The organism is Paenibacillus sp. FSL H3-0310 (assembly GCF_038002785.1).
GTDB classification, from domain to species: Bacteria; Bacillota; Bacilli; order Paenibacillales; family Paenibacillaceae; genus Paenibacillus_AQ; species Paenibacillus_AQ odorifer.
In genome coordinates this window covers 230,686-288,356 of the sequence record NZ_JBBODC010000003.1, presented here as the reverse complement: position 1 = coordinate 288,356, position 57,671 = coordinate 230,686, and the positions used below count along the sequence as shown (strand labels likewise).

Here is a 57,671-nt window from a genome sequence, read left to right as displayed (position 1 = left end):
TACCTTTCCACATATTCATTATACGTATTAAACGAAAGGGAATAATATGCACCCGCAGTGGGTGATCCCTTAGCATAGGCTTGATATTCCTTGTCATTAATATACACATATCTGATTTCTCCAGGTTTAAGCTCTTCACTTAATGCTTTCTGCTGCAGATCTTTGAGATTTTTGAATTTTTTTTGTTCCTGATCTGTTTTCGCTTTGGCAGCTTCATCGATGCCCTGAGCTATATATTTGACTTCCGCCTTAATGGCGGTTTCTTCCACAGACTGAGCAACAGACTTCTCGGCGTAAGCTTCTCCTTTGAAGCCATAACCTAAACCGAACATTAGGGTCATACTGGTCATGGCAATGAGTGTTTTTCTATTATTCATTAAAATACCTCACCTTCCTGTATATGTAGTACTCTTACATAACACTTACGTTACCGGATTTGTGACATCAAATTTCTATACTTATTTCATCATGTCGGCAGCAATTCGGATAACCTCCTCTTTGGTTAAAGAAGAAGACTCCGGTGCAGCAGTCATATCGTATACTACATTTTGTTCTGGATCCGTCCAGACAAGTCTGTATCTATACCCCAACTTTATTTCAATGTTTGTAGTTTCCGTATAGATCAGTTGGGTTCCGTTAACAAGAATATTCTCTACGTTTGTAGTGTTAGTCCTTAATAAGCTTTCCACCGTTCCGGTCTTTGCCTTGATGTGTTTGGCATTAATTCTTACCATACTCTCTCCTTTTTTGTATCTCATCGACGAATATTCATAATTAATTCTGGCTGTAGGTTCTTTTTTCCACATAACCCGGTAACCGCCTTCCAGCTTTATACCATCAGTCAGGGCAAGCAGTTCATTCTCGTTGACCTCAAAATCAGGTTGTATCCATGCTTGATCAAAAACATACCCTTCTGGCAAATACTCCGGGCGTGGCAAATATGGCGCCTTATACTCCTCTGCTTTGGCTAAATAACTAGAATAATCATTAAATAGCATCGCAGGAATAACTCTGCCAAGCTGAGGACGTTCATCTCCAGCACCTTCCTTTTTTAACACGTAAGAAGCGCCCTCTCCCGGTAGTAATAATTTCTCTACAACTCTATATGCCTCTAAATTTTTTTCACTCAGCAGCTCTTCTTCTTTGGTCGCCACTCTCTGAGGAATTTTTACCTTTGAGGGAACTAACGGATTCTTAGATACTTCAATCGTCCCCCCTTCCTTCGTTGCAAGAAGCGGCTCGTATGGCAGCACTTCATATTGAAATTTGGCAGCTTGCCAGGGACTCTCCTTAAACAAGGAATAGCTGCCTCCTACCAAGACAACCAGGATCAGCACCGCTGCCCATCTCCTTACAGGCCTGCTCCACATGCGCTTACGGCATCGTTTGGCATAGATTGCTGGCTCCACTCTATGCATAATATCTGGGATGTCCCCCTCCTGCTGGTGAGGTACAGGCTTAACAGCAAGGCGACCATTACCTAGCCCGATGGCTTGCATTACAGAATCATGAACATCAACCAGCGGAAGTTTGGCAGAATTATCCCCCTCCTTCAGAAACAACTCTTCGGAAGTCAATTCGTCCTTGCGCATAGTTGTTTCTCCTTTCTTTCAATGACTTCTCTGAGCTTGCACCTTGTCCGCTCGTACCGTTTCCTAACTGTGACCGTACTTTTACCCAGAATTTCACCAATTTCTGCAAATGATTTATCTTCAAAAATGCGCAAAATCAACAGATTGCGTTCCTCCACGCTAAGCTTTTCCAGGGCAGAGGCCACAGATTCACTGAACAACTGATTTTCTACCATTTGTTCAGCGCTTTTAGTGGTTACATCCTGTCTGAGTAATTTTCGCAGCTGATTTTGAAATTTCTTCCGGCGCAATTGATTCAGGCAATGATTATAGGAAACCCTGTAGAGCCACGAGTTAAAACTCACCTGAGACTCAAAATGGCCGATGTTCTGGTAAGCCTTAATAAATATGTCCTGAACCGCATCCTCAGCTTCTTCCTTATTGTTCAACAAGCGAAAGCAGTAGAGGTAGATCCGTTGTTGGTAGAGTCTGATAATATCTGAAAAAAGGTAGACTTCTCCCGCTTGTACCCGCTTTATCTTCTCTTCAATAGAGTCCACGACTGTCTCCTTTCTACTATCAGTACAGTTATAACACTTGAGCGGTCTGTTTCGTGACATTTTTTTCCGTTTCAGTTTCAACTTAACGGAACATACACACAAAAAAATCGCTGCTCCTCTCCGCAGGGAGGTGAGCAGCGATGCTTAAAACAGAAGAACGCAAGGGATGGTTGCACACGTATTTCCACTCTTCAGACTAAATATGGCCTTGAGTCAATTCAGACTTTTTTTCTCTGCTGCCGGGACTACTACTTCCAGATACGATACAGAATGACTGCCGCTTCTGCACGGGTAAGGTTATCGTTCGGTGCAATTCTATTGTTCTTTCCGTTTACGACTCCGGATTGGATCAACAATGATGCACTGTCTTTTGCGTAGCTGGAAATGCTTGCTTCATCAAGATAAGCAGCAGCTACAACGCCGCTCGCCTTAACTTGCTTACCGGTTGCCGCCAGCGCTCGTGCTGTCAGCACCATCATATCTTGTCTGGAGATATTGCTATTGGGTCTAAACGTATCATCTTTAAAACCTGTAGCAATTCCCAATTCCTTCGCGATGACCAGTTCATCATAATAGTAGTCTGTCTTTTGGACATCGTTGAACATTATTGCACTTTTGCCCGTTCCCTTCAGTTCAAGCGCTCTTACGAGGAGAGTAATGAAATCCGCTCGTTTGATTGAATCTGCAGGTGAAAAGCTGTTCGTGGACGTTCCTTTGATGATATCGCGAGCCGCCATAATGTCTATAGCTTGTTTGGCCCAAGAAAGATTCTGCAGATCTCCGAAGTTTTTCTTTACGAAGGTTACTGCATAAGTGCTGAAGTGGGTTGTTTGAAAGACAACCGTTTGGGTTGCAGCATCATATCGGCTGCTCGGAACCGGCAGTACGTTGCCTTTGCCATCGATGTACCAAACGACTATAAGCTCTGGATGGCTTAGCTCCTCCGCTGTCGGCACGTAAGGAATGGCTACCGTTACAGGTGCTTTAGGGTTATTCCAAGGAATAACTTTGTCACCTGCTACTACGCTTAGACCGATAATTGGACGGTTGCCAATCATATTGCGGGTAGCTGCTTCCAAGCTGTCCGTGGTGACTTTACTTATTCGTATAGATACTTGCTCAGCATTGTCTGTTACGTTAGACAGCATATTGCTTGGAATTTGAATTGTGGCATTTTCCGTCTTAAGCCATAGTTCAAAGTTTTCTTTCCCCGTTAGGCTTTGGGTCGGTAATTGTATATCATACCCTTTCGCGTCCGTTTGCTTTGGCACTTCAATGATAATTTGTTTCTTGCCGTTTGCCGCTACAGTAGCCTGTTCAAGCGCTTTTTTCATGTTGTCGCTGGAGATGGTACCTATAGCACGCCCGTTGTCGGACTTTACCTCCAGTTTAATCGTAACAACACCATCTTTGTTTGTAATGGCTCCAGGCTGTGGAGTTGATACAACATTACCCGAGTTACTGCTACCCGTTGGTGCATTTGTTGGTGCTGGCGTCGCTGTTGGAACAGGTGTCGGGGTTGCCGATGGTTCCGTTGGGTTTGTTGGATCGGTTGGATCGGTTGGATCGGTTGGATCGGTTGGGTCAGTTGGATCGGTTGGGCTCGTTGGTGTCGGTGTCGGTGCTGTTGTCGGCGTTGGAGTGGGTTCCGGACCCGTAGATTTACCCTTTAGAGTAAGCACACCATAAACGGATGTGTCCATATACCCAGTTCCACTCGTATCATTCCAAGCCGCGACACTTTGACGTGAGCCCTCTTTAGCATCGTTGATCTGTACATCAAAACCAAGCTTTTTATCGTTGTCCGGAGTGATCCCTTGAAGTGGAATCTTCACTTCAACCGTATAGTTGGTTCCGGAAATCTGGGTTGCCGATTCAAAACCGGCTGCGATACTTAAAGGATTAAATGAAGTCTCGTTGTCAAAATTGATTCTGTACTGGCCGTCATCATCTTGATAGAACGTCGTTTTCCCATTATTTTGGTCCACGAAGATTTCGACCGAATCCTGTTCATGTGCATTCACACTGCTCTTATCAAGCTGTGTATCACTCACCTGGATCATGACATATAAATTTTGATCATCCCAGAGTGCTTTTGCCACTCCACTCGCTCCTTGCCAAGCGGTTTGATACCGATTGACCGGAATCTCAGCGGTCTGGCTCCAGATCTCGTCAACTGTTCCGTCTATAACAGGTGCAGCAAATTTAGCAGTAGATTGATTAGCTTCTACTGATTCAGGCTCATGCTCTTCAATGAAGGTATCAGGATCGATAACGCCATAGTAAGCCGGCTTGGCTTGCAGATTTTTATCGAATAACAACGGATTGGATGAAGCTCTCCAGCTTGTGTTATCATCCATTCCCCAGAAGGTAACACGTTTGATAGAATCAGCATGATCCCTGAAGATATTTAGCAACTGCGCATACAGATAACCCTGCGCATTAGCAAGCTTTTCAGAGAGCTGATAGTTGGTTCCGGCCTGAATGTCCAGCTCAGTTATGCTTACTTCGACACCCAAGGAAATGAACTTTTCCAAGGAAAGCTTCACATTCTCTGGGTTCGTATTAATGCTGTAGTGCCCCTGCATACCAACACCATCGATAAGCAATTTGCCAGGGTGAGTCAGCGCGTACCTATCATTGATTTCTTTGACCATACTATAGATGGCTTGCGCTTTATTCTGATTATCTTCGTTATAATCGTTGTAATAGAGCTTAATATCCCAATCTGGATGCGCGTCCAGTACTTCTCTTGCCGCCAGGAAGGCTTGCTCTACGTAATCTGCTCCAATGGCACTTTTCCATGGGGCGGATCGCAGCGCTGTTTTCCAATCTGTTGGGTTGGATGGATTATCGCTCATCGCCTCGTTTACAACATCCCAGGAGATCACCTTGTCACCAAAATGCTCCATAACGGTTTGGATATGGGTCTGCAAATTCACAAGAGCTTCATCCCGTCCCAAGGGTATCGTGTTGTTAGCTGCGTCTGTTGTTGTATTCAGCCATGCAGGCGATTGTTGATGCCATACCAATACATGTCCATGCATCTGCATGCCCTCAGCCAGTACTTTATCTACAATTGTATCTGCCGCGGTAAACGTGAAATTACCCTTCGTAGGCTGCAACGCGTCCGGCTTCATGGCATTACCTGCCGTAGCAACATTGTGATGCATTTTCAAAAGCTCAAGTCTGACACCTTCCAGATCCTCAGCGGTTATCGCATTTCCGATCAGAAAATCATTCTGATAAGCATCCTTAATCGGTATAAGATCTTTTTCGATATCTACCGGGCCAGAGCCTACCTTTTCAAAATTAATATCATCGATATAAAAAGAGGCCGTGCTATTACTGGAGCTTTCCACATAAATGGTCAGATACTCACTGCTTACATTGTTATAACGGTAGGTTCCCTCGAACTGAATCCAGCCATCGCTTGCACTGATGGTTTTAGGTGCGAGCTGCACATAATTGGCGCTGCTGCCATTGCCAACCTGCGTGGACAGCTGGAGCTGCGAGCTTGCAGGCTGGATCAGCTTGACCCATAACGAAATTTTATATTCGTAGCCTTTGTCCACATACTTCTCCACACGTAATGTCGGCCCATGCCATGTACTGGTTCTTCCCTCAACCTTCAAAGCGTATGAACCATCATCCGTATGGTTCGCTTCATTAGTAACCGTAAGCGTTTCTGTACCTGCCCTGCCTTCAAAACCACCTGCCGTTTGATCCTCAAAAGTAACAGTGGTAAAAGGTAAAGCTGGGTCTCTAGGTGTTTCTGGTGTTGGAGTTGGCTCTACGGTAGCCACCTTTTCTGTGACCAATACATCTCCAATGTAGAACGGAACCGTTTTCCCGTCATCGTTGGATTGAACACGCAGTGTTGTATCTTTGTCCGTATCCACGGTAAATTCTTTCGTCAAGGTGACCGCTTGACCTGCTTCATAATTCACATTTGCCAAAAGAGCGTAGCTGCCTATCGCTTGAAGATAAGCTTGGGCACCGCTGGGTACAATCACATCAGCGTCTACATACACGGATGCAGTTACCGTGTAGGTTTTGCCGTTCTCTAGGCCCATGTCGCTGAATTTAAAATCAGCCGCGTCCCAGTTATTCGCTCTATTGCTTACATATAAAGCTGCCCCGTCAGCATTGCCCGCAAAAACCTTTCCGGTGACAGGGGTTAGGTTAGCGCTGCCTGATTGTGAGGCTAAACCTTTGCCACTCGCAAAAGTTTCGTGATAGATTTCTTTATCCGTTTCCGTCACTGCTTTTTTTGCTGTAATGAGGAGCTCCCCAATGTAGAACGGAACCGTTTTCCCGTCATCGTTGGATTGAACACGCAGTGTTGTATCTTTGTCCGTATCCACGGTAAATTCTTTCGTCAAGGTGACCGCTTGACCTGCTTCATAATTCACATTTGCCAAAAGAGCATAGCTGCCTATCGCTTGAAGATAAGCTTGGGCTCCGCTAGGTATAGTCGCATTAGCATCCACATAAACGGTTGCAGTCACCGTGTAGGTTTTGCCGTTCTCTAGGCCCATATCGCTGAATTTAAAATCAGCCGCGTCCCAGTTATTCGCTCTGTTGCTTACATATAAAGCTGCGCCGTCAGCATTGCCGGTAAAAACTTTATCATTCACAGGTGTAAGGCTAGCACTGCCTGCTTGAGCTGCAATCCCCTTGCCACTCGCAAAAGTTTCATGATATACCGTTACCCTATCTGATGATACTGTCGTATCCTGCGCCGCAGCTTCAGTAACCGGAGCGATCCAGCTTGTCGGAATAAGCAAGGCAGCTGCGAGTAAGATCGAGATTACTTGTTTAAGCATTCTACTCATTTAATGCATTCCTCCTCTAGTGATTTTCATAAAAATCAGTTAATGACCTACCTTATTAGCACCAGCCCTATATTCCCACGCTAATTTCCTTACCTGCTAAATCCTTAATTTCAACAGTGGTACAATCATCCCGAAGAGCAGTAGAACATCATCACAAATGAATCTTTTTACTTACAGATCCCCTCCTTATATGTAAACGCTTTCATGTGTACTCACACTATTTTACAGCCTCGCTGCTACGCACTACTACGCTAATATTAAAGGTGTTACCCCCCATAATTATAGGAAAACATAGGTATGATTAAAGATTCTACAAATTTAACCCAAAAAGAAAACCCCACTTACGGACCGTTGAACGTAACGGAAGGTAACGGGGAATTGGTTTGTTAGTTGTTCTGCCGCATAATTAAATGGTCTGTTTGGATAACGCTCCAAAATATTCTACAACTACCTCCCGAAATTCCAAAGCGGCCTGCGAAATGTACCGGCTCCTGTGCCACAATAAAGCTATCTCCCTTTCCAATTCGTGATTCTCTACTTGGAGGTATTGGATATCTTCCCGTGAATTCCGTGCCGTGCTTGGTATGAAAGCTAAACCAATTTCAGCTTCCACAAGAGTGCTAAGCCTTGCGGGTTCATCTCCCTCATACACATATTTAGGCACAAATCCAACTGATTTGCATACAGAGTCTATTAAATCGCGAGTACCATAGCCACTCTTTACCCCGACAAACCACTCATCCCTTAGCTCTATCAAAGTTACGCTGCTTCGATTGGCCAGCCGATGTCCCTTTGGAACAGCCACAAGAATTGGATCGATAAAGACGATTTGGCATTCGATGTCATCCCCTTTTATTGGAGGTGAGGATAAGCAATAATCAACCTCTCCTCTATTAAGAAGTGTAACCATTTCCTGCGTGGTCAGCATTTGCACATGGTATTGAATATCAGGCCGCTTTTTCCGAAACTCTCGCAGGATATTGGGTAATGTGCTTGCGGTCGTCACCGCTAATTCGAGTGTGCCATGTTCAGGACTGGATAAATCGCTAAGCTCCTGTTTTCCCTGCTCCAATTCAAACAATGCCCTTTCAGCTCGGCGAAGGAACCGGCTTCCGGACTCATTCAGTCGCAGCTTTCTTCCTACCCGATCGAATAAAGGTACCCCCAGATCCTCCTCCAAACGCTGAATCGTTTTGCTCAGTGAAGATTGAGTAACGTGTAGATTTCGTGCAGCTTCAGTCATATGTTCCAACCGAGCTACCGCGAGAAAATATTGCAGTTGCAAAAGTTCCAATTCACACCTCCGTTCATTCCCTCAAGTCAATGAGATCATAACATAAAATGCGTTGGAATGAATAATCGATTTCAAGTACGATGACATTAATAAGCTTTAGGGGGATTTAAAATGAGTGTTCGCAACAGGTGGTTAATGATTTCAGTAGGTCTGGGGATTTTATTGAACCCTTTAAATTCTTCGATGGTGTCTGTGGCTATTCCAAGGCTGCAAAATGTATTCCAGCTTGACTATACAGGTGTTTCCTGGATTATTTTTTCTTTTTACATTGCAAGTAGCATCGCTCAACCTGTCATGGGAAAGGCCAGCGATTTATTCGGCCGGAGGAAAATATTTCTTACCGGGCTTGTCGTATCCTTCATTGCAGGTTTATTAGCTCCTTTCTCCCCAAACTTTGGCTGTCTCATCGTGTTCCGTATTGTGCAAGCCATTGGAACTAGCATGATGGTTGCCGTTGGAATGGCCATTGTGCGGATTCATATTACGGAGAAACAAGCGACCGCACTATCTGTTTTATCCATCTTCCTATCCGGCGCGGCAGCAATTGGTCCCTTTATTGGCGGGGTTATTATTCACTGGTGGGACTGGCCAGCTATCTTTTTCGTCAATATTCCATTCGTGGTCGCTAGCTTTCTATTATCTTGGAGGCATATCCCCAAGGACGAACCGTCAACAACCGTTACCCGGGGAATGTCCCTGCGCAAATGGTTTGATTTGATTGATGCGTCAGGAATCCTGCTCTTCACTGTGGGGCTGATTGCCGTGCTCCTTGGATTGCTTTCAGCAAAATCATCCGGACATATCTCATTAATACATGTCATTACCTTGCTAACAGGACTCGTTCTGCTAGGAGTATTCGTCCGGCATGAGCTAACAGCGGCATCACCCTTTATTCCTTTACGTACATTTGCCAAATACCCGGCAATGACTTGGGTTAATGTTGAATTCATGCTCGTTAATGTACTTTTTTACTCACTCTTTTTCGGGATCCCATCCTACTTGCAAATGGTACGTCATGTCAGTGAATTCCAAACAGGAATTCTCATGCTAACGCTGGGATTATGCTCACTGATTACTGCTCCAATAGCAGGACGCTGGATCGATAGATCAGGACCCCGGCCAGCATTGCTAGTGTCCGGGGTCCTGATGACATTGGGATCAGTGTGGCTTGTGACCTTAAATCAGACTTCACCAGTTATCAGTGTATGTGTGGCTTTAGCTGCATTCGGTATTAGCAACGGATTGAACAATGTCGGCCTGCAAGCAGCCTTGTTCCAAAGTTCTCCAAAAGAAATAATCGGTGTAGCCTCCGGATTATTTAATACATCGAGATACCTGGGAACCATTCTCTCTTCATTGTTAATAGGTATCATAATGGGAGGTAAGTTTAGCTTCGAGGGATTTCAAGTCCTTGGGGTTATCCTCACGGTAATTGCATTGTCTTTGGTATTCATGAGTCGGAAGCACCGTGAGTCAGGGCAATTGCAGGAATCGGCTAATTCGGGCGCTAACAAATAGGAAAGTGCAGACAAATAAGACCTGTCATCAGACGGGTCTTGTTTTGTTATTTTAATGCGTAGCCTCAGCTCTTTATGAGTTTTATTTAACTCTTCAAGGTGGGGATAAACTCGATTCATAAATAGGATAATAAATAAAGCGCCCATAGTAAACTTGTGCTCGGTGAGCCAAAAACATAATGAAGAAACCAGATTTACATATATTTTCCCGTCCAATTTCAAGCTCAAAAGACACATTTATAATGTAAAAACAGTTTCGGCAGCTCGATATTTTGAAACTTGTCCCGGCTTGAACCGTAATTTTTAAGAACAAAGACACAGCACAGCAGAGAGGAGCTATCATTAGTGGAATATTACCGCAACAATGTAGCCGACAGTTTACAGGATGTTCAGAGTTCAGCTAACGGGCTTACTTCGGCAGAAGTCGACAAACGTCTGAAAGATTATGGTTTTAACGAATTAAAAGGAAAGAAAAAAGATCCTGTTTGGAAGCTTTTTCTTGAAAACTTCAAAGACCCTATGGTAGTCGTACTGCTTATAGCCGCCATTGTCCAGATTGTTATGGGCCAAGTTATGGAGTCGCTTATTATTTTCCTCGTGTTGATTCTCAATGCAGTTATAAGTGTCATCCAGACCCGTAAAGCGGAGAGTTCACTTGATGCCTTGCAGCAGATGTCAGCACCCGAGGCCAAAGTGCTGCGTGATGGAGAATTAAAAACCGTCCCGGCAAGGGAACTTGTACGCGGTGATATCGTATGGCTGGAAGCCGGCGATTTTGTACCCGCCGATGGCCGGATTATAGAATCGGAAAGCTTAAAAATAAATGAGGGTATGCTAACCGGAGAATCCGAAGCTGTGGAAAAGCATACGAATATCATCGCGAAAGAATCTCCGCTTGGAGACCGGCGTAATATGGCGTTCAGCGGCTCACTAGTTGTATATGGCCGCGGAAGCCTGGTAGTAACGGGAACTGCACTCACTACCGAAATCGGAAAAATTGCTGAACTCATTGAAAGCGCCGAAGCTAAGCAAACGCCGCTGCAGCGCAAGCTCGAAACATTCAGCAAGCAGCTGGGGGTAGCAATTATACTCCTGTCCATTGTAATCTTTGCCATCCAGGCCGGACGTGTTTGGTTGTCGAATGATACTGTGGATACAACAGAAGCTATCCTGAATGCGTTAATGTTTGCAGTCGCTGTAGCGGTTGCTGCGATTCCCGAAGCTCTTTCCTCAATAGTAACTATTGTCCTATCCGTAGGTACTAACAAGATGGCTAAGCAACATGCGATTATTCGTAAGCTACCCGCTGTCGAAGCCCTTGGGTCAACCAGTGTCATCTGTACAGATAAAACCGGTACCCTCACCCAGAATAAAATGACTGTTGTAGATTACTTTTTGCCAGAAGGGGACCGTGATCAATTCAATCAAGCGCCTGAAGAATGGTCTGAAGAAGCCCGGCGGCTCCTGCATATAGCCGTGCTCTGCAACGACTCTAACATTAATGAGGATGGTAAAGAGCTGGGTGATCCTACAGAGGTAGCACTTATTGCCTTCAGCAACAGCAAGAATAAAGATTATAAGGAAATACGCGATAATTTCCCGCGCGAAGCCGAGCTACCTTTTGACTCGGATCGCAAGCTAATGACGACCTTGCATACTTTTAACGGGCAAAAAGCAATGATTACTAAAGGTGGACCCGATGTGCTCTTTGGTCTATGCTCGCATGTACTGTTAAGTGGAAAAGAAGTACCGATAACACCAGAAGTTCTTAAACGCTTCTTCGAAGCCAATGAGGAGTTCTCCAGCAGAGCACTACGTGTACTTGCCTATGCCTACAAAACCGTACCAAATACGGTTACTGAAGTAGGATTAGAGGATGAACAAAATCTGGTGCTCGTAGGTTTGACAGCTATGATTGATCCACCTCGGGAAGCTGTCTACGGCGCGATCGCAGAGTCTCAGAAGGCTGGCATCCGAACCATCATGATTACCGGTGATCATAAGACAACCGCACAAGCGATCGGCCGCGATATCGGTCTGATGACTGAGAATGAAATTGCCGTAACCGGCCAAGAACTCGATGCCATGTCTGACGAGGAACTTGATCAAAAACTCGAACAGATTGGTGTGTACGCCCGTGTCTCCCCGGAGAACAAGATCAGAATTGTCCGCGCGTGGCAGCGGAAAGGCAAAATAACAGCCATGACCGGTGATGGTGTAAATGACGCGCCTGCTTTGAAGCAAGCAGATATCGGAGTTGCCATGGGCAGTGGAACCGATGTTGCCAAAGATGCGGCTGCCATGATTTTGACCGATGATAATTTTGTATCTATTGTCAATGCTGTATCTGTGGGCAGAACGGTATTTGACAATATCAAAAAAGCGATCGCCTATTTGTTTTCAGGTAACCTGGGTGCAATTATCGCCATCCTCTTTGCCCTTATTTTCAACTGGATTAATCCCTTCACAGCGATTCAGCTTCTATTCATCAATCTGGCGAATGATTCTCTGCCCGCCATTGCTCTTGGGATGGAAAAACCTGAACCTAATGTGATGAACAGAAAACCAAGAGAGCTCAAGGAAGGAATATTCGCAGGAGGAATGATGCAGGCCATTGTCACTCGTGGTCTACTCATAGGTATAGCTGTAATCATATCCCTGTATATCGGACTTCAGGATTCGCCTGATATGGGCGTAGCTATGGCATTCACAACCCTGATCTTGTCTCGTACGTTGCAGACCTTTGCCGCCCGTTCGAACAGTCAAACTGCTATTGAAGCTGGGCTTTTCAGCAACAAATACGTCATCGGAGCCGTTCTGGTCTGCTTTGCCTTTTACGGCATTGCAGTTCTGCCAGGGGTTAGAGAAATCTTCTCGATTCCGGCTACATTTGGAATGTCAGAGTGGCTGATTGCAGCAGGCTTAGCACTCGGCTCCCTCATCCTAATGGAATTAACGAAGGTTGTTCGAAGAGCTTTTACACCCAAATCTGTTGAACAGAACCCTGTAAATTCCTGAGTAAGCTATAATCGACCGAAAAGACAAAACAGCGATTCTCCAATGATGGAGTATCGCTGTTTTTCTGACATCTAGAGTTAAACCTAGAAAAGCTTCTGTTGATTTCAATCAAAATAAAATAATTCTTCGAATTTTTTATCCAACGCAATACATAAAATCAAAGCCAATTTTGCAGTAGGGTTAAACTGTCCGGTTTCAATCGAGCTTATAGTATTTCTTGAGACACCCACCATTTCTGCCAATTGTGCTTGCGATAATTTTTGTTCTGTTCTAGCTTCGCGCAGTTTATTTTTTAAAACCAAAGGTTCACTCATACTAATCACTCATCCCATAAAAGTAAATAAACAAAAAATAAACACTTATAATTAATCCTAAAATGAATTTGAGTAAATCCATCTTTTTCTTAGTTACAGAATACATTCCAAGACCTTCACAGCTCAAATATCCAAAAAACATAGCTATCATAGCTTTTAATGCAAAATTTGTTTCCTGACTATGATTATATAAATTGAAGACACTCAGAATGCAAAATACAATCAACATTCCAATGAATCCGCTTTTTCTGCCTTTAGCAAAAACAAATTCTTTTCCTTCGTCTCCTTTTTCATTTCGGCTTTTTTCTAATATTTCTTCCTTTTTCATAAAAATTTCTCCTTTCAGATTGAAAAGATGATGACAAGAAAACTTGTCATCATTATTATAATACGCCAAGTTTTCTTGTCAAATAAAAAAATAGCCCGCTCCAATCCAAAGATTGGTAGTGAGCTATTTTCTATACCTTCATATATTCGTTATATAATTGCTCGAAAGTATTGTATCGTTCGACTTTCCTGCCTACCTTGTTGTATTCCTCCAGATATTCATCCATGACCTTCAGAAACTCATTCTTAAAGACTTGAAGATGGTCAGAATCAAAATACTGCATGATATCAAACTTTTTGGTTCCCTTCCATTCTGTCATTTCATCAAGAAAACCTTGTATGCCCATTGCTGCTAGATACGCATACGATCTATCACCCGATTCTACACTTGCTATAATCTTATTGCGGTAGTTGCACCATAACTCCTCATAAGTTCCGCCAAGATTATCATAGCTTGGGACAGGCTGCACTACAAAATCCTTATACATTTTATTATATAAATCATTGATGTTTTTAAGTGCCTTATATGCTGCACTTCTGATTTCATCGATAGTCTTCGCCTCTATCACAGCCATATATGTCTTTTCAAAATCATCAGGAACATAACGGTACGTAGCTATTTCCTCCAAATATCTTTTCATTCCCCGTTTGAAATAAGTATTGTTCAAATGAGTTAGCGCATTTAACAAATTGTATAAAACTTCGCTTGAAGCATACCTTACTGCTCCTATATCTTCAGAAAGTAATGTATTCGCATATTCCTGTTTTGCTATGTCTATACACTTTTTCGCTCTACTGATACATTCTCTCCCTATAGGCATTGCCAGAGCATCGAGTGCTCTCTGTTTATATAAATTTAGCTTTTCCAAATATTCGGGTTTTGCACAGTATAACACCTGTAAATCCACCAGACATGAAATCATTGGACTCTCGAGATTGGCTTGATCTTCTATCCTTGTTTCCCATGGCGTACAATATAGATCGTATCCAATATCATCCAAAATAAAACACGAAGATATTCCCCAGCCTTGCTCTGTGTTATTAATTATGATTAGATCAAGATCGCTTTTTTCATGAAAATCCCCAGTACTAAAAGAACCTGTAAGCCCAATAATTGCAATATCATCAGAAAAATCTCTCTTAGCCCGTTCAATGACCATGCTAATAAGCTTTTCATTTTTGATTAAGATCTTTTCTTTATGAACAGCATCCATATCCATGTCCCCTCTCCAACCTTATTAATTCTATTGTATAAGCATGTTGTTAGAGTAGGTATTCCAACTTTAATTATATTAAATCTATACCAAGCCTTTCCTCTCCTTCAAAGAAAACAAAAAAACGCGCTGGCAAGAGCATAATTAGCTTCTCTCCAACACGTTTTATAGTCGTTAGTGAATATTTTTCTTTTTGAAACTGCCACCTTTAACTTCTGCAACATCGTAGACTACTACAAAAGCATTCGGGTCAATTTCACGAATAATATCTTTTATTTTACTTTCTTCAAGACGGTTAATGACACAAGTGATTTCTTTGAATTGTTCATTGGAGTAGCCGCCATAAGCATCTGTATAAGTTGCTCCACGACCCAATCGGTCACGAATAGTCTCGACCATGATTTCCGGTTGAATGGTGATGATTTTAAACGTTTTAGAGCCACTCAAACCTTCTTCAATAATATGAATGACCTTAGAAGCAATAAAATAAGCAAGCGCTGATAGAATAGCCCCTTGTAGGCCAAATACTGTTGAAACAACAATAAAGACAAACATGTTTAGAAATAAGATTAAATCACTGGTCCCAAAAGGTAATTTTCGTGAAAGTAAGACAGCTAACATATCTATCCCATCTAATGCTCCACCATTACGTAAGGCTAAACCCATACCAAAACCGATAATAATCCCGCCAACAACGGTAATTAATAAGGTATCACCTTCTATAATCGTCGGTACATGATGCATAAGACTAGTGCCAACAGCCAGTGAAGCAATACCGATAACGGAATAAAGAGCAAAGCTTTTACCAATTTGCTTATATCCTAGCCACACAAAAGGGATATTAATTATGCCAATTAGCAGCCCTAGCGGTAAGCCAAACAGTTCAGAGCCAACGATGCTTAGACCTGTGACACCTCCATCTGAGACGTTGTTGGGTATCAATACGGATTCTAGACCATAGGCAGCTATTAGCGCCCCAATAATAATCATGAATACTTTTGAGAATATCTTGAGTTTATTTGATTTCTGTTTTCGCGTTTCAATCATTGAATTTCTCCGTTTCACATTGCTTAATTTAGTCCATAAAAATTTCCTCTAAAGGTCTTCCGTCACCTGGATTAAAATCAATCCCTAAAATCTTTGCCATCGTGGGGGCTATATCTACCATTTCGATGTCCCCTATATGATGCCCATTTCTAATCTTTTCCCCGGAGACAACCAAGTTGCATCTATAGCCGTCTTTATCAGGAGAATAGCCATGCGTGGCAAATTTAACGCCTTGTTTGTCCAAATCAGCAATCGTTGGTTCATCCATACTTTCGTCGAAACAATAACCTCTCTTAGCCTCAAGCATATACTTTGTGGTTTGGCCCACATGAAAATAATCCAGTTCATCTCTAGCATACAATTTCTCTATACCTGAAGATTCATCTCTCATATTATCTCCAATAACAGCTAATGCTATTTGCTCAGCTTCTTCATCGCCCTGCCGGATATGCAAGTAAGCCGCTCCACCCCCACACTGAAAGTAAGCTCTCCACTTCATTTCGCCGTTCTCTTCATAGATCAGGCCCTTTTCCTGCAAAAGGTTGTTTAAATGCACCTTGTACCTAACATTAAACTGGCCATGGTCCCCCAAAATTAAAAAAATCGTATCATCCTTTATCCCCGCTTCATCCACTGCCTGCATAATATCGCCTAACCTTTTATCCATACGTGTGATTACCTGCATCACTTCGTCACTGTCAGTTCCATAAGCATGTTTGGCATCATCCAGATCGATCAGATGCATCATTAGAAGATTAGGTTTTTTGCGCTTAATCGTGTCTATAGCACATTTGGTCGTGAAGTCATCCAGATAGGGCTGCTCAATCCCTTTGCGGATCCGGCCATATTTCAGCTCCATATCCACGCAGTATAAGGGGCTTCCGCTTTTTAATATCTTCAGTGCCTGATTTTCGTTTTTGATGGCTCTGATTTCAGGTATATTGTATTGGATGGAGGATTTACCCGATACTGGCCATAGGATTCCGGCGGTGCTCATCTTATGCTCGCGCGCAACATCGTAAATCGTTGGCACCTTGATCGCATTTCTAAACCAGAACCAATTCTGCTCCTCTTCCTTAATAAAGGGCTGAAACGGATTGTTGTGATGGATGCCATGCTTATCCGGATATACACCGGTTGCTATGGTGGTGTGCACTACATATGTGAGCGTGGGATACACACTTTTCAATTTATGGCTGTGGGCTCCGTTTTTAATTAATTCCGCTAAGTTTGGAAGCCGGCTGGCCAATGCCCAGTGGTCTTCTGAAAAGGCATCGTAAGAGATGACGATCAAATGCTTGGCCATAGCCGTTTGTGCTTTAATTGACTTCATAGAATAAGCCCCTTAGGTTCGTCATGTTCAGGCTGCTCTTTAGGTAAAGTTATAAATACGAATAATCCAATAATAAAAAGTGGGATAATCGCTAAAATACTAAATTTAGCATTACCTGTTAAGGTTGTTGTTAAAGACATTACAGCAGGACCAACAATGGCCGCGAACTTGCCAAAAATATTGTAAAAACCAAAGAATTCATTGGAATTCTCCTTTGGAATGATCTTCGCATAATAAGACCTGCTGAGCGCCTGAATGCCTCCCTGAGCGGAACCAATTAGCGCACCTAGAATAAATATATGCCACACTGAAGTGATAAAAAAAGCTGCGATGCAGGAAATGATATATGTAACAATCCCCACGATGATTAAAGTCCTGGCGGAGTATTTTTTGGCGAGATTACCATACAGGATTGCACAAGGAAAAGCGATGATCTGGATAACTAATAATATCCCCAGTAAGGTAAAGGTGTCAAAAGCATCCGCACCCAGAACCGATGTGGCATAGGGCACCACCATTTTAATAATCGTATCTACCCCATCAATATAAAGAAAGTACGCAATTAAGAAAACAAATACACCTTTATGCTGTCTAACATTCCTAAAGGTGTCTCCAAGTCTTTTAAAACTGTTGATTACAGGTCTTGGTTCAGGCTCAATATAATATCTCTGCTTCACATCTCTGATCATGGGTATGGTCAACAGCCCCCACCAAAGAGCAGTAATGATAAACCCAATCTGATAACCGATCGACTTATCCATCCCCATAAACAGAATCAATAGCAGGCTGATGCCAAATGGAATGACGCTGGCGATATATCCATAAGCAAAACCTTTTGTGGATACCTTATCCATCCTTTCATCAGTGGTTATATCCACAAGAAAAGAGTCATAAAAAATATTGGCTCCGGCAAAACCTATGACGGACAGGATGTAAAACACAATCAATAACTGCCACTGCCCGCTCGCAGGTGCAACGAATGCCAAGGAAGCCGTAGCCAGCACACCGATCAAAGAGAAAAATAAGAAAAAGCGCTTTTTCTTATCCTTGTAATCTGCGATCGTGCCTAAAATCGGACTAAGGATAGCCACAAGAATACTAGCAATGGAGTTAAAGTACCCTAAATCCATGCTGCTGTTAACATTTGAAAACATGCCAAATACAATAGGCAATAATGCAGTTGTAACCGCCATCGAATAGGCTGAATTCCCGCAGTCATATAAAATCCATGATTTTTCCTCTTTGCTAAGTTTCATCTAACAGCCACCTTTTCACCTATTTGTAACTGTTATATCATTTCAGCATAAGAGCCATGTTAAATGAATGTTAATTCCATCACAACTTCTTCATAAAAAAACGACCTTTTAAAATCGAAAGGTCGCTTACTCGCTTTTATATATGAATTTAATATTTGACGATATATTCGCAATATTCATCCCCATTAACATTACATTTTATTTCCCGGACGGAAACCCGCTTTCCACGAATTTTAGTAAGTGCTCCTTCGATAATGGCTCCCTCCAGGTCACAAACCATTTTCCCTTCCATAATAGGTAACCCTTCGCAGAAACAATCGTGTACTGCAATCGTCATCCCCTTGTCATCTTCATGGGTTATTATAGGAATCCCTATCTTCAATTGTTCGAATAACTCGAATAGTTCATTAACCGAGGTAACACCAAATTCTTCCCCAATTTTTCTTCCTATAGTCAACGTTGTACCCTTACCATTCATGGGTAACGCTTGATATAAACCAATAAGTCTTATCGTTCTGAAAAGCTCTAAAGGTACGACATTACCTAAATTTTTTCTCTTTATTTTTTTCATATCTGTAAAAGTAAATTGATCCATGCCAGTAGCCTCCAATTGCTTATGTAATTTATATTTCAAATTTAATTGATATATTGAGTATAAACGTATCCAATAATTGCTTTGTGATCTTACGCACATCCTGATTTTTTGTAGAACCATAACAAAAAAAGCAACTTCCCTGTTGGCAAGTCGCTCCTTCATTCATTAGATGCAGCAGCATCTCAAATATGATAATCATAAACCCAAGGCAAAATAACCATCACGCTAGTTCCAACCTGAACCTCTGAATCTACCTTAATATGCCCCCCATACATTTCAATTAATTGTTTACAAATCGATAATCCAATCCCTGTCCCTTTTTGCTTGGTAGTAAAGAAAGGGTCAAATATCCGTTTTAATTTATCCTGTGGAATTCCTTCTCCGTTGTCTTTAAAGAGTAGAATAATTTCGTTTGTCTCAGCAGCTGTGGTAACAGAAATATCTATTCTGCCTCTAAAAGCTGTGAAGGAATCGATACTATTTTTCAAAATATTAAGAATTACCTGCTCTAGCTGAGAGGCGCTTCCAAACGTTAGTACTTTTTCTAAAGAGCACTCTACTGAAAGTATAATATCATCACTAAGTATGAGTTGATTCACAATGTTATTAACTCTATGTATAACCTCCATAACGTTAAATACTACGCCGTTATTTTTCGTACTGTCACCTTTTCGAGCCAGTATTAGAAAGTCCGTTACTAATCCATTCAGAGCATCAATCTCTTTGATGGTGATATCCAGATATGCACGCAATTCATCCGCTTTGATCTCCGGCTCATTTAGCCTGATATTTACAAGCTGAGCAAAACCTTTAATCGAAGCTAGCGGATTTCTTATTTCATGCGCCATTCCTGCTGCCATTTGTCCCATAACAGCAATTTTTTGTTCATGTAAATTGTCAATCTGTTGATTTTTATTAGACAAATAACCTTGTGCAAAGCCAGTAAAACGGGTCCAGTTGCATTCCATTAAACGATTATAAAAAAACAATCGGATCGCGGAATCATCTACAAACTCTTCAATGATCTTAAACATAATATTCTGAGCGGTTAAATTTAAATCCTTGCTCATATCAAGTAAAATATCAAAATGATCACCGAATATTTCTGCAGTATAAACCCCTTGCTCAGCCCCCTCTTTTTCTAGCAGGTTTAAGTATTGATCGTAACCAAAAGAATCAAAAAACAAGGCTTCTACCATACTCATTAATATCGTACTGAATGATGAATCTAACAATTCCTTATGCGTCTCTACAAACCAGGAGAATTCGATGTTTTTCATAGTCATGGAATGATAATGCCTGTTTAAAATGATTGGAACTGCTAAGATTAATGACGAACGCAATTCATTTTCTTTGTATGACATTGTCATCCTCCTTCTTTGTAGTTTGTATTCAAGATATGTGTATATTTTCCTGCTTCAAAAACACAGTAATTCACTTTGTTTTAATCATCATATTATATTCTGGACTTGACTGTTAGAGTGGCATCGAAGATAATTACAACCTCACCAAAAAACCAAAAAAACTATAATTAGGAAGATCATTGATTTTGAAAAGGGGCGGTCGTCATTAGCTGGTTAAGTGATCTCTACAAATTACAGAAGCAGGAGCTAAAGAAGGACATCGAGCCCTCTTTAGTCAATGCTATCTTTCGCATGTATGATAAATTTCCCAGGATTGGACTTAAAGAGCGGATCGGCCAGCAGGATATGTCTCTAGATATCGCTGATGCCTATATTAATGGTCGTAACGCGATGATTGAAGCTGGAGTCGGCATCGGCAAGTCCTTTGCCTACCTCATTCCCAGCCTGCTTATTAACCAAATCTCAAGGCAACCGGTTATTATTGCGACATCCTCCATACAACTTTCAGAACAAATACATAAAGATCTGAGATTCATCGGAAGTCGGCTCGGATTTACAAGGGTACGTTCGGTAGTTGGAAAAGGCATGGGGCAGTATGCTTGCCGGTATAGGGCAGCAGATCTGTTCCAAGCGGATGATTCAAACGCCCCTCTGTCTGCGCTTGCTCAACAGATTGTCAATTATGAAATTGATGAGCGGGCAGATATTAAGGGCGGGGTTAGTGATGCAGTATGGTCTAACGTTTGTGTGAATGATTGCAAATTTGAACGTTGCCATTATAAAAGTACATGTACGTTTTATGAGATGAGAGCTAAAATTAATGCCAACGCGAGCGATATGGATTTTATTATCGTAAACCAGGATCTGCTCATCCGTGATTTAATTAAGAAAAAGGAAGGAACGAAGGGGTTAATCACTGAACGGCCGGCTCTGATCGTAATTGATGAAGCTCATAATCTGGAAGCGAAGGTTAGAGATGCAAGAACGCTCGAATTTACAAACCGGGGAACCTGCCGTATTCTGGATGACGCCTTACAGATTCTCTTCAAACAATCTGCCGATACGGAGCTTATGCCGCAATTTAAATTTATAAAAAGATGCGTTGGCCATATTTTTAAACAAGTTGAGGCAGACTTACTGCAAACAGCCAAGCAGGACAATGACCGTATAAAAATATCGCAGATCACAGGAATCCCCTTAAGACGAGCGGCACAGGTTTTAAAAGATTTTAATCTCAGCCTTTCCGTCTTAACTTCACGGCATGAGCGGGAGATTGACAATATTTTCGAAGCCATGAACGGACTTATCGACCTCTTTGATGTACTCGCCGGAGTAGAGGATAACTATCTGATCTGGGCAAGCAATACCCAGCGGGAGAGTACCCTTAGTATCTGCCCTAAAGGGATAAGCCAGTTTCTGAAATATACCTTATTTAACGGGAAAACCTCTGTTATTTTAACGTCAGCAACGATGTGTCAAAACGGAGAAACGCTGGAAGAACAATACGCTTATCTGACTGAGTCCCTCGGTTACAGGGGAGATTATATGGAGCGCCAAGCTTCACCGTTTGATTATGATAACCACACCATGCTGTATATTGCCAAGGACATCCCCTACTATAACCATCAGCGGCGGGAAGATTATCTTGAAGCGGCATACAAAGAAATGATGAGACTCTGTAATTTAACAGACGGGCGGACATTGGTTCTTTTTTCAGCTAAAGAGGATATGAAGTATATTCATAAGAAATTAAACTCTGAGAAGCTGGCATGGGCATTACATGTTCAAAGGGAAGGCTCGTCCCAGGACGGGGTGATCGCTGACTTTCGGGGCAGTAAAGGCGTTCTACTTAGTACCGGTGTATTCTGGGAAGGTGTGAATATCGAAGGTTCCGATTTGTCGCAGTTAATCATTTTTCGTCTGCCTTTCCCTGTTCCTGCCGATCCTGTCTATGAATATAAGACTTCGATGGCAAAGAATCCCTTGAAAGAGGTTTTTGTACCGGACATGCTGCTTCGGTTAAGACAAGGAACCGGGCGCCTGATCCGCAGTGAAACTGATCTGGGTGTGCTCAGCATACTTGATTCCCGCCTGTCCATTGCCGCCAAAAAGGATTACCGGGATCAGGTACTGGAAGCCTTACCTTTTAAAAAGGTTACTGAGGATTTCAAGGTTCTGGAGAAGTTTGTGAAAGAAAAAGGGATACAGCTTAGTGATACGTAGAGAGATGAAAAAAAGCAACCCATCCGCAGACAAGTCGCTTCTAAACCCTATAACGTTATCTGGCAATTAAACTACTTTATGTTTGTATACCCGCATCGCTATTAAATAAGCAACTACTAGAATGGCTATGCACCATATGATGGCTCCCCAAATATCATTGCCGACAGGCTGCCCCATCAGGAGGGAGCGAACCGCCTCTACTATAGATGTAACGGGTTGGTTTTCAGCAAAGGCGCGAACGACTGGCGGCATCGATTCGGTAGGCACAAAGGCCGAGCTGATGAAAGGAAGGAAAATAATCGGGTAGGAAAAAGCAGTCGCGCCGTCCACCGATTTTGCGGATAGTCCAGCAATTGCTGCGACCCAAGTTAGAGCCAGCGTAAACAATATCAGGATGCCGGCAACCGCCAGCCATGAGAGCACTCCTGCCGATGAACGAAACCCCATAATCAATGCAACAAGAATGATGACGCTAACTGAAATCGCATTGGATATCAGGGAGGTCAGCACATGTCCCCACAGCATGGTAGAACGTGCAATCGGCATAGAATGGAATCTCTGAAAAATCCCTTTTTGCACATCATTAAACAGGCGGTAAGCCGTATAAGTTACACCACTTGCAATAGCGATCAGTATGATCCCGGGTAATAAATAATTCACATAGTTATCCGTACCCGCCTGGATGGCCCCACCGAACACGTAAACAAACAACAGCATAAATGCAATTGGCATGATAGTTACCGTGATGATGGTATCCATACTGCGGAGAATATGGCGCATAGAGCGTCCGAGCATTACACTCATGTCACTGAAAAAGTGCTTCTTAATCATTTCCATTTACTTTCCCTCCTTTTTGCCGATGATTGCGAGGAATATTTCCTCCAGCGTCGGCTGCTTTTCAATGTACTCAACTTTTGCGGGCGGAAAACGCTTTTTTAGTTCTTCGAGTGTACCGCTCGCAATAATTTTACCTTCATGTAGAATGGCGATTTGATCAGCAAGCTGCTCTGCCTCTTCCAAATACTGCGTCGTCAAAAAGACAGTCGTACCGCCGTCGGCAAGCTCCTTAACCATCTTCCATACATCAATCCTTGCCTCAGGATCAAGTCCAGTGGTTGGTTCGTCGAGGAAAATAATCTGCGGTTTTCCAACAAGACTCATCGCGAGATCTAATCTCCGGCGCATCCCGCCTGAATAAGTGGATACCTTGCGATCCGCGGCATCGGTCAAAGTGAAGCGTTCCAGCAGATCGTCCGCAACTTGACGCGGATGCTTCTCATGGCGGAGCCTCGCAATCATGATCAGATTTTCCCGGCCGGTCAGAATCTCATCCACGGCAGCAAATTGACCCGTCAGGCTGATGGACTGGCGTACATAATCAGGCTTTGTGGCGACATCAAATCCGTTCACTGCAGCAGTCCCGCCATCTTGATTCAGCAAAGTGGTGAGGATTTTGACAATGGTGGTCTTGCCTGCACCATTGGAGCCCAGCAGAGCAAAAACGCTGCCCTGCTCCACTTCAAAATCCACCCCCTTTAAAACTTGAAGCTGTCTGTAGGACTTTTCCAACCCAACCACTTTAATGGACTTGTTCATTGCATTCCCTCCTCAAGGTTTTGTTAGCATATCTTTATGGAATTCTCCCCGCAAAACTCACTTCGGAAGCTCAGGCTTATAGAACTGTAACCTTTGTCAAATCAGCTTCCATGCCTTTGAGCGAAGCAAAGGTCAACTTATCCATCATTGCACCATCAAAGTTGATCGTTTTGATTGCACGATAAAACTTCTTGGATAACGAAAACCCGGAGAGGAATGACACATTTTTTAACGTCGCACCTCTAAACGAAATATCGTTCAGCGCCGACTTTTCAAACTTAACCCCGATAAAGGTCTGGCCGTCAAAACATAATCCCCGCAGATCAGAGGTTTTAAATTCCACACCGTCAAAGATACAGTTCTCAAAGATTGTTTTCGTGAGATCAGTCGTACACAGCTTGACGTCGGTCAGTCTTGCACTGATAAATTTCGCCCCTGTAAGTCCTGATGAGCTAAAGTTGGTGCGAACAAGAATAGATTTGTGAAAGCTCGCATTTGCGAGTTCAATGCCGGACAGATTGCAGTCGGTCAGATTAGCGCTGTCGAACTTGGCCTCGCCTACGTCACTGCCCGCGAAAGAACTGCCGGTCAAGTCAGCGCCTGTAAAATCGGAACCCCGCAACGCGCTCACTTTAAAATCCCCTTTATGGGCGGTAACGCCTGCAAAATCACTCTTCGATAAGTTGCTCGCCCTAAAGCTCGTCACCACCTGCCGCTCAAGTGAACGGGAGAGATTGGCAACCTCCTGCACCGTCTGTTCAATGTCGCCGATGCTGTCTATCGTCATCTTAAACGCCGTTTCATCATCCTTGCCTTCAGCCTTGAGTTCACTGAACCGCTCCTGCAAATCGGAAAGGAGGTCACTCTTTAATTCAGCAACGCTTTTTATCCCGTCATAGGGTGCGAATACGCCATTTAAATACATGTTTAATTTCTCATTCATATTATCAAGTCTCCTTATAATAAGTTTTCAAGCACACGTTTTGCGTACTCCCAATTAGTCTTGTTATTGGCGTAAACAGCTTTCCCCTTCTCGGTAATCCGAAAATACTTCCGTCGTCCCCCCTGAGACTCATCCCCCCAATACCATTCAATGTCACCGTCTGCCTCAAGCCGCCGGACGCTGGAGTACATCGTAGCTTCTTTTAATTCATACTCGCCTCCGGAACGCTCAGCAATCAATTTGACGATTTCATATCCATAACGATCTGCTTCGGACAAGAGCCGTAATACCATCGTATCGGTATGCCCTCGCAGCAGATCGGATGTGATTTTGTTCTCACTCATTTCATCACCTCATAATCGCATTGTATATCATACTACTGTGACAGTCAAGGTACTTTGATCATCATGTTTATACAAAATAAAAAAATGCCGTCCTTAGTTGTCTAAGGCAGCATTTTTCTCTTTTATGTCTGCTGGTAATTCACAGCTACCTGCCGGCAACCCTCACACAAAAATGCATAATAAATCCCCTCGCTGTCCTCGGCCTGTTCCATGTCCATTTGGGCAATAAACTTCATCGTCGTCGAACAGCAAGGGCACACAGGATATTCCGCATCCTGAATCCAAGCCGGATGTCCTCCAATCTGCGACGCAGGCGCCTCAAGCATCCAATACGAATTTTCATAGGTTCCCATCTGCCGTTCCGATAGCTGCATGGCATGCCATGCTGTTTCTTCCCTGTCTTCATTTGCAGGCAAAAAATCAGGAACGGTATTATATTCACTCCACGAATATTGGCCATCCAGCTCCGCTTTCATAAACACGGTGCCATAACAATTACAATGCATGCAAGCTGCAATCCTTAACCGCTGGCCGGAAAGCTTCATAAATTGAACCAGTGGATTCTGCAAATCGTAATCAAACAGCACTGTCAATTTACCGCCACACCAAGGGCAGGAATGCTCACCCTCCTGCAGCGCCGCTACCGCCGTATGATCCCGATCCAGCCCATTTTTTCCGTCCCTGTTTACTTCAAAATGATAACTCTCGGGGTAAAAGAGCAGCCTTTTCCCACCGTCGGGATCTAATTCCCATCCTGCTTCGTGAGCATAGGTTTCCGGAGCCACATTTAACTCCGATGTCCATCGAGGCGGATGCTGCCGCCATGTCTCGAACTGCCGTACAACCTCTTCATCGCCAATCCAGGCCAATGCAAGCAGCAAATGATTACGGTTTTCCGAGTCATGCTCTAACTGATGAATGATCATATCGCGGATCTCCTGACCCGCTTCTTTATAGAGAATACCGGGATAATACTTCCCTTTGTGAAAAAAAACCTCCAGCCCCTGTTCAATGCAAGCACTTGAAAAACATATAAGCGACAGTAAAATAGCCTCAGCCTGGTCAAAATCATCTTCTTCCATCAATTCAATGGCGTAGGATTCCAATCGCTCCCTTTCGCTTTCAGTCAGTTGACGATACAACTCTTGCGCGGTTTTGTGATAGGAGATTTCGTGTTCAAGCGGGCTCCATCTCCGCGGTTTGTGCATGATTTTAAGAATTTCAACCGGATCATTCACACCTGCGTACAAATCAATGTCTTTTCGATTTTGTTCAATATAAGCCTTTTGCTCCAGCGCAAGCTTCCTTTGATGACAGGGCATGCAGATTCCCCCCGTCTTTAAAGCAGTTGCAGGAAGTATGCTTCCCTTGCAGCCTGAGGTTTGGCAGGGTATACGCTCGCTCATCGTACTCTCCTATTCTGTATAAGTTATTCTCAAAGACTATTATTAATAAGCTAAACTGCATTATAGAATTAGCTATATTATAGAATTAGCTGCATTAAATATATCACCGGATTTAGCAGCTTTAAATTCATTTCAGATTTCAATTGGATATATCCCCCACCATCACCTTAAACGGAAACAAAAAAAGGTCAACCAAATATTTCTGGTTAACCTGATAAACGAAAACTCCCCCGGATAAAGAAGAACCGGTGCCCTTGTATTAGGCTTAATCCGTAATCTTCACATTTCCAAACACAGCCTTATTCCTCGAGTCATCCCCGGGATTGCTAAGTGCTATGCCAATATACACCTTGCGGTTCATCGGAATCTGAACAGTTCCGACCGTTTGCCAGTTATTCCCGTTCGTCGAAATAGCCCCTTTGAAGGTATTTCCACTTCGGGTCAGCTTTAGCCATCTTGGAGCCGAGGCAGCCGCAGTCTGATCAACCATATTGCCCGCAGTCTCTGCACGATACTGGAAGGTGGCCCCATTCTCGGGGGTAAGCATCATATCTGCGTGCTTCGAATTATGACCCAGCGACTCCCGAATCATAATGCCGGCCTTGGCCCAGCCGTCCAATCGGCTAGTGGACTGCACTTTAACAATAATCTCCGCATCGCCCCGCACGGATTGGTATATATAATTCAGTTGATCTCCATTTCCCCAGATATCCGTAGAGCTGCTGCTGAGTGTAAATTGCTCATTGGAAGAATTGTAGGTAACATTCCCCGGCATGGAACCAATATTTCGCGCCTTCCACCCTGCTGGTAATTGAGCCGGATAATCTTGTTCTACCGGAGGCGTCCAGCCTGGCGTAGGCCAGGTTTCACGTTCTTTGATATTGGCTAGCTCATCTTCTGGCCAGGCCCCGTAAGCAAAGAACGACAGACGCTTCACACCTGGATAATTCTCGCGGATTCCCTTGTAAATCTCCTGATATTGATCATCTGTCCAGTCATTATCCAGCGTCGCAACAATTTCCACGTCACTGCCGCTAATCCGGTCGCTCGTATCCTTCAGGATTCCGTAGGAAGTGCTGTATACCCAATCACTGTTGAACTCCCAGTCATCAAAGTACGCCATTGGTGCAACAAAGTCGATATCATCCTTGAATTTGGCTACATTCTGCCCAACTTCAATGAATTCTGGCGGCAAAATATACACGCCGAGCTGCACATCCGGCTTCGAGGACTGTGTGATATCCTGACGGATATCGCCCACATACTGTCCGATTTGTTCGGTTCTCCATTCATTCCACTGCTCACGCTGAAGCGAATCTGTCTCGAAGTCAATGCTGAGCGGTGAATACCCGAACTGCGCCTGATACTTCAGGGCCGTGTAATCACTGACGTCCATGTTGTAATTGTCGAAGCGGATCCAATCCAGCACAACGCCATCCACATCATAATTCTGGATTACTTCCTGAATAATGGAACGCTCATACTCCTGCACTTCATGGTGAATCGGATTGACGAAGTATTCGTTGCCGTTAGAACCTGTAAACGGTGTCTGAACCCCGTCAACCAGCGCCTGCATCTGCCATTCATCGTGCTCCAGGAAAGCCTGCTGATCATGGAACTGCGGAATCCAGGCATGAACCTTGATTCCTGCAGCATGGGCTGCCGTAATGACAGCCTGCAGGGCATCGAAATTCTGGTAGCCTTGGGCAATTGGTGCGATATCACTCTGATAAAATACACTTCCAGACGGAACCTCATCATCTTCATCCTGCTTCACGTTCATGCTAATAACATCGACGCCATAGCTTGTAGACAGCGCGATGAAATTCTGGACATCCGCCATGTTCTTAAACTGGTTTACGGTCCGTACAATAACTTCCGTTTCGAAAGGGGGGTTACTCTCCTCTTCGGCCATAACAGGAACGGAACCACCGGCTATCGAAGAAACCAACACGATGCTTAACAGTGCTATGAACCTCGATCTCAACGCAAATGCCATAATCTCGCCTCCACAATTATAAGATTTTATAAATAGTCTTATTTCGTCGCGTTGATTTTCTTAACATTTTCCTGCCATTTTTCGGTTCTGAATTCAAGCAGCTTAGCCAGCCCCGCTTTTTCGGTGTTCTTTTTAGCTGTCTTTAGCGCTGACAGCACCGCTTCATCCGACTTCGCCTGAACCATCTGGGCGTAAGCAAGGGTATAAATATCCCCGATATTCTGTGCGATGATGCCGATCTCCGTATCCGGAATCGGATCGGTATTTACAAACTCCGTGATATCCAACGCGGTTTTCCAGGTCACCGTGGACTGCGCCACGGTCTCCCAGGATTTCTGGTTCGCGGAAAGCAGCGCCTCGAGGCTCATTTTCGCCGTATCAATAAAGGTCGTATTTCCCGCCCAGTTAAAGTCCTCGAATTTCCGCATCGTTTCCGTACGCTCGTTAGCAGGAGTCGTCTTGTATTTCTCGTTCGGGATTGGAGCTCCGTCCGCATCCTCTTCATCCCAGTACAAGCCTTTAGGACCGAAGAAAAGCACCTTCTGCCCCTCCGGACCCGTAATCCAGTCAAAATAAGCGAAGATGGCCTCTGGATCCTTGGCCTTTTTCGTAATGACATTAACGTTCCAACCCAGCGTCTCAAAGCCGCTTACAAACACTCGTGTTTTGTCTAGTCCGGATTTATGAATCGGCCATATAATCTCATAACCGCTGTCCGGATTATTCGCTGTCAGTGCCCTGTGTCCCTCGGCTCCATACGTAGTGATATTGGATTCGACCATGACTGCTACCCGGTTGGTATTGACCTTTTCTTTGACCGCATCCTGGGTTTGCTGCAGTGCATCCTGCGTAATCAGCCGTTCACGATACAGCTTATTAATATACAGCACCATCTCTTCGTAAGCAGGATCATCCAAGATAGATGACAGCTTGTCGCCATCCGGATATCCCATGAGTGAAATAAACTTACTGGTGGAGTTCTCCTTAAAACCACCATACATAATTTCCAGACCTGCCCCCTTCTCCCCAACCTCCAGAGGTACTACATCCGGATACTTTTCTTGCACCTTAAGCAAATATTGATACAAATCATCAAAGGTCTCCAGCGCCGGTCTGCCGAGTTCGTTATAAATATCTTTATTCACCATCCATCCGCCGTTGCCGAATTGCCCGGATGTATACCAGTTCGGGATTTGATAGATTTTCCCGTCTTCTGAACGGAGCAAATTCAGGGTGGATTCCTTCACATATTTCTTGAAGTTCGGATACTTCTCATAGTAATCATCCAGCGCAACGAGTTGTCCTGCCTGCACCAGCCGCTCCACTGAGGATCCCCGGTCAGTAAAAATGACATCCGGTAAATCACCGCCGACGATCATCGTGTTGAGCTTTTCTCCGGCCGCTCCTCCGGATTGTATGGGTTCAACAGTAACCTTACGGTTCTCCTGAATCCATTTTGTCGCCTCATTATCCCCCCAGGGTGATGTCGTAAGCCAGTCATAGTTTCCATAGAAGCTGAAGGTGACGGGCTTGATCCCGCTGCCGTCATCTGTGGCGGCCTCAGTATTCAGATTTTTCTCGCTTGTGTTTGGTGAAGTGTTAGAATTTCCTCCTCCGCTACAGGCAGCGAGAAGAAGCACCAGTGAAGTCAGCAAAAGAGATACCCATTTCATACGATTGCGCATCTTTTCCCTTCTTTCTACATAATATGGAGACTGCTATTCTTTCATCGAACCAATCATTACGCCCTTAACAAAGTACTTTTGGAGAAAAGGATACGTCAGGATAATTGGAATGGTAGCGATCATCATCGTAGCCATAGTCAGTGACTTCGTGGTAATCGTCCGATTCCGGTTCATATGATCCAGCGCGATAGCATTCGATGAGCCAATTTGGGTCATGATGTTGGAGTTCATAATCTGGCGCAGCAGGGTCTGTATAGGGAGCAAGTGATCCTTTGTAATATAGATCGCTCCCGTAAACCAGTCATTCCAATAACCTACTGCGGTGAATAAGGCAATCGTGGCCAGCACCGGGCCGGAGACGGGAATGACGATTCGGAAAAAAATGCCGTAGTTGCTGCTGCCGTCGATTTTGGCAGATTCCTCCAACCCCTCCGGCAGAGCATGGAAGAAGGTGCGGATGACAATCATGTTCCAGACACTGATGATGCCGGGGATAATCAGCACCCAAAAGGTGTCCAGCATACCCAAAGAGCGAACTAGTAAATAACTAGGGATGAGCCCTCCACTGAAGAACATCGTAATCATGAAGAACACCATATATTGTTTTCGAAAAAGCAATGTCTTCTTGGACATTCCGTAGGCTAACAGTGCCGTGAAAAAGACAGACAATGCCGTGCCGCTTAACGTTCTAAGAATGGTGATCAGAAAAGAATTCAGCAGGCGTTGATCCTGAAACACAATATAATAATTTTCCAGGGTAAAAGCTCTCGGTAACAAGGTTACACCGCCGAGCGCCGTATCGCTCCCTAGATTAAAGGAAATGACCAACGCATTCCAAAACGGGTATAGCATGAGTAACGCCAGCAGCGTCAAAAGGGTATAAATACTCCGCTGCATGATTTTGTCGCCTAGGCTTAGTCTCATTGTTCACTCCTCCTAAAAGGTTTATGGAGCATCGGAAGCATTCGCTATGAGTAGTAGTACTACCAGAGACTAACATCTGCCCGGCGAGCGATTTTGTTGGCCGTCACTAGCAGAATGACACTGATCACCGCCTTGAATAGCCCTACAGCTGTCGCATAAGAGAATCTGGCATTTAAAATCCCAACACGGTACACATAGGTGTCGATAACATCGGAGTAGGGTCGCAGAATTGGATTGGTTGCCAGCAGCAAAATGTCCTCGAAGCCCGCACTGAGCAGACTGCCGATGGCAAGAATCATAAAGATAATGATAATGGGGGTAATGCTGGGGAGTGTAATCAAGTGAATTTGCTTAAACCGGCTTGCTCCATCTATAGAAGCGGCCTCATATAGGGTTGGATCAATACCTGCAATCGCGGCCAGGTAGACAATGCTCCCGAATCCGACCTCTTTCCATACATTTACGCTTACTAGAATCGACCAAAAGTATTTGGGTAACGCCAGGAAGTTAACTGGCTCCCCTACCAAATTGAATCGCTCCAGCAAATAGTTCACCGTTCCGTTATCAACGGATAACAGCGAAAATACAAAACCGGATACAATAACCCAGGACAGGAAATAAGGTAAATAGCTGACGGTCTGGATAATCCGTTTAAAGCCCATATTCCCGATTTCATTCAGCATCAGTGCAAGAAGAATCGGGGCAGGAAAAGAGATAATCAATTTAAGCAAGCTAATCACAAGGGTATTTCGCATCACATTCCAGAACTCCGGCGCCTCGAAGAACATTCTGAAATGCATAAATCCAACCCAGGGGCTCTTCATAATGCCGCCAAAAATATCGTATTGCTGGAATGCCATAACCACGCCATACATCGGAATGTAGCTAAAAATGAATACAAAGATAATTCCCGGCCAAACCATGGACTGCAAATCCAATTGACTGATAAATTTCTTCCATCTACGCGGTTTCTCGGCCGTGTTCATCCGCTTTTCCTCCTCTGGACGATTCTAGTGAAACAACGGCAACAACGATTTGTTCTTCTCCAGCATTTCATCCAGCAGTTGTTCAGCTACGGTGACCGAAGGCACGAGCGGATGATGAACCATAGCCTGTAGGGCTATATCCCGGTCTCCGTGCACAGCCGCCTCGATGGTTAGGCACTCGTATTGCTTGACCGCGGCCAGCAAGCCTTTGATGGGCTGAGGAATTATACGCAGCGGAATCGGCAGCGGGCCTTGCTTGGTTACCATACAGTTCACCTCAATAGAGGCATCGTCCGGCAAGAAGTCAATCATTCCGTTATTCCTTACATTCAACGTCTGGATATCGCGGGAATCATTATAAATGGAGCGCATCAGCAGCACTGCCGCCTCCGAGTAGTAGGCTCCGCCGCGCTGTTCCAACTGCTTGGGCTTTTCCTTCAGCTCTACGTTCCGGTACAGTTCAAACAGCTCTTCCTCCACCTTCTTCACTACCTCAGCGCGCGATCCAGTCGTTGCTGCTGCTTCCTTCTGTTCCGCAAGCATCGCGTCCGTCATATAGTAATAGCTCAGGTAATAAGAGGGAATCGCTTTCAAAGCATTCAGAAACCGGTAGTCCCAGGAATCAAACGGCACATTGCTCGCCTTGTAGCTCTGCGGGTAATCAATGAGCTCCTGCAGCTTGCTTTTACCGTCAATCACGATATCGGATACCCAGTGCAGATGGTTGATGCCGACAAACTCCGCGTAGATTTTCTCCATAGGAAGTCCGAAGAACTCGGAGAGCCACTTTTGAAAACCGATCGGCGAGTTGCACAGGCCTACGCTTTTTACCGATGAGTATTTGTGAACAGCTTCAGTCACCATACCGGCCGGATTCGTAAAATTCAGCAACCAGGCATCCGGAGCCAGCTCCTCAATGTCTTTGCAAATATCCAGAATGACCGGGATAGTCCGTAGGCCTTTCATCATCCCTCCGGGACCTGTAGTCTCCTGGCCGATGACATTGTATTGAAGCGGAATTAATTCATCCCATTTGCGCGCTTCCAGCATGCCTACCCGGATTTGCGTACATACAAAGTCCGCTCCGGCAATGGCTTCCCTGCGCTCAAGCGTCTGGACCACGGTAATCGGCAGTCCGGACTCAGCAATCATGCGTTTGCTCAGTTCTGCAATCGTATGCAGCTTCTCCCTTCCCTCCTCAATATCCACCAGCCATACTTCGCGAATGGGAAGCTCTTGGTGATGCAGGATGATGCCTTCAATAAGCTCAGGCGTATACGATGATCCCGCTCCGATGACAACCAGCTTCAATGTTTCCTCCATGATAGACCCTTCCTTCATCTTTTTCATTTTGGTCTTATAAAAACTAGCCTATTGTGTTCAGTACTTTCCCCTGTGATAGATTATCTAGAACCTTCTGATCTACACGCATACCGCTGCTTTCCATAGCCAGAACGACCGATCCTACAACCGGCTCCCGGGTCAAAATCCTTAAAGTGCCATTCGGAGCCGACAACTTCACTCTTCTCTCAATGGCCCGCCGGATGATGCCTGAGCGGTCTCCCTTTGTCAGCAGGCTGCCTGCAAGTACGATGTCGAAGAAGTCCTCCTCCATGCCCAAGCGATGGATGGCCGATGCCGCGGCCAAACCCAGCTCATCCCCTTGCTTGACCAGCAGCTCGGTGGCAACCTGGTCCCCTTCCTCTGCCGCTTGAAACAATAGTTCAGCAATATGGGGAGGCAGGTCTCTGAAATGATCCAGGTAATCCTCTCTTAGCTCCGAAACATTGGAATAGCCCAACAATTCCGTTAAGCGTTCGGTTAGGACCGTCTCCTTCTCTCTTCCCTCATCCGCCCGAAGGACGCTACGGAATACCTCAATACTTAAATCATAGCCACCGCCATAATCCCCGAATCGGTAGCCGAATCCACCACATTGGTATGTAGCACCCAACGGATTTTTACCACTACAGTTCACGCCTGATCCGCAAATCAGCACGATCCCATAGTTCTTCTCTGTACCTGACCGCAAGGCAATCCAGGTGTCGCAGGAAATCTCAGTTTGGGGAAGATCAAAGCTGCTGATGATCGGTCGCAAAATCCGGAAATCAGCCTCTCTGTCCGCTCCCGCTAAGCCGAACCAGGAGTAATCCAGCTGATCCTTGGTCAGCCCTGACGCCATAATTGCTTCCGATATGGCCTGCTGCAAACTGTTCACCGCCTGCTCACGGTTTATTTGATGATTTCCGATCCCACCCTTGCCAACTCCGATGACCTTCCCTTGTTCATCTGCAATCATTGCGTGGGTTTTACTGCCTCCTGCATCAACTCCCAAAAAATACTTCACGGATGATTTCACTCCTAAAATTCAAGGTAATCTAACAGATGCGGTGGATTCACGAATGAGTAGCTGCGGAGCAAGCTTCGTTACAGCGGGCGGCATCACCTCCCCGTTGATCATTTTTAGTAGTAAATCAACGCCTATATTGCCCATTTGTGCCTCAGGTTGTCTGACCGTCGTTAACCGCGGGTAAAATTCACCTACGAACTGCTGATCATCAAATCCAACAATTGAGATATCGTGGGGTACTCGAATTCCCTCTTCCCGGAGAGCCTGAACCATTCCAAGAGCAATAAAATCGTCCCCGGAAAAAAAAGCTGTCGGCAGCTTATCTTCGCGGATCCATCTCTTGGCCACCTCATAGCCGCCGCTTACTGTAAAACTGCAGTATTCCGTTCCGAATGGCGTTAACCCGGCATCCTCGAGCGCTTGGACATAACCGCGCTTACGCTCCGCTACACTTAGAAATACCGAAGGGCCGCCAATATAGGCGATTTGAGTGTGCCCAAGATCGAGCAAGTGCTTTGTAGCCTCATACCCGCCTTGATAGTTATCGACCACGACGCTAGGCACATCCTCATGCTGAAACTGGTTATCCAGCAATACAAACGGAATATTTTTTCTTTTCAGTTCCTCTACATATGCCTTTTCTTCAAGTGGGGACAACAGGATAATTCCATCAACGCGATCCTTCTGAAACAGGAAATTATCGCCCTCATCCTCATTCTCGGCGATCGATAGGGCTAAAAAATACCCTTGCGCCGCCAGCTTCCGGTTCACCACGCGAATAACCCGGTCATAGAAAGAGTCGTTAAAGTTGGTAATCGACATCCCGATGACTCCCGTTTTGCCTCTCACAAGACTCCGCGCTGCTGAATTGGGTTGATAATTTAATTCCTCCATAGCTTTCAGTACTTTCTGTCTATTAGCTTCCCGTACAGATGGTAAATTGTTAAGCACCCTGGATACGGTCACTACAGAGAGTCCCGACTTTTTGGCTACATCATGTATATTCATCTTAGCTTCCATACCTCCGTCACCCGAAAGTTTAAACGATTAAACTTTTTAGGTAAATAAAAAAACCTTACCTTTCGTGATATTTCTATGTTCTGATTGAAAATTGCACACTGAATGTCAGCTTTGCCTTTATCAAGAACACCAAAATTCTTTACAAAAGTTTTAAGGTTTTAACTAATTTACATTCTACTTACATTTCCAATATCCGTCAATACATAAAATGCAGCCAAAACAAAAAGCAACTCATCCGCAGACAAGTTGCTTTTTAGACACGCTATTCCCCCTTCCATTGCTTCTATCATCCTCAGGTTAATTGGTAATTACCCATTGTTGTCGATCAAGAGTAGGATCAAGCTCGCTAAGGGACAGTGTCGACCCATCCGCTGATACTTCCAGCGCTTTCTTATGATGAGCAGAAATAATACTTACGGTACCATCATCATTTTTGTGAAAAATCCAACGCTGATTGTTATATCCGAGATAAGGGTATAACTGAATTTTATTTTGCCCTGTGTCTAGATCAAGCGCCTGACCGGCTGTTGTACGAATAGAATAGGAACCTGCATCGTCCCCCGTCGGCACGAATACCCACTTCTGATCCGTAAAATCATTCGCATCCTTCAGTGTAACAGCTTCACCATTTGCGAGATTTGCTGTATAAAGGGATTTCTCTAGTTCTGCATTTACTAGACTGGAAGTGGTTAAATCGGCAGGTGTTTCTCCGCTCACGTTAACGTTTTGATATGAAACATTTCCGCCAAATACATGTAGTCCAAAGCGGCCTTCTGCAAATACGCCGTCCTGGAGGTCGATCACTTTCTGCCCATCCACATAAACCACGATATGCGGGCCCTTCGCTTCGATTTTCACTTTGTAGGTTTGACCCGGCTGAATGAACGTCGGAACTTTTGCTAGAATCTGACGCTCTTCAAAACGGCCGTCGATTTTATAAAACAGACGGATGGACTTCATATTCGGATCCAGATTTAAGTAGTATCCGCTGCGTCCATCTTCGCTGGCACGGAACAACATAGAGCCTGCTCCTCCGGATTTCCCTAACATCATCTCTGCTTCATAAGTAAAATCTCCTGCCTGCTTCTCTGCGATATAATTCGCGTCACTCCAGTAATTTCCACGAATCCCATTTTCACCAATGACCCAGGAGGCTGCAGATAGATCTTTAGTCCACCCACTTAAGTTCGTATGAAATTTACCCCCAGATACCTTAACTAATAAGCTAGCCGATGTCTTCCCATTTGGAGTAGAGACGGTAATGATAGACTCGCCTTCTTTTTTAGCTACAAGGGTTGCCTGGGAGTTATCCACCACGTTTAGTTCAACAACATCCTTGTTACTGGAATTCCATTTAAGCGGCTGTGCCCCATTACCGGTACCATTCTCTACCATCGCCAAAAGTATGTCGCTTTGCCCCTTGCTCAGTTCGCGATCACTTGTATCCATCATTATCTTGGTAGCTGAGCCCGTCTCCTGATTCCATACAGAGCCTAACTGATTCACCTTCAGAGATACGACTTTTACGTTGCCTCCTTTGGTGTAAAAACTCAAAGCTCTGCTGGCTGGATCCGGAAAAATGACGTCAGAGAAAACAACTTTACCGTTGTTGCCAAAAACCTCAATAGAAGACTCATCTACAAGGATACGCATCTTAACTCGCTTGTTCTCCGTTTGCATTGCCGCTTCATGTCTTGTATTAAATAGACTCGAAAAATCCGTCAAACCAGATGCAGACCGATCCACGAAAATCCGACCCTCACCAGGTTTATATCCAACAACCGTTTTTTGACTTCCCCCTACACGAACGTTAAAGCCAAATTCACTAACCTGACTACCTGCTGGAATTTCTACTTCAGCTTCAATCTCGTATGCACCAGAGGTAACCCCTTTCAATAGATTCTGAGAAGAAGGACTCACCTCTTTGTTAGCAGTAGAATACAGCTGACTACGCAGCGATTCCAACTCCTTGATCGGACTTTGAGCGAGCTGAATCCCATTTTTTGTCGTTACTAATGAGACTTCTCTTGGGATTGACAGTACGCCTTTCCAATGGCTTGTTGGAAAAGCAAACGGATAGTCCCAGTTTGTCATCCACGCCATCATTACGCTGCGATGATCTGGCATGTTCGAAAAAGACATTGAAGCGTAGAATTCTTTTCCAAAATCTGTTCGCAAAACTTTCCCTGCCGGATTATCATTAACGAATTTACCTTCCGCTGTTAAATGACCCACAAAATATTCAGCATCTGATCCGCCTGTTTTTGAATTCGCTCCTGTACTAATCATCAGAACCCATTTCTTCTGTGATGTTCCGTCTACCGAAAGCTGAAGCAAATCCGGACATTCCCATACACCGCCGCGAACATAGTCCCCGTATCCCCAACTATCTGTTAGGGTCCAATCAAGTAGATTTGTTGAAGTAAAGAAACGAATATGATCTCCACCGGATACAACCATTACCCACCTGTTATTGTCATTATCACGAATCACTTTCGGATCACGGAAATCCCAGCCTCCCGGCTCCCCTCCATTATCGCCTGGATTTCCGATAACCATTGGACGCGTCTTGGAATATTCCCAAGTACGACCTTGGTCCTTGCTGTATGCAAGACCGATACGCTGATTCCCATTCGGGCCATCGGGATTATAGGAAGTGTAGTAGGCAATTAGACCTTTACCTCCTGAATCCCCGAACAAACCTGATGCATTCGTCAAATCTGCCACAGCTGATCCAGACCAGACATGCCCATGATCATTCCACGGCAGCGCAATCGGAAGCCGCTTCCAGTTCAGCATATCTTTACTGACAGAATGTGCCCAAGTGCCTCCGTCCTGATGGAATAGATGATATTCACCTTCGAAGTAGACAAGCCCGTTCGGATCACTGGCAGAACCACGAATTGGCGTATAGTGGTATTGAGGACGATATTTTTCACTATAATAATTGCTGGCATCCGTCACATAGGTATCCTGGAAGTAAGCTGTTCCCTGTTTAACAACGATTCCTGCATATCCATCGGTATAGGTTTCATCTGTTAGATCGATTGCGGCCGGGGTGTATCCGTCTAGAAAGACCTGAATTCTGTTTCCCTTCGCCTTTATCTCTACATGATGTTTTGCTCCGGCCTGACTTGGATAGATATGCTGTGAACTTGCAATTGTTGTTCCGTTAGCTTTCGTCAGACTTACACGAACCTGATTTCCTTCCTTCGTAAGGGCTGCTTCATATCCCTTTGTTCCATCAGCCGATGAACGAAAGGCGAGCGCTGCAACAGAATCAGGACGAAGAGATAGATTTCCTTCATATACAAAATCAGCAGCTTGTTTATTATAAATTTGCTGTGACTTCATCTGGTTTACTGCCATTCCTTTTTTGCCGTTGATATTAGGCTGCCATTGTCCTTTATTTGTAACCACAGCACCCAAATTCCCTTTCAGGTCGCTTACGATAATATTTTGGAACAAAACAGAACCATTCCATACATTGAGTCCCAGCTTACCAGTACGATACGCATCATCCTGAACCTCAATCACAGGTTTATATTCATTGTCCCAATATACTTTCAGTGATGAACCCTCTGCTTTCACCTTGAGATGATAGATCTCTCCTGCCTTAACAGTAACCTTCCGCTCCTCTTTTAATTTCCCTTCACCATCACTTGCGTCTCGTAAGCGGATCATACCTGCATTCGGAACAATTTGGAGCATGTAGGAACTCCAGCCATCTTCATTAGAACGGAACAATAAGGTCGCGTCCGCTTGCATATCCTTGATCATGACATCAGCTTCATAGATAAAATCCTCTGACACCGTTTCGGAAATTGCCATTACATTTTCTTGTGGATCGGAAGTCAGTAAAATCCCTTCCACAGTATCCGCCAACTTACCTTTTCCTTTTATTTGCCAACCTGTCAAGTTTGTGTTTGTTTTGGTTACGCTTTCAAAAATAGAAAGCCCCTCCTTAGCTTGTTTACTTACCTCCTGATCAGCGGGCGCAGCCCAACCCGTACCGGGATTCGCTACATATATGCCTGCGGAAGTCATAACAAATCCTGTTGCCATGAGAAAGGATAAAATTACTTTTCCCTTATTAACCATCCTCTTCACCCTCTTTTTCTATCATCAATCATTTCTTTTATTGTAAAATAAGAAGGAGGCCAATTCATTGCACTGACCTCCTCTCTATATTCTTTTACAATTGAGCAGAACTCTAACTTTCCAGTGCTGTGAGTCCAAGAGCGAGAGCACCACATAATCCCGCCTGTTGGCCTAGTCCTGGTGGAACGATATACTCATCTATGTGTTCCAAAATAGTACTTGAGCTGACATAACCGTTCAGGTTCTGTAGCACGGCCTGCCGAATAAGTGGAAACAATTGGGACTGCTGCATAACACCACCACCCAGAATGATTTTCTGAGGAGAGTTAAGCAATATAGCACCCGTAATCGACTGCGCAATATAAAATGCTTCCATTTCCCATGCAAGGTGATCTATAGGAAGTTCATGTCCCTTCTTCCCCCACCTTGCTTCAATAGCAGGACCTGCCGCCATCCCTTCTAGGCAGTCCCCATGATAGGGACATCCCCCTGGGAATTCATCTTCAGGATGGCGTCTTGTAAGAACATGACCCCCTTCAGGATGCACAAGACCATGAATAAGTTTGCCTTCTGAATACACTCCCACACCAACACCCGTGCCAACTGTATAGTACAAACAGCTGGATAACCCTTGGGCTGCGCCCCATTTGGCTTCACCAAATGCCGCTGCATTGACGTCCGTGTCCCAGCCAAAGGGAACCGAAAAGTTTCTTTTCAAAGTGCCCAGCATATCGTAATTTCCCCAACCTGGTTTTGGTGTTGTTGTAACGTAACCATACGTCGGACTATCTGGGCTTATATCGATTGGACCAAACGATCCAATTCCCATAGCTTCTACTGGTTTGTCTTGAAAATATTGAATAACTTTGGGCAACGTCAACTCAGGATGTTCTGTCGGGAAACTGATCTGATCTTCAATGATCCCATTTTCATTCCCAATGCCACATATAAACTTCGTTCCGCCAGCTTCAATCGCTCCTATACGCATATACAAGACTCCTCTCGGTGACTAATTCTTGTCTTGCTCAGCAGAGAGAGTAAGCTCATAGATATCCAGGGAAATCAGCAAGTCATTCTCATTTTCTGCAAACACAGCAATACCTTTAGATTCTAGTCCAGGGAATATAAGATCCGTAATCACTGCCTGACCTCCATTACTAAACGCCTCAACGGAAGAGCGATCCACATAAATACGGAGATCATTTGACTCATCAAGCGCTGCGAGTTTGGCTGAATGATGTCCTACGAAATGTTCATGGAAATCATGCTGGCCCGAAGCCTTCCGGTCTACATAAAGTTCCTCTGTCTCACCGTTGATACCGATCACTGTTTGTTCATCCGCACCAACTCTTACCTTGAAACCTACAGATTTACCCCGAGCGAACTCAGCTATAATCTCATAAGATTTCAAGTGAATCTCTTTAAGAAGAGTATTGATTTCTTGCACCGTTGCATTTTTTATAGAAAGGACTTGTACACGAGCTGATTCCAACTCTTGGACCGGCTTCTGCACAAGAAAGGTTCCCCCTTGTCTTGATTCGAGCTGAAGTTCTCTTGCAATTGTCATCGCGCCACGGAATTCTTCTGCTGGTGTCTTGTTAGCATACATCCAGTTGCTCATCCAGCCGATAAATAGCCTTCTTCCATCTTCCGCCGGTATATCGGACCAACTTACACCTGCATAGTTATCTCTTCCATAATCAAGCCAGCGAACTTTTATCGAATCTTCATCTGGCGTGAACACTTCTCCATCAAAATCCCCTGTAAAATACTGTGTTCTTGATCCTTCCACAAAAGCGGGATCCGCACCGATGCTCACTAGTATCACCCATTTCGTGTTCGAAGGATCGCCATCAATGGCCAGCGGGAACAAGTCCGGGCATTCCCATACCCCGTCATGAGAACCGATTCCTTCTCCGAATTCACTGGCAAATGTCCAGTTCATCAGATCAGGAGAATGATATAGACACACCGTTTGACCACAAGCTACAATCATCACCCATTGATTAGTATCTTTATTCCAAAATACTTTCGGGTCACGGAAATCAATGAATGTATCATGTTCAAGCACCGGGTTTCCATCATATTTCGTCCAGGTTCTTCCGTTATCCTTACTATAAGCCAAGCTTTGACGCTGAATGGCTGGCTTGCCTTCCGGCATATCCAAATGGTGTGTAAAAATCGCTACTAGACCTGGTTTATCTTCAAAAAATCCAGTCGTATTATTCCAGTCAACTACGGCACTGCCGGAAAAAATCATACCTAACTCATCTGGAGCAAGAGCGATAGGCAGCTCCTCCCATGTAACCAGATCCTTGCTGACCGCATGGCCCCAGTGCATAGCGCCCATAGTCATTCCACCTGGATGGTGCTGGAAGAACAAATGATATTCACCCTCAAAATAAACCATTCCGTTTGGATCATTCATCCACTTTTCCTTAGGGGAAAAATGATACACTCCGCGGTAATTTTGTTTCGCAATCGTAGACATTATTGTTTTCTCCTTTACTCCCGAACACGGTCTTTACCGTATATTATTTATAGTTTATTATTTGCTTGCTCTGTCATAGCCGCCTTGTTTAATTTCAAGCCATTCTTGCAGGCCCAGACGGTCCAATTCTTTCAAATATTCATCCCACTGCGCTTCGACTTTACCGTTTTGGTACCATTCAGTACGCATTCTAAGCACGTAGGCAAAAAGATCCGTCTCAATTGTCGTAAGGCGATCAAGCTCTTGAATGGAATGGAATACACTCGGCATTACGTTTTCTGCTTTCATTTTAGGCGCCATGATGTTCTTGATAATATCCATTCTGCCTTTGGCATCATCCGGCATGGTTGTGTATTTGCCATAATAGGAATCAAGGATAGCTAAGGGTCCACCGACACTTGTTTTCTCACGTAGTTCTACAGGAGCTGCACCCTCCAGCGGCAAATGCTTCAGCATTTCTTTTTCTTTATCAAATTCGAAGATATTTTGCTGTTTATCGTCTCCATACGTTCCCCAGTTGTTCTGTACAGATTGAATCGGATCGTAGAGTTGATCAACCCATTTCGCTGTCGTTTCTAAGTTCTTATTGGCGCTAGTAACAACCATCTTACCTCTGCCCAAACCAAGCGCGTTCGTTCTTGTTACGTTAACTTCACCATCTGGTCCAGCAAGTGGAGGCATAACCTCGTAAATGTCATTTGCTCCAGTGATGTTGGCTTTATCCCATGAGAAGTAAAGTCCGTATCTCTGATCCTTCCCTTTTGCAAGGTAAGTACTCCAGTCCTGTGTATAGGCTTCAATATCAATGAGTCCTTCTTTATACAGCTCGTTAATAAAAGAAACGGCTTCTTTGTAATCATCTTGTGCCGCCGTAAATATTACCTTCCCATCATTGCTTACAACCGCGTGGTCGGGGTTCTCCCCCAATCCGAATGAAGCAAATAGGAAAACCAGATCTTCTGCTCCAGGCTTGTTAATAAAGGACAAAGGAATTTCGTCAGCCTTACCATTGCCATTTGGATCTTTTGTCTTGAAGGCAATTAATACTTCTTTTAATTCTTCTGTTGTTGTAGGCATATCAAGGCCCAGCTTCTCAAGCCATTCCACATTGATCCAAGGCATACTGTCTACCGCCTGGATTCTTTCTTTGCCATTGCCCAGCTCTTCGATCCACGGAAAGGCATAAATATTACCGTCTGGTGCCGTAATCATACTCTTGTATTCCGGTGCTTCTTCCAGCACCTTTTTGAAGTTGGGCATATTGTTCTCGATAAGCTCATTCAGCGGAATAATGGCACCATCTTTAGCAAGCTTGAGCAGCTCATAGTCGCTATAGTCCGCATTAAAAATTGCATCAGGAAGATCGCCGCTTGCCACAGCCAAGTTTCTTTTTTCAACAAATACGTCTTTCGTGAAATTCTTCCAATTAATATGAACATTCGTCTTTTCTTCAAGACGCTTATTAATCAGTTTTTCATTTGGATCAACGGGTGCAAGTGGAGAGCTTTGCGTAATAAAGTTCAAAGTTACTTTACCGCTGGCGTCCTGTTCTTTACTAGCTGCACTTCCCCCTCCTCCTCCGCCACCGCATGCAGTAAGGAACATAAACGAAGCAAGTACAGATGCAGAAGCTACTTTCGTTGATACTCTTGATTTCTTAATTCTTTTCATAGGGTATGACCTCCAAATTAGATATGAATGAATTAATCTTTATCTATGTGCAGCCTGTTTCCTACTTAAGGGAACCGACCATAACACCTTTTTCAAAGTACTTCTGGAAGAACGGATACATAACAATAAGTGGCAAACTGGAAACAACAATGGCAGCGTACTTGATGATTTCAGACAATCGTTTCATTTCCGCCATGGCGAGTTGATCGCTGATCATGCCCGGATCTACCTGATTCTGGATCAAGATGGACCGCAACACGAGCTGCAGTGGATGAAGATTCGGATTATCTAAATAGATCATGGCGTCAAAGTAGGAATTCCACTGGCCCACAAAAGCATAAAGAGCGAGCACGAAAACAATCGGTTTGGAGAGCGGTAATACGACACTGAAGAAAATCCGCATCTCCGAAGCTCCGTCGACATTAGCGGCTTCCTTCATTTCATTCGGTACTCCTTTGAAGAAAGTTCTAGAGAGAATGATGTTCCATACATTGACTGCCCCTGGAATAATCACCGCCCAGACTGTATCAAGCAGACCAAGGTTCTTAACGAGCAGGTATGTAGGTATAAGCCCACCTCCAAAGAACATGGTGATAATAAACAAGGTCATGAAGAATCCTTTTCCTTTGAGCCTGTCATCAGACAGTGCGTACCCTGCACAGATTGAGACGAGAACGGTAAGCATAGCAAATGAAACAGAGTATAAAACAGAGTTTCCAAAACCTCGGATCATGGCCGGATTAGAAAGAATTTTTATATACCCTTCTAATGACCAGTCCGAAAGGTTGAATGATAATCCTTTACTGAGCAGAACTGATGGATCCATAAAAGATGCAATCACTACATAAATCAAAGGAAGTACAATGATAAGTACAGCCAGTGTCAGGAAGATCGCGTTCAGCACGACGATAAAGCGATCTAATCCGGAATGTTTAATGGGCATAGCTTGTTGCTCCTTTCTTAGTAAAGACCTTCGCCCTCATTCAGTTTCTTCACGGTGAAGTTAACGGTGACGAGCAAGACGATGTTGATGATAGAGTTAAACAACCCTACTGCGGCTGAATAGGCATAATCGCCCGACTGCAAACCAATTTTATAAACGTAAGTCGGAATGATTTCTGAGGTTGGCAAGTTCATCGCCGTTTGCATGAGATAGGCTTTTTCGAAACCAATGGACATAATCCCACCAGCTGCAAGGATAAATACAATAGCCATAATTGGACGAATGGTTGGCAAATCGATATGGCGTATTCTTTGTAGAAGATTAGCGCCGTCAAGATTGGCTGCATTATGTAACTCAGGATCGACATTAGCAAGTGCTGCTACATAAATAATGGATGCCCAACCGGCTCCGGTCCAAATATCAGAAAGAATGTAGATCGAACGGAAGTACTCCGGACGAGACATGAACATGATTGGTTCACCTGTAAGCCAGGTAAAAAACTGGTTAATCGGTCCCGTTGGGGACAAGAAGATAAACAACATCCCGACCACAACGACAACAGAAATAAAGTTAGGTGCATACAAGAACAACTGAATGTTCTTTTTGACGCCTGCACGGCGAATTTGATTTAACATCAACGCAAGCAGGATTGGGATTGGAAAACTCAGAATTAATCCGAAGAAACTTAATTTAAGCGTATTCATAAAGATAACTTCGAAGTTGGGGGATGAAAGGAATTTCTCGAAGTTGTACAAGCCTACCCATTCACTCCCCATAATCCCTTTGATTGGGCTGAAATCTTTAAAGGCGATAATCGCACCATACATAGGACCGTATTTAAAAATCAGGGTCAGGATCACAGCTGGTGCGAGCAAAATATAAAGAAAGTAGTATTTCTTTAGATAGTCTAGTAAGGAGCTCTTATGTTTGGTCACCATTGTTCTGTGTTCAGCTTCTATTAGGTTTTGCAATGCCTTTACCTCCGTTCTTATCAATGTTTATATCTTGATGCAGTAAGGGCTTTCAATTGGCTTATGTCCTGCTGCTTTTACAATTTACCAAACACTTAATCGTTCGTCAATACATTTTGTAAAAATATTTATGTGCATATGACAAAATATTTTGTTCATAAATGACGCTTTAAATTTTACAAAATTACAAATACAGCCAATTTAAATAGGATTGCATACTTTAAGTCAACATATTCTCATTAAAACGAAAACAAAACTACCTTTTTCGCACACTTACCCACTGGTAAAATGTAAACTAAATTGTGCATTTGTAAATATTATATTGCTATTTTGAGTAAACTAATATACATTAAAGAGAGTTGGAATCATGACAAATAGTACACTATTTGTGGCGAAGGTTAAGAACAAGAATATAGAGGTGAATTACATAGATGGCCAGGGAAAAAGTAACCATACAAGACATCGCGGATGCTTTAGGAATCTCTAGAAATACAGCTTCCAAAGCCTTAAATGGAACGAATGGTATACCTGATGAAACCAGAAACAAGGTTATAAAGAAAGCGATAGAGTTAAAATATAAACAATTTGCTTTTATGGACACCGAGAGTGTTCAACCAAGAAACTCTGGAAACATCGCTTTATTAACAGAAAACTTACCTAACACTTCCCACTTTGGATCGAAACTGATCAGTGGCATGGAGAAACGAATCAGTGCAGAAGGATATAATTTATCCATGCACATTATAAGAGACATTGATCAGGAGTCCTTGTCTCTTCCAAATAATTTTGATGTCGCCAATGTAGACGGAATTATTTGTATTGAGTTGTTCAATTCCGAATATAGTAAGCTGATTACAAGTCTAGGCATTCCAACTATTTTCATCGACTGCTCTGCCGATATCTGCTACCCTGAATTCCAAGCAGATGTACTTCTCATGGAAAACGAACACAGCACATATCAACTTACAAAAAAGTTAATTGATGGCGGTTACACATCACTGGGATTCATCGGAGACTATAATCACTGTAGGAGTTTTAATGAAAGATGGGTGGGCTTTAATCGCGCATTGATAGAATCTGGGATTCAGCTTGATCTCTCACAATGTATTCTCGATGACGATCGACTATTTTTTTCGAGTCCGGAGTGGGCAGATGCTAAGCTAAGCCAAATCAATCAGCTTCCTTCTGCTTTCGTGTGTGCTAACGATTATATCGCGGTTACCTTTATGAAGTCACTCAAAAATATGCTTTCCATTCCTAATGACCTCGTCATTTGTGGTTTTGATAATGGTCCTGAATCAAGCATTGTAGAACCCCATCTCACCACTGTTCATATTTATAGTAATCAGATGGGTGTCAAAGCAGCTGAAATGCTACTTTCCCGAATTCATGATCCGAAGCAACCCTATCAGGTTTCTCATATTTATACCAAACTCATCCTAAGAGAATCTACACCTAATATCAGTTGATGAATTTAAAAAGAACCCAAGCGATTAAAAATTCCGTCGCTGGGGTTCTTTTTTTTCGTTGAATTGTTCCAATTACAATTTCCTGTATTTATAATCCCACAATTAGTTCAAGGAAGGATTGTATTCTTCATAAGAAAGAACAATATGCTCACTTTTTAGCAGACAATGCTCTATGATCGCCTTACGTTTCGCTTTCAGGACAATTTGTTCAATATCAGCAAAACTGCAACCGGAAAGACGTTCGCATGTTTCCTCCAGCAGCCCAGCTTCACTTTCAAAGTCATTAATTAACAGTTCGACATATTGACGCCTACTTGATTCATCCGGGTTAGCATAAATCATTTTTGTATCAAACCTTCGCCAAATAGCTCTATCCAGTTCATTTTCTAGGTTCGTCGCTGCTACAAAAATGCTATTGTCACCAAAATCATCGAGACATTGCAGCAGTGTATTCACCGCACGAGCCATTTCTTTAACCTCGTCATTACTCTCCCGTGTTCTTGCAATGGCATCAAACTCATCCAGGAAAAGAACACAAGGAGATGCTTTGGCATACTCAAATATTTTCCGGATATTACTTCCAGTCTCGCCCAAATGACTGTGAATAATTGCATCAAGTCGAACTAGGATAAGTGGAAGCTCCAGCATTTGAGCCATATAAAATGCCGTCAGTGTTTTCCCTGTGCCCGGTGGACCATACATAACCACTTTATTTGGAATTGGAACTCGATGCTCTTCAAATCTTTCCCTCATACCTAAGATTGTGATGAATTCTTCGACAATCTTTCGATTCATATCGGGTAGGATCAGATGTCTAACCTTTTTGGCACATTCTTTGGGTGTATAATAGGTACCCATATCAATCCCTTTTGCTCTGGGTAGACGTTGATTGGTGCTGCTTTTATTCATTATTTATTGAAGCTCCTTTAAAATGGTTATTTTCAAGAAATCCAAAAGATCCTTTCTGAATCCAGTTCAACCTGCTCTAATTGCCGTTCGAAGTCCTCGTGAGGAACGATAGAGTCCGCTTGTGACCATTCGTTATCCACAAATCAATTCATCTTCCACATTGTATTTATTCGTAATTATTACGATTTAAAATATCATACTTTCTTTTTGTTTATTATGTCAACCAGTAGCACATAAAAGAGCCTTTATAATTCCAAGGCTCTTTTAGGGTATATCTATTAAATCGGCCATCCAGGCAAAGCAGAAGTTCCAGCATTTTGCGTTCACATATTGTAAGTCCTGGCTAGCTTGGACTTAGCTCTGAGCCGGGTGAATTCCTTAGTTACCAGGATTACCGTCCACACTACAACCACAGAATCAATTACAAGCGAACCCCAATATACTCCGGAGACGCCTAACCATCTTGGCAAAACAAGCATCACTGGCACATAAAAAACAAGTTGTCTGGTGATGCCGATAACGGCCGCCGGTTTCCCTTTATTAATCGCAGGGAAAAAGGTCATGGCCATAAAAATGAGCGACAATAACGGCAGAACCGCCATGTTCAACCGGAAATATAACATTTCGCTGGTCTTAAAGATTTGATCCGGCAGCATCAGCCCCAGAATGGAAGCCGGCGAGATCATGGAAATTATCCAGAAAGGCAAAGTCAGCAGCATGGAAACGAGTGTGAATATTTTATAGGCTTTGATGGCGCGCTCATACTGTTCTGCTCCAAAATTTATGCCGATGACTGGCTGCAAGGCGCGCATTAATCCGAATATCGGCGTCAACAGGAAGGTGAATACACGAAAAACCACTCCATAAAATGCAATATCTGCTGTAGTCCCGTATCTCGACAGTGCATTAAATACTACAACAGCCTGTACCAGATTCATAAAGTTCATAATGAAAGAGGACATTCCCAGACCAATTATGGATTTGATTGTGGCAGCATCCCGATAGATTGCAAAGACATTCGTTCGGAATGAGGCAAATCCTTTGCCAAAATAAATCCATCCCAGCAAGGTGTAGACCAGCATCCCGATATTTGTAGCCCAGGCAGCACCCTCTACTCCAAAATTCAGCCAGGCTACCAGAATATAATTGGACAATACATCAACTGCCAGTCCAATGCCCATTACCACGGCTGCCGATTTCATTTTCCCTTCGGCACGTACAATCATGTTGGCAGCCAGTCCATAAATCCAGAAAAATGAACCAATCACCGTAATTCTAAAATAGCTGTCTCCAAGAGCCAGAGTTTCCCCTTCTCCTCCCATGATTCGCACCAGCTGTGTAGAGAAAAGCAAACCCAATACCATATAGACAAGCGTTACAAGGATGGACAGATAATTAACATTCCCCATCAAACGCTTCTGCATTTCTTTGTCCTGCCTGCCGAGGGCTAAACTTAAAGCAGAACCGGCACCCACCCCAATCAAGGAGCCCAGTCCCAAGCTGATCTGGGTTAATGGATAAGCTACCGATACCCCAGCCAGTGCTTCCTCTCCGACAAATCTTCCCACAAATACAGCGGCAATAACCGCATTTAAGCCATAGAGGACCATTGCGATGATAGCGGGCCATGATAACTGGACCATAATATTCCAAAGATTACCGTTGAGAATAAAATGCGTCTGCTTGTCTTTGCTGTTGTTTATCTGTGTTACTGTGTTCATAATATGAATTTTCTCTCCTTCTTTTGACTGAATATGCAAAGTCGTCGTTCAAAAATTATACGGGACTCCTTGCATTAACTAGTCTATAAGACATGTTGGCTAGCAACTACCGCAAAAAGGATTGTTTCTATCTCATATAGGATTTTATCTTTGAACTTATATAAATCTCCCCGGAATAGCCCCCTCTCATTTCCATTCTATTAAAAAACTGCAGCAGGAGTGGTCGCGGCTCCGCAAGTTTCCGGTACATGGTCAATTTTGAATGCTAGGCAATCATTTAGTCCCCCCTACTTAACTCAACAAAAAAAGCAACTCCCCAGTTGGCAAGTTGCTTTAAAAAAAACTCTTTTGTGATAAAGTAACGATGAAAAAAAACGATTGAAGTCAAAAACCGACCTAATAAGCAGCGAACGGATCCGCATTATTCGAAAGGAACTGAGCCCATGTGAATTTGAATTCAGGACTGCCTACAACACTTTCTGCTATATCACCTGGAACAAAAAACACAGTGAATCCTGCATTAGTCAAGTAGAAGTTATCCAGGTATGCATTAGCATCTTTAGTTAACTTATTGAACAGGTCAATAGAGTAGATAGAAGACTCAGTACCTTTTTGGACTTGTTCTTGAAGTGATTTCTTAATAACCTGACTGTAATTGCTGTTGGATTTCAGCAAATCTCCCAGCTTCATTGTCGTACCATCCTGCAGAGAGTAAGTAAGACCTGTTTGTGAGCCGCCTCCATGAGCTCCGCCGAGGTATTGATAATTGGTAAGCAGGAAGCTAATCACTCCATTTTGATTGTAAGTCACCTTGTAGGCCAGTTCGAAATCGTATGTCGCTCCTTCCGCTGGAGCACCAGACTTAGCCAGTTGTTTTTCCGAGGCATCTAGAAACTTCTGTGCCTGAGCTTTCACCGCTTTATTAATTGCCGCTTCGGCATTTTGATTCGCAAGCTGCGATACAACTGGATATACGATATTGATGGTTACATCCTTATGGGAATTAGAAGACTGGAGTTTACCGGCAGTTATAGTCAGTTCATTCATTCCTGCATTCGTGATATTGACAGTACGGGTTTGTCCGTTCCATTGGGCCAAATATCCGAAAGGTTCAACCAAGGCTTGCACTGCAACAAAAGAAGTTCCTCCGATTACCTGAGCTTCGTATCTTTGTCCCAGACCGCTTCCATTTAACTTTACAAGTGCACTGTCGATATCCAATGAATAATTTACAGTATTCTCTCCCAGGGTAAGCTCTACACTATGATTTTTGTTATCATATTTAACAGCTGCACCTAATGCTTGCGCTGCGTCTTTAAGCGGAATGAGTGTATTACCTAATGGGCTTAGGAAAGCCTGAGTCCCGATTGCTTTACCTTTAACCTGGACATTCACCCTGGAGGTTATTGTTGCAGTAGTGGCTGCAGCATGAACTGATCCGACAGACACGGGTAAAGCCGCCGCTGTGCCAACTGCAGCCAGTGCTGCTGACAATAGAAGTACGGACATCCGCTTTTTAGTTGTGAATTTTTTAACTTGAGTTTCCATTTTGAAGATCTCCTTTTAGTCATTTTCTTACTATCACACTATAATCCCGTCATTTCCCGGATGGTTTACAGTATTTCCAGAAAAAGATTACAATTTTTACATGGAATTCGCTAATCAATGATGCATTGAAACCATAAAGGCAAATCCAAAAAGTGTCCAGTCATTTAGCACATGCACTATAAACGATGTCCAAATGTTTTTAGTCTTAATGTATGGATAGAGCAGGACAATCCGTACAATGCCGATACCGAGAATGGCTTGTGCAATATTCCAATTATAAGTTGGTAAATGGTATGCGCCAAAAATAATGGATACTACAATCCACGCTAAGATAATCGCAGACTTTCTGTTCATTTTAAGTTTTTTTACTCCTAAGTACAAAATGACTAAGAATGGAAGGATCGTTATTAATTCTTCTCCAAACAGCATCGGGAGCATTGTCAGGAACGTCGTAATTGTATCGGAAAAATTACCATTGAATCCTTCACTCACTGGATTTGCACTAAAATTAAATAATTTCGTAATAATAAAACCAACACCATAGGTCACAATAAGATTTACAATGTACGTCCCAAGAATTAATATAATATCTTTAGCAACTAATTTTCTGAAAAGTAATGTCCACTGACTCCGTGCAACAAAGATAACTGCTGCTAATGGGAAAATCACATTTATAAAAGGATGTCCATAAGTACCTCCAAACCCAATAAGAAACAATGCAAAACCTGCAGCAACAGCTATCAGAAATATTAGGCTGGTTTTCAAATTTAGAGTAGGGGATTGCAGTTCACTGTAGAACGGAAAATCATCATTTTTACGCTCAAATCTAAAAAAATTACTTTTACTCATCATTAATCAAATCCTTCCTGAAAATAATGAAAAGCTATACTCTCTGAATACTAAAACCAATGATGCGGAGAATAGAAATACAGTCAGCTGTTTTTTGTACTATCACACTATACCCCCATTTTTTTCTGAAACATTTACAAAATTTTCAGAAAAAAATTACAATATTTACACAAGTTTTAAATAAACTGAAATTAATTCATCGCTTAATTTTGCAAATTCATGAAAATGTTTTTAAAAAAATGAATCTATTTCAGAAATAATTATGTTGTTTTGATAAAATAGACAGGTAATAATAGAATAAACAGTTCCCTTGTTAAAAAACTAAAAAGCGAGGTTTACCAATGTTATGGACCTGAAGCTGTTAAAAAAAATTAAAACGATAAATTTCTTCACATTCTTCTTTTTTTGGACTGTCATCTTTTTTGCTCTTGCGGATAAGCCACCACCTGCTGGTTTCTATGGGCTTATTGCCCTATTATTAGTTTATGGTATTTTACTTATTATCTATTTAAATGATTTTATTGAAAGCTTGATTAAAAAGCGAAGAGGAGTTTTTCTACTCAATTTGTTATATTTCTCCTTGGGAGGTTTTGCTTTCAGTCTCATTCTTTCAATTATTGTCATTAACCTTGTTTCAAATGTAGAAAATGAAGGATATCTAATCTCGGCATTCAGTTCAACCGTAATAGGATTCCTTAACGGGTTATGTTTTTATTTTTTCAACAAGCTGCTTTTGAAGAGGTACAACCTAATGATTGAGCAGAACCGCTCTGAATAATAAAAGAGCCGAATTAGCTAAAGAATGACGTATCGTCAAAAAGCAACTTATCCGCAGATAAGTTGCTTCTTTATCATGTTCGCCTTATAGAACTCATGATACAGCTTCGGAGCCAAGGATATCGATAAGTGCATCAGGATTTCGTTTTCAATACAATGACCAGTGTTATTTTGAAGTGGCATACAAGAAAATGATGAGGCTCTGTAATTTAACGGATGGGTGTACATTGGAGCTAATTTTTCAGTCCTGTCAACGTGATTCCTTCTACGAAATATTTTTGACCAATCAGATAAAAAATGACGCCCGGCGCAAAGGACATACACGTAGCCGCCATCGTAAGCGACCAGTCCTGCTTTAGTTGGCCTCTAAAGGCGGTTAGTCCCAAGGCTATCGTATACTTATCGCTTGAGTTTATGTAAATCATCTGTTGAAGTAGATCATTCCATAAACCAATAAAGATAAATAATGCGACGACGATCATCGCAGATTTAATGGCCGGCATAATAATGCTGAACAAAATGCGGTAATATCCAGCGCCATCGATCGTTGCTGCTTGATCAAGCTCTCTCGGAATAGACATGATAAACTGCCTAATCAAAAAGATATTAAAAGCCCCGCCACCACAGAAATAAGGCAAAATCAACGGCAGATAGCTGTCATGGATACCTAAGCCTCTCGTCCACCCAATATACAGCGGAATAAGTGTAACCATGGCAGGTAGAAGCATCGAACCGACACAAAGAGCCCAAATCAATTTTTTGCCCCGAAAACGTAGTCTTGCAAAGGCATAACCGCATAAGGTCGCTGTAAAGGTTCCTGCCAAACAGGCGGGTACAATAATAATCATAGTATTCCATAAATATTTCCAAAACTTAAAGATCTCTAGCGTTTCTGCATAGTTTGAAAACAACCAATTTCCTGGCAGCAGTGAAGGCGGATATTGGTATATCTCGGCATTCGACATGAGCGACGTGCGAAATATCCACCAGATTGGAAAGAGCACGAGTATAGTAAAAAAAATAACAACGACAAACGAGATCAGGTTCATCCATTGATTATTACGTTTTTTGCTCTTTAATCTTCCGTATGAGGCTACACTCATTTGTCATCGCCTCCTTCATTAAAGATCCATAGGTTGGAGGTTTTGAATAATACACCAGTAAAGCCTGCAAGAATAACAAAAATAACGGCTGTTGTCGCACAAGCATACCCCAATTTATAATTTACAAAAGCTTGATCATACATCAGATAAGTTAAAAAGCGTGAAGAATTACCCGGGCCCCCATTCGTTAATGAAAGAGCCGGCGTAACAATTTGGAGATTGGCAATCAAGCTCATTAGCAAATTGTAAAAGATAATGGGCGACATGCACGGTAAAGTGATATGCAAGAATCGTTTCCATCCATTCGCACCATCCATTTCAGCCGCTTCATGGTAGACGACCGGAACATTTTGCAGCCCAGCTAAGAAAATAACAATTAAGTTACCTGACAGCCAAACCGAGATCAAGGATAGGGATGGAATGACATAGCTGGAATCCGCGATAAAAGAAACTTTGTTCAAACCCATCTCAGAGAGAATAAAGTTAAAAAATCCAAAATTAGCTTCGTATAACCAGGACCATCCTACATATATTGCGGCTGCCGGCAAAACGTACGGTACATAGAAAACAGCTCGGAAAAACCCTCTTGCCGGAATTTTACGATTCAGTAGCATCGCAATAAAAAGTGAATAAATCATGCCTCCAACTACCGATAAGACGGCAAAGTAGACCGTAGCGATAATCGAATCTTTAATATAAGGATCAGTGGTAAATAGATTAATATAATTCTCGAAGCCAACAAATTTCGGGTCTGAAAGTCCCGTCCAATTCGTTAAGCTGATCCCAAGCACCCCAATAAGAGGTAGATACGTTAGAAAGATCAGCCCAATGAAGGCAGGGATCAATAATACATACGCGGCTCGTGCCTCACCTGCATGAATACGTGAACGACGTTTCGGAGATTTATTAATCATTTCCATCTCTATCTCCCCATCTGAAGATCATAATATGGCCGCCGCGTGTGTGAGCTTGGCAGCGGCCATTCTTTTACGGACTACTTATTGCCTGAATGGGCTGTTTTCAACGCATCGAGATTTTTAGAAATAGCATCCTTAGCGGTCGTCTTTCCAGTCCATACATCCCCTAGAACCGACCCGAGCAAGGTGTTAAACTCTGTCGTATGATTCGTATAGAACCACGCCGCGGGCTTCACAGCAGGGGATTGCGCATAGTCGACTACTGCAGATTTATATTCGTCATAAACAGGGAAGTTAGGATTTTCGACCCATTTACGGGTAAGGGTCTCATCCGTGTACCACTTCTCCAGCGTCGGCATCCAGATCCCCGAGCTAATGAGGCCCCAGTTATTTTCTTCTGAGTTGTACCATTTCAGCCATTCCATCGCTTCTTTTGGATGCTTAGTCTGGGAGAAGACGACATTGGCGCCACCCGTGTTGAGGGTAACCTTTTCCTTCATGTAAGGCAATACTGCAACGCCATAGTTCAAGCCTTCATTCTTGGCCGTATTCAGACTAGTTCCCACGTTCCACGCACCGTTAGTAGCCATGGCAACAGTTCCCGCGATGATGGTTCGTTGAATGCCATCATCAGTCTGTCCGACAGACAACGGAGCAACATGATCCTTCAAGTAAAGATCTGCAACCTTCTGAATTCCCTCTATACTGGCGTCTTCTCCAATTCTCACCTCAGTCCCATCACCCGAATAGAACCCTCCACCATTACCAAGCGCCCAGGTCTCAAGCTGCCATGGTAAGTTTTCAACGGATGCGCCAAACTGTACGATACTCTGCTCATTAAATCCACTCTCATCAGGATGTTTACCATTTTTATCAAGGGTCAGCTTCTTTGCTGTTGTTACAAATTCGTCCCATGTCCACGCTTTGTCTAAAGCGGCTGGGGGATAGGGTACATTGGCTTTGTCAAACATATCTTTGTTGTAATAGAGGAGTAAGATTTCATTGGCAGCCGCGTAGGCTACGGTTTTCCCTTGATATTTGTAGGCTAAGCTATCCAGTGGTTTGCTGTCGCTTCCTTCGTACATTGTATTTACATCATTCAGCATGCCTTGGGTAGACCACTGAACGACCCCATCTTCTCTGAGCATCCCTGTATCAGGCAATTGCTCTGCCGTAGCCATTGTATTCAGCTTAGTCATGTAGTTTTCCCAAGGAATTGCTTGTACTTCTACTTCAATTCTGTCTTGAGAAGCATTAAACTTATCCGCCACTCCCTGGGTTACATTTCCCTCTTCCGCACTTCCCCACATCGAATAGATAATCTTGACCTTCTCCTCAGGCTTGGAGGTTGCGTTCTCAGATGCTTTGGGTGCATCAGATGCCTTGGTTGCTGTGTTTGTCTCGTCTTTCGCGCAGCCAATGACACTTAACGCTAGTGCAGTTGAAAGAATACCTACCCCGAATGCTTTACCTGCTTTCATTTCCCTCTCCCCCTTCATAATTACATAGATATGTCTAACCGTTTGACCCCTTAAGTTATTGAGTTAAACGTTTAGTACCAACTTTTTTAATAATTTCAACCTTTGCTTGGAATCCGCAATTTCGGCCAGCAGATACGACTTTTAATATCGTAAATATTTTCAAAAAGTGGTATAGAGTCTTCATGAACTTGGGATGTTTTAATGAAGTAAGCGCTTTATTATTATTGTGTCATGATTTTCTTTTAGGGAAAATAGCATTTTTCAACCTGATTTTTAAAAATTCCAACCTTTAAAGAATCATCTTTTTCATAAAAACGGCAGAATCAGCTGATCCAAAATATTCACTTGCAGTAACGACAATAAGCAGAGCCGCCCTCCTACCCCACTGGTAGAAGCACTGCTCTGCCTATTTAGCATTTATACACATACACTGCTGTATGCAGCAACGCCGTTTTTCTCTTCTCGAAACATAACTGCGTGAGATCTCCAGCTCCTTAGTGATTTCCCGCTATGTTATCGAATTTCTTGAGGTTGTGGCCACGAACCGACGTCAAGAAAGAGGACGTCTCTTATTCGTTCCCCATCGTGCTGATGTCGATGACAAACCGGTAACGGACATCTGAAGCAAGCACACGCTCCCAGGCTTCATCAATCCGGTCAGCAGAAATGACCTCGATTTCAGAAGCAATATTATGTTCAGCGCAGAAATTAAGCATTTCCTGCGTTTCACGGATTCCGCCAATCATCGACCCGGCAAACGAACGGCGGTGGCCGATCAGCGAGAATACGTTAACTGCCAATGGATCAGCGGGCGCACCGACATTGACTAATGTACCATCCAATGCCAGAAGTGAAAGATAGGCATCAATATTAATTTGTGCGCTTACTGTATTCACAATAAGATCGAATGAACCGGCAAGCTGCTTAAATGTCTCCGGATCGCTGGTCGCATAATAATGATCCGCTCCTAATTGCAATCCGTCTTCCTTCTTCTTC

Annotated in this window: 44 protein-coding genes (2 of these 44 only partly in view); 5 read left to right on the top strand and 39 right to left on the bottom strand. The window is 43.4% G+C overall.

Annotation, left to right across the window (positions count from 1 at the left end):
• The 5 genes from MHH63_RS27285 to MHH63_RS27265 all read right to left on the bottom strand — a co-directional run.
• Positions 1-377, bottom strand: the 5' end (the start) of a protein-coding gene (locus MHH63_RS27285) for a hypothetical protein (protein ID WP_076301951.1). It extends 496 nt beyond the left edge of the window; 377 of the gene's 873 nt are visible here — the first part of the coding sequence; it begins with the start codon at positions 375-377; the stop codon falls past the left edge of the window.
• Between the two features lie 81 nt (positions 378-458).
• On the bottom strand, positions 459-1,592 hold the full coding sequence (locus MHH63_RS27280) for a DUF4367 domain-containing protein (protein WP_076185329.1): 1,134 nt from the start codon (positions 1,590-1,592) through the stop codon (positions 459-461).
• On the bottom strand, positions 1,574-2,131 hold the full coding sequence (locus MHH63_RS27275) for an RNA polymerase sigma factor (RefSeq protein ID WP_076301952.1): 558 nt from the start codon (positions 2,129-2,131) through the stop codon (positions 1,574-1,576). The genes MHH63_RS27280 and MHH63_RS27275 overlap by 19 nt, the downstream gene beginning before the upstream one ends.
• A 248-nt stretch (positions 2,132-2,379) precedes the next feature.
• The gene (locus MHH63_RS27270; protein ID WP_280752642.1) at positions 2,380-6,969 is read right to left on the bottom strand and encodes an endo-1,4-beta-xylanase; all 4,590 of its coding nucleotides are present in this window, start codon (positions 6,967-6,969) and stop codon (positions 2,380-2,382) included.
• A gap of 406 nt (positions 6,970-7,375) precedes the next feature.
• Entirely contained in the window at positions 7,376-8,263 is an 888-nt protein-coding gene (locus MHH63_RS27265) for a LysR family transcriptional regulator (protein WP_076125263.1), read from the bottom strand.
• A 111-nt stretch (positions 8,264-8,374) separates the two neighbouring features.
• Between MHH63_RS27265 and MHH63_RS27260 the strand changes: the two genes are divergently transcribed.
• A complete protein-coding gene (locus tag MHH63_RS27260; RefSeq protein WP_076309647.1) occupies positions 8,375-9,781 on the top strand; it encodes an MFS transporter in 1,407 nt (468 codons plus the stop codon).
• A gap of 344 nt (positions 9,782-10,125) precedes the next feature.
• On the top strand, positions 10,126-12,798 hold the full coding sequence (locus tag MHH63_RS27255; RefSeq protein WP_280752641.1) for a cation-translocating P-type ATPase: 2,673 nt from the start codon (positions 10,126-10,128) through the stop codon (positions 12,796-12,798).
• 104 nt (positions 12,799-12,902) lie between these two features.
• Here MHH63_RS27255 and MHH63_RS27250 read toward each other — a convergent pair whose 3' ends face one another.
• The 8 genes from MHH63_RS27250 to MHH63_RS27215 all read right to left on the bottom strand — a co-directional run bounded on the left by MHH63_RS27250 (position 12,903) and on the right by MHH63_RS27215 (position 20,248).
• Positions 12,903-13,112 carry a helix-turn-helix transcriptional regulator gene (locus MHH63_RS27250; protein WP_036675786.1) on the bottom strand — a complete coding sequence of 70 codons (210 nt, stop codon included), beginning with the start codon at positions 13,110-13,112 and terminating at the stop codon, positions 12,903-12,905.
• Position 13,113: 1 nt separating this feature from the next.
• Entirely contained in the window at positions 13,114-13,440 is a 327-nt protein-coding gene (locus MHH63_RS27245) for a DUF6442 family protein (RefSeq protein ID WP_280752640.1), read from the bottom strand.
• A gap of 130 nt (positions 13,441-13,570) precedes the next feature.
• Positions 13,571-14,659 carry a nucleotidyltransferase domain-containing protein gene (locus MHH63_RS27240; protein ID WP_248547736.1) on the bottom strand — a complete coding sequence of 363 codons (1,089 nt, stop codon included), beginning with the start codon at positions 14,657-14,659 and terminating at the stop codon, positions 13,571-13,573.
• 168 nt (positions 14,660-14,827) lie between these two features.
• Positions 14,828-15,700 (bottom strand): YitT family protein, encoded by an 873-nt coding sequence (locus MHH63_RS27235; RefSeq protein ID WP_248547737.1) that lies wholly within the window; start codon positions 15,698-15,700, stop codon positions 14,828-14,830.
• A 28-nt stretch (positions 15,701-15,728) separates the two neighbouring features.
• On the bottom strand, positions 15,729-17,033 hold the full coding sequence (locus MHH63_RS27230; protein WP_341172283.1) for an alkaline phosphatase family protein: 1,305 nt from the start codon (positions 17,031-17,033) through the stop codon (positions 15,729-15,731).
• On the bottom strand, positions 17,030-18,289 hold the full coding sequence (locus MHH63_RS27225; protein ID WP_341172282.1) for an MFS transporter: 1,260 nt from the start codon (positions 18,287-18,289) through the stop codon (positions 17,030-17,032). The genes MHH63_RS27230 and MHH63_RS27225 overlap by 4 nt, the downstream gene beginning before the upstream one ends.
• A gap of 148 nt (positions 18,290-18,437) precedes the next feature.
• Complete coding sequence (locus tag MHH63_RS27220; RefSeq protein ID WP_076185335.1) at positions 18,438-18,884, bottom strand: V4R domain-containing protein; 447 nt, start codon at positions 18,882-18,884, stop codon at positions 18,438-18,440.
• 182 nt (positions 18,885-19,066) lie between these two features.
• Complete coding sequence (locus MHH63_RS27215) at positions 19,067-20,248, bottom strand: sensor histidine kinase (protein ID WP_076308012.1); 1,182 nt, start codon at positions 20,246-20,248, stop codon at positions 19,067-19,069.
• Between the two features lie 291 nt (positions 20,249-20,539).
• On the opposite strand from MHH63_RS27215, the gene MHH63_RS27210 reads away from it, so the two are divergent.
• A complete protein-coding gene (locus MHH63_RS27210; protein ID WP_256715761.1) occupies positions 20,540-22,471 on the top strand; it encodes an ATP-dependent DNA helicase in 1,932 nt (643 codons plus the stop codon).
• Between the two features lie 66 nt (positions 22,472-22,537).
• On the opposite strand, the gene MHH63_RS27205 is transcribed toward MHH63_RS27210, so the two are convergent.
• The 18 genes from MHH63_RS27205 to MHH63_RS27120 all read right to left on the bottom strand — a co-directional run bounded on the left by MHH63_RS27205 (position 22,538) and on the right by MHH63_RS27120 (position 45,868).
• On the bottom strand, positions 22,538-23,308 hold the full coding sequence (locus MHH63_RS27205; protein ID WP_036675795.1) for an ABC transporter permease: 771 nt from the start codon (positions 23,306-23,308) through the stop codon (positions 22,538-22,540).
• Positions 23,309-24,067, bottom strand: coding sequence for an ABC transporter ATP-binding protein (locus MHH63_RS27200; RefSeq protein ID WP_036675796.1), 759 nt, complete (start codon positions 24,065-24,067; stop codon positions 23,309-23,311). It lies immediately after the preceding gene.
• A gap of 76 nt (positions 24,068-24,143) precedes the next feature.
• Positions 24,144-25,010, bottom strand: a complete 867-nt coding sequence (locus tag MHH63_RS27195) for a pentapeptide repeat-containing protein (protein ID WP_341172281.1) — start codon at positions 25,008-25,010, stop codon at positions 24,144-24,146.
• Positions 25,011-25,024: 14 nt separating this feature from the next.
• On the bottom strand, positions 25,025-25,354 hold the full coding sequence (locus tag MHH63_RS27190; RefSeq protein ID WP_036675798.1) for a PadR family transcriptional regulator: 330 nt from the start codon (positions 25,352-25,354) through the stop codon (positions 25,025-25,027).
• 122 nt (positions 25,355-25,476) lie between these two features.
• Positions 25,477-26,760, bottom strand: a complete 1,284-nt coding sequence (locus tag MHH63_RS27185) for a DUF1963 domain-containing protein (RefSeq protein WP_341172280.1) — start codon at positions 26,758-26,760, stop codon at positions 25,477-25,479.
• A gap of 265 nt (positions 26,761-27,025) precedes the next feature.
• Complete coding sequence (locus MHH63_RS27180; RefSeq protein WP_341172279.1) at positions 27,026-28,759, bottom strand: family 10 glycosylhydrolase; 1,734 nt, start codon at positions 28,757-28,759, stop codon at positions 27,026-27,028.
• Positions 28,760-28,797: 38 nt separating this feature from the next.
• Positions 28,798-30,432 (bottom strand): extracellular solute-binding protein, encoded by a 1,635-nt coding sequence (locus MHH63_RS27175; protein WP_341172278.1) that lies wholly within the window; start codon positions 30,430-30,432, stop codon positions 28,798-28,800.
• Positions 30,433-30,477: 45 nt separating this feature from the next.
• On the bottom strand, positions 30,478-31,368 hold the full coding sequence (locus MHH63_RS27170; protein WP_076185342.1) for a carbohydrate ABC transporter permease: 891 nt from the start codon (positions 31,366-31,368) through the stop codon (positions 30,478-30,480).
• A gap of 59 nt (positions 31,369-31,427) precedes the next feature.
• Entirely contained in the window at positions 31,428-32,354 is a 927-nt protein-coding gene (locus MHH63_RS27165; RefSeq protein WP_076185343.1) for an ABC transporter permease, read from the bottom strand.
• Between the two features lie 24 nt (positions 32,355-32,378).
• The gene (locus MHH63_RS27160; RefSeq protein ID WP_341164590.1) at positions 32,379-33,677 is read right to left on the bottom strand and encodes a 6-phospho-beta-glucosidase; all 1,299 of its coding nucleotides are present in this window, start codon (positions 33,675-33,677) and stop codon (positions 32,379-32,381) included.
• Between the two features lie 43 nt (positions 33,678-33,720).
• A complete protein-coding gene (locus tag MHH63_RS27155; protein WP_076125294.1) occupies positions 33,721-34,701 on the bottom strand; it encodes an N-acetylglucosamine kinase in 981 nt (326 codons plus the stop codon).
• A gap of 21 nt (positions 34,702-34,722) precedes the next feature.
• Positions 34,723-35,712 carry a LacI family DNA-binding transcriptional regulator gene (locus tag MHH63_RS27150; RefSeq protein ID WP_248547745.1) on the bottom strand — a complete coding sequence of 330 codons (990 nt, stop codon included), beginning with the start codon at positions 35,710-35,712 and terminating at the stop codon, positions 34,723-34,725.
• Positions 35,713-36,021: 309 nt separating this feature from the next.
• Complete coding sequence (locus tag MHH63_RS27145) at positions 36,022-39,789, bottom strand: GH32 C-terminal domain-containing protein (RefSeq protein ID WP_341172277.1); 3,768 nt, start codon at positions 39,787-39,789, stop codon at positions 36,022-36,024.
• Positions 39,790-39,937: 148 nt separating this feature from the next.
• Positions 39,938-40,813: an ROK family protein gene (locus MHH63_RS27140; protein WP_280752631.1), complete on the bottom strand. Its 876-nt coding sequence runs from the start codon at positions 40,811-40,813 to the stop codon at positions 39,938-39,940.
• Positions 40,814-40,834: 21 nt separating this feature from the next.
• The gene (locus tag MHH63_RS27135) at positions 40,835-42,316 is read right to left on the bottom strand and encodes a glycoside hydrolase family 32 protein (RefSeq protein WP_280752630.1); all 1,482 of its coding nucleotides are present in this window, start codon (positions 42,314-42,316) and stop codon (positions 40,835-40,837) included.
• A 57-nt stretch (positions 42,317-42,373) separates the two neighbouring features.
• Positions 42,374-43,987: an ABC transporter substrate-binding protein gene (locus tag MHH63_RS27130; RefSeq protein ID WP_076193509.1), complete on the bottom strand. Its 1,614-nt coding sequence runs from the start codon at positions 43,985-43,987 to the stop codon at positions 42,374-42,376.
• A 61-nt stretch (positions 43,988-44,048) separates the two neighbouring features.
• Positions 44,049-44,930, bottom strand: a complete 882-nt coding sequence (locus tag MHH63_RS27125; RefSeq protein WP_036675818.1) for a carbohydrate ABC transporter permease — start codon at positions 44,928-44,930, stop codon at positions 44,049-44,051.
• Positions 44,931-44,947: 17 nt separating this feature from the next.
• Positions 44,948-45,868 (bottom strand): ABC transporter permease, encoded by a 921-nt coding sequence (locus MHH63_RS27120; protein WP_076185370.1) that lies wholly within the window; start codon positions 45,866-45,868, stop codon positions 44,948-44,950.
• A 464-nt stretch (positions 45,869-46,332) separates the two neighbouring features.
• Between MHH63_RS27120 and MHH63_RS27115 the strand changes: the two genes are divergently transcribed.
• Positions 46,333-47,370, top strand: coding sequence for a LacI family DNA-binding transcriptional regulator (locus MHH63_RS27115; protein ID WP_076185350.1), 1,038 nt, complete (start codon positions 46,333-46,335; stop codon positions 47,368-47,370).
• Between the two features lie 102 nt (positions 47,371-47,472).
• Here the strand turns inward: MHH63_RS27115 and MHH63_RS27110 are convergent, their stop codons facing one another.
• From MHH63_RS27110 to MHH63_RS27095, 4 genes are all read right to left on the bottom strand, one after another.
• Positions 47,473-48,279, bottom strand: a complete 807-nt coding sequence (locus MHH63_RS27110; RefSeq protein WP_179086319.1) for an AAA family ATPase — start codon at positions 48,277-48,279, stop codon at positions 47,473-47,475.
• A gap of 323 nt (positions 48,280-48,602) precedes the next feature.
• Positions 48,603-50,000 (bottom strand): MATE family efflux transporter, encoded by a 1,398-nt coding sequence (locus MHH63_RS27105; protein ID WP_076302143.1) that lies wholly within the window; start codon positions 49,998-50,000, stop codon positions 48,603-48,605.
• Positions 50,001-50,396: 396 nt separating this feature from the next.
• Positions 50,397-51,548 carry a PdaC/SigV domain-containing protein gene (locus MHH63_RS27100; RefSeq protein ID WP_248547750.1) on the bottom strand — a complete coding sequence of 384 codons (1,152 nt, stop codon included), beginning with the start codon at positions 51,546-51,548 and terminating at the stop codon, positions 50,397-50,399.
• A gap of 114 nt (positions 51,549-51,662) precedes the next feature.
• On the bottom strand, positions 51,663-52,400 hold the full coding sequence (locus MHH63_RS27095; RefSeq protein WP_076305013.1) for a CPBP family intramembrane glutamic endopeptidase: 738 nt from the start codon (positions 52,398-52,400) through the stop codon (positions 51,663-51,665).
• A 343-nt stretch (positions 52,401-52,743) separates the two neighbouring features.
• Between MHH63_RS27095 and MHH63_RS27090 the strand changes: the two genes are divergently transcribed.
• Positions 52,744-53,175 (top strand): hypothetical protein, encoded by a 432-nt coding sequence (locus MHH63_RS27090; protein WP_339190086.1) that lies wholly within the window; start codon positions 52,744-52,746, stop codon positions 53,173-53,175.
• A 232-nt stretch (positions 53,176-53,407) separates the two neighbouring features.
• Here the strand turns inward: MHH63_RS27090 and MHH63_RS27085 are convergent, their stop codons facing one another.
• From MHH63_RS27085 to MHH63_RS27070, 4 genes are all read right to left on the bottom strand, one after another.
• A complete protein-coding gene (locus tag MHH63_RS27085; protein ID WP_076125340.1) occupies positions 53,408-54,277 on the bottom strand; it encodes a carbohydrate ABC transporter permease in 870 nt (289 codons plus the stop codon).
• Positions 54,274-55,191, bottom strand: a complete 918-nt coding sequence (locus MHH63_RS27080; RefSeq protein ID WP_341172276.1) for a carbohydrate ABC transporter permease — start codon at positions 55,189-55,191, stop codon at positions 54,274-54,276. The genes MHH63_RS27085 and MHH63_RS27080 overlap by 4 nt, the downstream gene beginning before the upstream one ends.
• Before the next feature lie 80 nt (positions 55,192-55,271).
• Positions 55,272-56,675 (bottom strand): ABC transporter substrate-binding protein, encoded by a 1,404-nt coding sequence (locus MHH63_RS27075; RefSeq protein WP_341172275.1) that lies wholly within the window; start codon positions 56,673-56,675, stop codon positions 55,272-55,274.
• Positions 56,676-57,244: 569 nt separating this feature from the next.
• A protein-coding gene (locus MHH63_RS27070) for an NAD(P)-dependent alcohol dehydrogenase (RefSeq protein ID WP_339172243.1) crosses the window boundary here: on the bottom strand, positions 57,245-57,671 show its 3' end. 623 nt of this gene lie beyond the right edge of the window; 427 of the gene's 1,050 nt are visible here — the last part of the coding sequence; its start codon lies beyond the right edge, outside the window — the gene reads right to left on this strand; its stop codon occupies positions 57,245-57,247.

Excerpts from the sequence above, each read along its gene's own strand:
- MHH63_RS27160 (WP_341164590.1), bottom strand. The coding sequence starts at position 33,677 with ATGGAGGAAACATTGAAGCTGGTTGTCATCGGAGCGGGATCATCGTAT.
- MHH63_RS27125 (WP_036675818.1), bottom strand. The coding sequence starts at position 44,930 with ATGCCCATTAAACATTCCGGATTAGATCGCTTTATCGTCGTGCTGAAC.
- MHH63_RS27130 (WP_076193509.1), bottom strand. The coding sequence starts at position 43,987 with ATGAAAAGAATTAAGAAATCAAGAGTATCAACGAAAGTAGCTTCTGCA.
- MHH63_RS27085 (WP_076125340.1), bottom strand. The coding sequence starts at position 54,277 with ATGAGTGTAGCCTCATACGGAAGATTAAAGAGCAAAAAACGTAATAAT.
- MHH63_RS27075 (WP_341172275.1), bottom strand. The coding sequence starts at position 56,675 with ATGAAAGCAGGTAAAGCATTCGGGGTAGGTATTCTTTCAACTGCACTA.
- MHH63_RS27145 (WP_341172277.1), bottom strand. The coding sequence starts at position 39,789 with ATGGCAACAGGATTTGTTATGACTTCCGCAGGCATATATGTAGCGAAT.
- MHH63_RS27245 (WP_280752640.1), bottom strand. The coding sequence starts at position 13,440 with ATGAAAAAGGAAGAAATATTAGAAAAAAGCCGAAATGAAAAAGGAGAC.
- MHH63_RS27185 (WP_341172280.1), bottom strand. The coding sequence starts at position 26,760 with ATGAGCGAGCGTATACCCTGCCAAACCTCAGGCTGCAAGGGAAGCATA.
- MHH63_RS27270 (WP_280752642.1), bottom strand. The coding sequence starts at position 6,969 with ATGAGTAGAATGCTTAAACAAGTAATCTCGATCTTACTCGCAGCTGCC.
- MHH63_RS27230 (WP_341172283.1), bottom strand. The coding sequence starts at position 17,033 with ATGAAGTCAATTAAAGCACAAACGGCTATGGCCAAGCATTTGATCGTC.
- MHH63_RS27165 (WP_076185343.1), bottom strand. The coding sequence starts at position 32,354 with ATGAACACGGCCGAGAAACCGCGTAGATGGAAGAAATTTATCAGTCAA.
- MHH63_RS27280 (WP_076185329.1), bottom strand. The coding sequence starts at position 1,592 with ATGCGCAAGGACGAATTGACTTCCGAAGAGTTGTTTCTGAAGGAGGGG.
- MHH63_RS27175 (WP_341172278.1), bottom strand. The coding sequence starts at position 30,432 with ATGAAATGGGTATCTCTTTTGCTGACTTCACTGGTGCTTCTTCTCGCT.
- MHH63_RS27105 (WP_076302143.1), bottom strand. The coding sequence starts at position 50,000 with ATGAACACAGTAACACAGATAAACAACAGCAAAGACAAGCAGACGCAT.
- MHH63_RS27110 (WP_179086319.1), bottom strand. The coding sequence starts at position 48,279 with ATGAATAAAAGCAGCACCAATCAACGTCTACCCAGAGCAAAAGGGATT.
- MHH63_RS27240 (WP_248547736.1), bottom strand. The coding sequence starts at position 14,659 with ATGGATATGGATGCTGTTCATAAAGAAAAGATCTTAATCAAAAATGAA.
- MHH63_RS27080 (WP_341172276.1), bottom strand. The coding sequence starts at position 55,191 with ATGATTAATAAATCTCCGAAACGTCGTTCACGTATTCATGCAGGTGAG.
- MHH63_RS27090 (WP_339190086.1), top strand. The coding sequence starts at position 52,744 with ATGGACCTGAAGCTGTTAAAAAAAATTAAAACGATAAATTTCTTCACA.
- MHH63_RS27170 (WP_076185342.1), bottom strand. The coding sequence starts at position 31,368 with ATGAGACTAAGCCTAGGCGACAAAATCATGCAGCGGAGTATTTATACC.
- MHH63_RS27140 (WP_280752631.1), bottom strand. The coding sequence starts at position 40,813 with ATGCGTATAGGAGCGATTGAAGCTGGCGGAACGAAGTTTATATGTGGC.
- MHH63_RS27225 (WP_341172282.1), bottom strand. The coding sequence starts at position 18,289 with ATGAAACTTAGCAAAGAGGAAAAATCATGGATTTTATATGACTGCGGG.
- MHH63_RS27190 (WP_036675798.1), bottom strand. The coding sequence starts at position 25,354 with ATGAGTGAGAACAAAATCACATCCGATCTGCTGCGAGGGCATACCGAT.
- MHH63_RS27115 (WP_076185350.1), top strand. The coding sequence starts at position 46,333 with ATGGCCAGGGAAAAAGTAACCATACAAGACATCGCGGATGCTTTAGGA.
- MHH63_RS27150 (WP_248547745.1), bottom strand. The coding sequence starts at position 35,712 with ATGAATATACATGATGTAGCCAAAAAGTCGGGACTCTCTGTAGTGACC.
- MHH63_RS27215 (WP_076308012.1), bottom strand. The coding sequence starts at position 20,248 with ATGTCATACAAAGAAAATGAATTGCGTTCGTCATTAATCTTAGCAGTT.
- MHH63_RS27180 (WP_341172279.1), bottom strand. The coding sequence starts at position 28,759 with ATGGCATTTGCGTTGAGATCGAGGTTCATAGCACTGTTAAGCATCGTG.
- MHH63_RS27095 (WP_076305013.1), bottom strand. The coding sequence starts at position 52,400 with ATGATGAGTAAAAGTAATTTTTTTAGATTTGAGCGTAAAAATGATGAT.
- MHH63_RS27200 (WP_036675796.1), bottom strand. The coding sequence starts at position 24,067 with ATGAACAAGTCCATTAAAGTGGTTGGGTTGGAAAAGTCCTACAGACAG.
- MHH63_RS27100 (WP_248547750.1), bottom strand. The coding sequence starts at position 51,548 with ATGGAAACTCAAGTTAAAAAATTCACAACTAAAAAGCGGATGTCCGTA.
- MHH63_RS27195 (WP_341172281.1), bottom strand. The coding sequence starts at position 25,010 with ATGAATGAGAAATTAAACATGTATTTAAATGGCGTATTCGCACCCTAT.
- MHH63_RS27260 (WP_076309647.1), top strand. The coding sequence starts at position 8,375 with ATGAGTGTTCGCAACAGGTGGTTAATGATTTCAGTAGGTCTGGGGATT.
- MHH63_RS27250 (WP_036675786.1), bottom strand. The coding sequence starts at position 13,112 with ATGAGTGAACCTTTGGTTTTAAAAAATAAACTGCGCGAAGCTAGAACA.
- MHH63_RS27205 (WP_036675795.1), bottom strand. The coding sequence starts at position 23,308 with ATGGAAATGATTAAGAAGCACTTTTTCAGTGACATGAGTGTAATGCTC.
- MHH63_RS27220 (WP_076185335.1), bottom strand. The coding sequence starts at position 18,884 with ATGGATCAATTTACTTTTACAGATATGAAAAAAATAAAGAGAAAAAAT.
- MHH63_RS27235 (WP_248547737.1), bottom strand. The coding sequence starts at position 15,700 with ATGATTGAAACGCGAAAACAGAAATCAAATAAACTCAAGATATTCTCA.
- MHH63_RS27135 (WP_280752630.1), bottom strand. The coding sequence starts at position 42,316 with ATGTCTACGATTGCGAAACAAAATTACCGCGGAGTGTATCATTTTTCC.
- MHH63_RS27210 (WP_256715761.1), top strand. The coding sequence starts at position 20,540 with ATGTATGATAAATTTCCCAGGATTGGACTTAAAGAGCGGATCGGCCAG.
- MHH63_RS27120 (WP_076185370.1), bottom strand. The coding sequence starts at position 45,868 with ATGGTGACCAAACATAAGAGCTCCTTACTAGACTATCTAAAGAAATAC.